This is a genomic window from Rhizobium sp. Leaf262 (genome assembly GCF_001422245.1).
GTDB lineage: Bacteria > Pseudomonadota > Alphaproteobacteria > Rhizobiales > Rhizobiaceae > Agrobacterium.
On sequence record NZ_LMMM01000021.1, the window covers coordinates 1 to 57,671 of the forward strand.

Consider the following 57,671-nt stretch of genomic DNA (forward strand, 5'->3'; position numbering starts at 1 on the left):
AAAAAGATCAAACTCAAAAAAAGATCAAACTCAATCGCCCAATCTTCAGTTTTCTCCAGAACGAAGGACATCGTCGCTAGCAGCGCCGCCGCCCTCGTCAGTGAGCGGACTTATAGAGGATACCCACGGAGATAGTCAACAGCACACCTGTAAAAAAATAGACATATTTCATAGCACATTGGTTTTGTTGAGTGATTTTAGATTTTTGTGCTAGATTGGGTTTGCGAGCCCTCAAAAGCCCATACTGGTCCTGCATTCTGAAACATGCGATAGGGTAGACAGTCTCCCGGTCATCCATACCGGTCATTGCTACACTATAGGATTGGATATCCCGTGCGCATTCTTACAGAAGCCGTCATTCCCGAACTTCCCAAATATTATCGCGGCAAGGTACGAGAGAATTATGATCTGCCCGATGGCAACCGTGTGATCATCTCCACGGACCGCCTCAGCGCCTTTGACCGCATATTGACCTGCATTCCCTATAAGGGGCAGGTTCTGACCCAGACAGCGCACTACTGGTTCGAGAAGACCAAAGACATTTGTCCGAACCACGTCGTTTCCTATCCCGACCCCAATGTCGTCATTGGAAAACGTCTGGATATTCTGCCGGTCGAGATCGTAGTGCGCGGATATCTGGCCGGAACGACGGGCACGTCCATCCTCACTCTCTACAAGAAGGGTGAGCGCAACATGTATGGCGTGACTTTCCCGGATGGTCTGAAGGACAACCAGGTTCTGCCCGAGCCGATCATTACCCCCACCAGCAAGGAATTCGATGGCGGCCATGATGAGCCGCTGACGCCTGCGGAGATCGTGGAAAAGGGACTGCTGAGCGAAGAACAGTGGCAGACGCTATCGGCCTATGCTCTTGCCCTCTTCAAACGCGGACAGGAAATTTCCGCCGAGAGAGGCCTTATTCTGGTCGATACCAAATATGAGTTCGGCACCGACGAAAACGGCACCATCATTCTGGCCGACGAAATCCACACGCCGGACAGCAGCCGCTACTGGATAGCCGATAGCTATGAACAGGCTTTCCAGAACGGCACGCGCCCGCAGAGCTTCGACAAGGATTTCGTCCGAGCCTGGGTGGCGGAACGTTGCGACCCTTATAAGGACAATATCCCCGAAATTCCTGATGACCTCGTGCTTCAGACGTCCAAGGTCTATATAGAGGCCTTCGAGCGCATTACCGGGCAGAGCTTCCAGCCGGATGACAGCGAAGCCTCGCCGCTTGAACGGGTGCGGAAGAATCTGGAGCCCTTTTTTCAGGGAGCGTGATATTGGCAAAAGCAAGCGGTCAGACATCATTGTCGAAGGCAGATGAAGCCACTGGGCGTAAAACCCGCCCTCGCCGGTCTGCGGAAGAGACGCGCCGTGACATTCTCGTCATGACCGAAAAACTTTTTCGTGCCCGTGGCTTCGGTGCCGTTTCGATTGCCGATATCGCCGCAGCACTCAGCATGTCACCCGCAAATGTCTTTAAACATTTTCACTCAAAGAATGCTTTGGTCGATGCGATTTTCGTTCAGCAGATTCGATTGCTGGAACAGAAGCTAGACCCGCTGGATGCCAGCCATCCACCCTTCGAACGGTTGAAGCACCTTGCGCGCAGCCTGATGGAGAACCATCGCCGTGACCTGAACGACAATCCTTATATCTTCGAAATGATTTTGATGACCGCCAAAAGAGAGCTTGCGTGCGGTCGCCATTATGAGAATGTGATAACCGGCTTGCTGGCCAATATTATCAGTGATGGAATTGAAGCAGGCATTTATGCGGAGACGAATATCGAAAAGTCGGCCAATACGGCGCTTTATGCTTTGACGAGCATATTGCACCCGGCGCTGATTGCCCATGAAGACGTCGACATTTTAGCAACACGCTGCGACGAACTCACGCGATTGGTCGATGCTGCACTGCAAAACGGGATTGATAAGTGACGATGACGACTATACGTCACTTGTCCTGTTCTTTTATACCTTCCGGCTTTTCGCCCATTGATTAAGCCAAGACATGTCGATGCCGTTCATGCCCTGAATTTTATCCGCACTGCACAGCACCCGGAATTGCTCGTTGAACATGAGAAAAACGATGAAAAGACGTCTTACCCCTCTAGTGACCACATTGCTCATGGCGGGCCTTATTGCAGGCTGTAGTGACAGTGAAGATAACAAGCAGGCTCCCGCTCAGGCCAATCAGCGCCCACCGGCCCCTGTAAGTGTCGTTACGATGAAAAAGAGCGATTATCCGCTCACGACCTTGTTGCCGGGCCGGGCCGATGCTTTTCAGACCGCCGATATCCGTCCCCGCGTAGGCGGCGTGATCAAGCAGATCGCCTTCAAGGAAGGCAGCTTCGTGAAGTCCGGCGACCTTTTGTACAAGATTGACGACGACACCTATCAAGCGTCATTTGCGGAAGCGCAGGCCGCTCTGGAGAGAGCGGAAGTCAGCGTTCCCGCTGCGGAAGCAAATTTGCAGCGCTACGAGCGTCTGGCCAATAGCGGTGCCTCGCAAAAAGAATTCGAAGATGCGCGCACGACATTGCTTCAGGCAAAGGCATCCGTTGCGGAAGCCCGTGCGACACTGCAGACGGCACAGATCAATCTCTCGCTGACAGAAGTTCGCGCTCCCTTCGATGGCGTCACGTCTGCTACCAATTTTTCGATCGGAAACGTTGTGACCGCCAGCCAGACCGATTCTCTGGTGACGCTTCGCCAGATCAACCCGATCTACATCCAGTTGAACGAGTCCAGCGTGAACCTTCTGCGTTTGCAGTCTGCAATCAAGGCCGGGAAGCTGGAGCGCAGCGACAACAGCGAAACGACGGATATTCGTCTGACGCTCGAGGACGGCTCGGAATATCCAAAGGTCGGCAAGCTCGACATGTCGGAAATGGCCGTCAGCACGACAACGGGTACCGTCTCGATCCGCACCCTGTTCGACAATCCCGACAATATCATCCTCCCCGGCATGTATGTGCGCGCCACGATTACGGTGGGCAAGGAAATCGGCTATCTCATTCCTCAGCGCGCCTCCAGTCGCAACGCCAATGGCGAGTTGACGGCCAAGTTCGTCACAGCCGACAACAAGGTGGAAACCAGAACGTTCCCGACAAGCCAGTTGTCCGGCCATAACTGGCTCGTGACAGAAAATGTCGCCGATGGAGACAGGCTTATCGCAGACGGATTTCAATGGATAACGGATAACGCCACAATCAAGCCTGTGCCGGCCGAAATCGATGAAAAGGGATACATCATAGAGAAGCAGGGCGATCAGGCTGCTCCGGCACCGAAATCATGATGTCAAAAGACATGCTTTGCAACATCGTGATCAGGAACTAGATTATGGCGAAATTTTTTATTCGGCGACCGATCTTTGCTTGGGTCATCGCGATTGTCATCATGCTCGGTGGCGCATTGGCCATCAACACGCTGTCGATTTCTCAGTACCCGGAAATTGCTCCGCCAACAGTCCGCATCAGCGCCAGCTACACCGGCGCGAGTGCAGACACGGTGCGAAAAACCGTAACGCAAATCATAGAAGACGGCATGACCGGCCTTGATGGCCTGACCTACATGACATCTTCGTCCACAACCGGCTCTGCCAGCGTTACCCTGACATTTGACAACAGCGTCAACGGCGATATTGCGCAGGTTCAGGTTCAGAACAAGCTCCAGCTGGTCACCTCACAGTTGCCAGCGGTCGTTCAGGATCTCGGGATCGAAGTGACCAAATCGACCTCGAGTATTCTTCTCGTCGGTGCACTGGTTTCAACCGATGGAAAACGCTCATCCGCAGATCTCGGAGACATTTTCTCGACGCAGATCGAAGATCAGGTCAAGCGTCTCGAAGGCGTCGGCAACATCAATGCTTTCGGCTCGGCCTACGCAATGCGTGTCTGGCTCGACCCTTTCAAACTGAAGAAATTTCAGCTGACGCCAGCGGATGTGACAGCGGCGATCCAGTCTCAGAACACACAGGTCTCGGTCGGATCGGTAGGCGGTCTTCCAGCAGTGGAGGGCCAGCAGATCAACGTCACCATGACGGCGCAGAGCCAGTTGACGACTGTGTCCGACTTCGAGCGCATTATCCTCAAAGTCGATACCACGGGCGCCAATGTGCGTTTGAGCGACGTTGCACGCGTTGAAATCGGTCAGGAAACATATGCTTCGACCTCACGGTCTAATCGCCAGCCTGCGTCCGGTTTTGCGGTGAACCTTGCCACGGGTGCAAACGCACTCGATACGGCGGCTCTGGTCAAGGCAAAGATGGAGCAGATTGCACCGACCCTGCCGCAGAACGTCAAGATCATCTATCCCTATGACACGACACCTTTCGTTTCTCTTTCAATTGAAAAGGTCGTGCACACCCTGATCGAAGCCATCGTGCTGGTTTTCGTCGTATTGCTGGTTTTCTTGCAGAACCTGCGCGCAACCTTCATCCCGATGATCGCGGTTCCCGTGGTGCTGCTGGGTACGTTCGGTATTCTGGCCCTCACTGGATACTCCATCAACACGCTCACCATGTTCGCCATGGTTCTGGCTATCGGCCTTCTCGTCGATGACGCGATCGTTGTGGTGGAAAACGTCGAACGTATCATGTCGGAGGAAGGTCTGGGGCCGCTCGAGGCCACGGAGAAATCCATGGGCGAAATCACCGGCGCCATCGTCGGCATCGCGCTGGTTTTAACGGCCGTGTTCATTCCCATGGCGTTCTTCGGCGGCTCTACCGGTATCATTTACCGCCAGTTCTCCATCACCATCGTATCTGCGATGCTGTTGTCCGCCGTTGTCGCCATCGTGCTGACGCCAGCGCTTTGCGCCACGATGCTGAAACCGATCGATCACAACAAGAAGGGCCGCGGCCCCGGCGCATGGTTCAACCGCAATTTCGACCGTACCACGACGGGATATGTCAGCTCCGTAGGTTACTTGCTGAAGCGACCCTTGCGCGTGCTGCTCATGTTCGCGATCGTGATTGGCGGATGCGCCTGGTTCTTCACCCGGCTTCCATCGTCCTTTCTTCCGCAGGAAGATCAGGGCGTTCTCATGACGATCATCCAGTTGCCGAATGGCTCGACGAGCGCGCAGACGGCGAAAGTGATCGAGAAAGTCGAGAACTACTATCTCGACAAGGAAAAAGACGTCATTGACAGCATTTTTGCGGTCAACGGCTTCAGCTTTACCGGTAGCGGGCAAAGCTATGCGCTCGTCTTCGCCAAGCTGAAAGACTTCGATCAGCGAACGGACCCGAAAATGGCCGCATCTGCCATCGTGCAGCGAGCGATGGGAACCTTCATGACTTTCCGCGAAGCACAGGTCTTCCCGATCCTGCCTCCGGCGATCCAGGGCATGGGCAACTCGAGCGGTTTCTCCATGTATCTTGTCGACAGCGGCAACCAGGGAAGTGACGCACTCGTCAACGCATCGAAGCAACTGATCCAGGCCGCAAATTCCAGCGGCAAGGTCACGGCGATGCGTGCCAACGATCGGGATCAGGAAAGTCAGGTGAAACTCGATCTGGATCAGGAAAAGCTCGGCGCGATGGGGCTCAGCCTTGCCGATGTCAATTCCATGCTCACCACGATCTTTGCCGGCAGCCGGGTCAACGACTTCACGCTCAACAACAAGATCAAGAAGGTCTATGTGCAGTCGGATGCGCAATATCGTATGCAGGCCGAAGACCTGAAGTACTGGAACGCGCGAAACTCCGGCAATGAAATGGTACCCTTCACATCGTTTACGACGGCGAGATGGGTAAACGGACTACCGTCCGTCTCCGCCTATAACGCTGCCAACGCTTTCTCGCTGGAAGGTTCTGCCCCTCCAGGCGTAAGCTCGGGTGATGCCATGAACGAGGTGGAGCGAATCGTTTCCCAAATGGATGGTGGATATTCGGTGGCATGGACCGGCCTTTCCTATCAGGAGCGACTGTCTGGATCGCAAGCGCCGTTACTCTATGCGCTGTCCGTCCTGATCGTGTTCTTGTGCCTTTCTGCACTCTACGAGAGCTGGTCGATCCCGTTTTCCGTCATCATGGCGGTGCCTGTGGGCGTGCTCGGCGCTCTGTTTGCCGCGCATTACCTTGGTCAGTCCAACGACGTCTACTTCAAGGTGGGTCTGCTGACGACGATCGGTCTTGCGGCGAAGAACGCGATCCTGATCGTGGAATTCGCCAAGGAACGACAGGAGCACGGATTGTCGTTGCTGGATGCAACACTTGAGGCTGCGAAGCTGAGATTGCGACCGATTATCATGACATCGCTCGCCTTCATTCTCGGCGTCGTGCCGCTGGCAATCGCCAGTGGAGCGGGCTCTGCGGCACAGAATGCGATCGGTGTGGGCGTTCTGGGTGGTATGCTTTCTGCAACACTCCTCGGAATTTTCTTCATTCCATCGTTTTTCGTCATCATTCGGCGGCTATCTAAACGTTAACAAACCAAAAATATGCTAGCAAAGCAGGAATAGGCTGGTAGAAATGTAGCGAATTATGAGCCGCATTTTCTCCAGCACATATCAGCGCTAACGCTCGTTTCGACTGAGGGTGCCATGTGCGCCAAATAAATTGGGATAACTACATGCTGTCTATTCGTGCCACCATTCCTCTCACCATGCTCCTGCTTTCGGGCTGCGTTGTCGGTCCCGACCACAAGGCACCGGAAATTCAGCTCCCAAGCAAATTTGCCGAAGGCGGAAAAGCCAGCAACGGAGACGTTGCCACGGTTGCCTGGTGGAATGCGTTTAATGACAGCCGCCTCAACGGTTATGTCTCGACCGGCCTTGCACAGAACCTCACGGTTCTCCAGGCGCTCGAGCGCATCAACCAGGCCGAATCGCAGATCACGGTTGCCGGAGCAGGCGCGCTCCCAAGCCTCACCGGTTCTGCCAGCCACACCACATCCCAGACGAAGGGTAGCTTCCCATCGACGAACCGTAGCGTCCAGAACACCTCCAGCGGTGGCCTCGATGCGTCCTGGCTGCTCGACCTCTTCGGTCAGTATCGTCGCTCCAAGGAAAGTGCCGCTGCTTCGCTTGACGCTGCCTATTCCACGGCGGACGTCCAGCGCCTGACCCTGATTTCTTCGGTCGTGTCGGCCTATATCGACGTTCGCTACTATCAGGAGCGTCTGGCTATTGCGCGCGAGAACCTCAAGTCACGCCGCGAAACGCTCGATCTGACCAAGCTTCAGCTTGAAGCCGGTGCAGCATCGCGTCTCGACGTCGTTCAGTCCGAAGGTCTGGTCAACTCCACGCTTGCAGACATGCCAGGACTGGAAACCAGCTTCCGTCAGGCCGCACACCGCATCGCGACATTGCTGGGCATGCCTGCGTCTTCGCTCGTCGTGGAATTGCAGCGCGGTGCACGCCAGCCAGTCGCCCGCAAGACGCCGCTCACAGGCATTCCGGCCGATCTCATTCGCAACCGTCCAGACATTCGTGTGGCCGAGCGCAATCTCGCAGCCGCCGTTGCCGAAATCGGCGTCGCCGAATCGCGACTTTATCCAAGCATCACGATCAGCGGCTCGATTTCGCCAAGCTACGTGAACCTGTCCAACAACGGTTCGCGCGGCACATCGAACTCCTGGTCCTTCGGCCCAAGCCTCGTTCTGCCGATCTTCGATGGTGGTAGCCTGCGCGCCAATGTCGATATCGCCAAGTCGTCTGCTCGCGAGCAGTATCTGGCATGGAAAGAAACCGTGCTGAACGGTATCGAAGAAGTTGAAAATGCTCTTGCTGCGGTAACCCGCGACAAGCAGACGGAAGATGCGCTGCGCAGAACCGTCAAGTCCTATCAGGAAGCCCTGTCGCTCGCGACAGCAAGCTATCGCGACGGCGCCTCGTCCCTGCTCGACGTTCTCGACGCGCAGCGTCAGGTGTCGACAGCGCAGGCCAACCTCGCAACGGCGGTACAAACAACTGCGCAGGACTACGTACGCCTGAGCGTTGCTCTGGGCGGCGGCTATGCCGTTGGCGGCCCGACGACATCGTCGAATGCCGTCCTGGCAGCCAACACGCCAAAGGGCATGTAAGGGCCGCTATCGTCTTTCTCCAATCAATCCCGCGACGAAAGTTGCGGGATTTTTTTGTGCCTTGCAGATAGCAAAAAGCCCCGGATCACTCCGGGGCTTTCCAATAGAAAGATGGTCGCGAAATCAGCTCTTCGCGCGCTCGACGTAGGAATTGTCTTCGGTCGCGATAACGACGCGGATACCCGCGTCGATATGCGGCGGAACCATGGTGCGGATACCGTTGGAAAGGATCGCAGGCTTGTAGGAAGACGATGCCGTCTGGCCCTTGACGACCGGTTCGGTCTCGACGATTTCCAGCGTCACATGGCGCGGCAGGACGACAGCAAGCGGCAGGCCTTCGTGAATGGACAGAACGCAGGTCATGCCTTCCTGAAGATAGGCCTTCTGGTCACCCATGGTTTCGGAATCGACGACGACCTGGTCATAGTTTTCAGGGTTCATGAAGTGGAAGCCTTCTCCGTCCTCGTAGAGGAACTGGAAGTTCAGGTCTTCAACGAACGCGCGCTCGACCTGCTCGGTCGTGCGCCAGCGCTCCGATACCTTCACGCCATCCGAGATACGACGCATATCGACCTGCGTGACAGGCGTGCCCTTGCCGGGGTGGAAGTTGTTGGCGCTGAGAACGACGTAAAGCTTGCTGTCCACGTCGATAACATTGCCCTTGCGGACGGATGAGGCGATAACCTTGACCATAGGATTTCCTTGTAACTCAATGAAATGCGTCGTAAAGGACCGCGCGGCTGCACCGACCCGATGGACGTTATGTAAGTTTTCTGGGGCGCAACTATCCTAAATTTGCGGGAATTGCCAGCCTTCAACAGCATGGAACCGAAAACTGTGCGGCGGTTTTCGGATAATTCGATAAAAGACAGAAGCGGCAACGACCCGAACCAGATGTTTTCGTCCGTCGCGCCAACCAGTTGACCGTAGGAAACGCAGCATATGGGCTCGACCCTCGACACAACGTCCGCATGGTGGACGCCCGATGTCCATCTGGATCGTCGCCCGTTTCTGCTGGGCCGAAACGCGATACAGGCGGCGATGCGCGGCTTTTTTGCAGCGCGCGATTTTTTAGAGGTCGATACAGCAACCCTGCAGATTTCTCCCGGCAACGAAGCCCATCTCCACGCCTTCGCGACGACGGGCATCACCACCAGCGGCGAACAGGCCCCGCTTTACCTGCACACGTCGCCGGAATTTGCCTGCAAGAAGCTGCTGGCGGCGGGTGAAAAGCGCATCAACTGCTTTGCGCATGTTTATCGCAACCGCGAGCGCGGCCCCTTGCACCACCCGGAATTCACGATGCTGGAATGGTACCGCGTCGGCGAGACCTACGAGACGCTGATGCAGGACAGTGCCGAATTGCTGGCTCTGGCAGCCGAAACCACGAAGACAAAAACCTTCACCTATCGCGGCCACAGCGTCGATCCCTTTCTTGAGCCGGAAAGGCTGAGCATTGCCGAGGCATTCCAGCGCTACGGCAATATCGATCTTCTGGCGACCATCGACCAGAGCGGCGAAACCGATCGCGACCATCTGGCCTCGAAACTGAAAGCAGCCGGTATCCGCGTGGCGGATGACGATAGCTGGGCGGATATGTTCAGCCGCGTCATCGTGGAACGCGTCGAGCCGAAGCTTGGCTTCGGTCGGGCAACGATCCTCGATGAATATCCCACCAGCGAAGCCGCACTTGCCCGCCGCTCCCCTAGAGACAGCCGTGTTGCCGAGCGCTTCGAGCTTTACGCCTGCGGCGTGGAACTGGCCAATGCCTTCGGAGAATTGACGGATGTCGCTGAACAACGCCGTCGCTTCGAGGCTGAAATGCTTGAGAAGCAACGCGTCTATGGCGAAACCTATCCGATAGACGAGGACTTTCTGGCGGCACTCGATATCATGCCCGCCGCCAGCGGCATTGCCCTTGGTTTTGATCGACTGGTGATGCTGGCAACCGGCGCACCGCGCATTGATCTCGTCATGTGGGCACCTGTCACGGGTTACGGCTCATGAGCAAGCGCAGCCTGAAATCGGCGGAAGACCTGCTTGAGGCAGGGCTGATCGATGCGAATGCTCTCGAGCGCCTCCGCTCCGTGGCCGAGCGTTACGCAGTCGCGGTCACGCCGACCGTCGTAAAGCTGATCGACACAGACGATGCACAAGACCCCATCGGATTGCAGTTCATTCCGAACGACGCTGAACTGATCCAAACGCCGGAAGAGCGTGAAGATCCGATCAGCGACGAGGCGCACAGCCCAGTCCACGGCATCGTCCACCGCTACCCGGATCGGGTTCTGCTGAAAGCCGTGCATATCTGCCCGGTCTATTGCCGCTTCTGTTTCCGCCGGGAAATGGTCGGGCCGCAGGGCAACGGCACGATGAGCAATGAGGAGCTGTCGGCAGCGCTCGCCTATATCCAGTCCCATGAGGAAATCTGGGAGGCCATCCTCACCGGCGGCGATCCGCTGGTCCTTTCCCCGCGTCGCCTCTCGGCCATCATGGAAGGCCTCAAGGCCATACCCCATGTCAAAATCGTGCGGTTCCACACCCGCGTACCGGTCGTTGATCCCGAACGGATCGACACGGAACTGGTGGACGCTTTGAAAGCCAGCGGCAAGGCCACCTATGTTGCACTCCACGCCAACCATCCGCGTGAATTGACGGATGAGGCACGGGCAGCCTGCGCAAGGTTGATCGATGCCGGGATCGCCATGGTCAGCCAGTCGGTGCTTCTCAAGGGCATCAACGACGACCCGCGCATTCTGGGCGACCTCATGCGCGCCTTCGTGGAAACGCGTATCAAGCCCTATTATCTGCACCACCCGGACCTCGCCCCCGGCACCAGCCACTTCCGGATGGACTTAGAAGAAGGCCAGCGAATTGTCGCCGCGATGCGTGGGCGCGTTTCAGGTCTTTGTCAGCCAACATACGTGCTGGATATTCCCGGCGGACACGGAAAAGCCGTCATCGGTCAGAATGCGGCAACGAAACATGCCGACGGTTGCTACTCGGTGTCCGATTTCAACGGCAACGATCACCGCTATCCACCCAGCGAAATTTAAACAGACGCGCAAACCTCGGATTTCCGGGGCATCCAACGCAACCGGGCTAACGAAACAAAAATTTCACAATTCCGCCCCGGTCCTGTCATCATAAAGAAAAATATTCTACCTATATTGATAATCATTGATTACGCCACGAATCTGGAGTAACAGTGATTCAACCGGAGAGTGATCTCCGTTATTCCGGTTCAATACCAAAGCAGGGAGAGTGTCATGTCAGACTTGAAACACATTGCCGCAATCCTTGATCTGCGGTTTTACAATGCCGGAAGCACAGCCATGTGTTCCCGCTGCTGTCGAATGTGACTTAACGGTCAAACCAATCTTCTAAAAAACGATTCGACGAATTGCTGTGAAACAAGCCACAGCGGGAGTATGTATTATGCAAAAGCAAGTTATTGAATTCGCAGGTGAGCCTGTGGGCATCGTGGTTCCGGATGAGAACCGCCTGAAGTTCATCGCCGTGAAATTCCATGTCCACGATCTCGATGATCAGCGCTTCGACAGCGCAGACGATGTCCGCATCGCCATCCGCAATCTCGTTCGCAACCGCAACGTGGCGGCACTGGTCTGAAACAGACGCAACGCGCCTTGAAAGTCGCGCCCGACGGGGCGAGAGACGTCATGTTTGGAAGAATGAAAAGGCGTTGCCTCCATGTGAAGGCAGCGCCTTTTGCTCGTCTGCCAGCAACGATCAGAACGCGGTGAATGTCAGCGTCGTCAGGGACCGGACGATGCCCGGGATGCTGATGATATTTTCATTGATGAATTTCCCCGTATCCTGTTCGGGCGACAGATAGATCTTCAAGAGAAGGTCATACTCTCCGCTGGTGGAATAGAGCTCGGATACGAGCTCCGTCTTGTAAATGGCATCGGCGACTTCATAGGTCTTGCCGGGGGTGCATTGAAGCTGAACAAAAATTGGCTTCATGATCTGTTTCCCGTCATCAATTGAGATCTGGCGAATGACTTGCGCGTCCGCTCTGCTGCACTATTGGCCGAGCCGGGCCGATGTTTCAAGCCTGCCCTTGAACGGGCTTCTGACATCTGGACCAAGATCACATTCCCCGCCAGCATGACATGATGTCGATATGTCGGTTTTCACATTGTCTTGGCGCAGATAGACTGCGATCAGACAATCTTTCGCTTTCTCGGGTGACCTCGATGTATAACGACCCTCGCTCTCACGGCCTTTGGGAAAAAACCGCGCCACCGCCGCCGGTAACCTCATGCCTCGAAACCAATGAGAAGGCCGATGTCGTTGTTGTCGGTGGCGGATTTACCGGCCTCTCTGCCGCTCTCCATTTGGCGGAGCGCGGCACGCGCGTCATCGTGTTGGAAGCCAAGGACGTCGGCTTCGGCGGTGCGGGCCGAAATGTCGGCCTTATCAATGGCGGCATGTGGGTGATGCCCAAAGAACTGCCCAATGTGCTGGGCCCTGTCTATGGTGAAAGACTGCTCGATCTGCTGGGCAACGCACCGTTTCTGGTGCGCAACCTCATCGAAAGACATCGCATCGAATGCCAGCTGGAAAAAAGCGGTACGCTGCATTGTGCCGTAGGAGACAAGGGGCTTGCGGAAATCCGTGAAAGATGCGCGCAATGGGCGGCACGCGGCGCGCCTGTGCGGGTCCTCGATGCACAGGAAACATCCGCCCGGACTGGCTCGTCAGCCTATAATGGTGCTCTGCTCGATGAGCGGGCTGGAACGCTCCAGCCACTTGCCTATGTGCGGGGCCTTGCTCATGCGGCACAAAAGGCAGGCGCGACGATCTACACCTCCAGCCCCGTCATCGACAGCCAGCCAGATGGCAGCGGCTGGAAGGTGAAAACGGCAAAGGGCTCCGTCCGTGCTGACTGGGTCATCGTCGCAACCGAAGCCTACAGCACCGGACCATGGCAAATTGTGCGCGAGGAACAGGTCTATCTTCCCTATTTCAACGTCGCGACACGGCCACTGAGCGACAATCTACGAAAATCGATCCTGCCCAATCGAGAGGGCTGCTGGGACACCAAGGACATCCTCTCCTCATTTCGAATGGATCAGGCCGGGCGTCTCGTCTTCGGCAGCGTTGGTGCGCTTAGAAATACTGGCACGGCGGTCCATCGCAACTGGGCAAAACGCGCACTCAAGCGGCTGTTTCCGCAACTGGGTGAGATAGAATTCGAATGCGAATGGTACGGGCAAATCGGCATGACCGACAATGCGGTGCCACGTTTCCATAAATTTGCGAAAAACGTTGTCGGCTTTTGCGGCTATAACGGTCGCGGCATCGCCCCCGGCACCGTCTTCGGCAAGACGCTGGCGGCCCATGTGGCTGGCGATATCGGCGAAGAAGATTTGCCTTTGCCGACCACCGAACCGAAAGCGCAGAGCCTGCGCATCCTGAAAGAAGCCTATTACGAAACCGGCGCGCAGATCGCCCATTTTGCCGGAGAACGGCTCTAAAGATGCAACGATGCCAACCAATGTCCCGAACAACAGCCCTGACAAAGGTCTCGATCTCTTTATAGCCGCCGGTCCCAGCCTGGAGAGCTGCACCGCTACGATCGGTGACGTGTTTGGCATGGGGATTGCTCAAATTGTTCGCGCCGAAGACTTTGACGATCTTCTACTGGCGATCAAGCGAGCGACCACTGGTTGGGCCGTCTATCATCAATCCGGGCATCGTGACTATCCGCACCAGTTCGATGTCAACGTCATTGATGGCCCACCGCTCATAGAGCTTGTGACAGAAATCGTGCACAGGCTGGGAGTGTCCGTCGTGATCCCAGACGATGAGACCGATGATCCCTACGCAGGTTTGCGCTTCGATCCCGACGGCTCGGTTCGATCTTTTTCGCTTCTGCCGTTCAATCCGTGACACGCAAGTCGTCGCGTGCCGTCTGGTTTTTTCGAACCCAGCACCAAAACGGATCATCGGAGGCGTTAGTCGTCTCGTCTGGCACCTTTCCCAATATCTGCGACGCGGTTGCCGGAACCGTGACATCGAACCGATCAATCAACCAAGCTCGATAGGATACGTTCATGTTGGCTTTCAGTGGCGGCGCGCTTGGGTCGTAGAGACAATCGCCACTGATCTCCTCGTATCCGATAGCGATAAGGCGCAGGAAGTCCAGTGGCGTGCGACCCAGAAGGCAAACGAGCCCTTCCGAGCCAAGATGCACGATCTGCTGGCAACCCTCGTCATCAAGCCAGAAGGCTGCAAAGGAACCATCGCCTCCAGTCCGGGCGAAAGGCACTAGCCTCTCCTCTACATCAGGGACAACGGTGCCGAACCATGCTTCGCCATAGTCGCGAGCCTGCTCGCGCGTGGCAACCCGGAAGAGAATTGCCGTGACGTGATCCTCCTGCAAATCGGCTTCCGATCCAAGCAGGCCCAGCCGGTCACCGGGAAAGGCACCACTTTGCATGAAGAAGCCATGAGTTTCCATCCAGTCGAACAACACGCAGAACTCGGATGGCAGCACCATACTGGCAGGCATCCGTTTCGCCATCTCTTCAGCATATCCCACGTCTTCTCCTACCCTATGAGCGTCCGCTGTTCGTTTAGTCGCGGATATTACAGAAACGGTGATCAGCACAGTTTTTGATATGATGGACTTTTACCAAAATCAGGAATGGTTCCGCAATCCAGCGGTCAGATGGGATATGTCAGCAACGCCCATCACCGCCCGGCTTCGAAAAAAGTCGTCTTGACGCAGATGCGTAATACTTCCTGATTTCGCGGGAAAGCTCATAAACCCGCACGCATCGATCGGTATCTTCATCCATGCGGCAATTACCAAACTGAGCGTGAAGCCGTGGGTGACAATGATCTGTGTCGCGCAGGGTCGATCCACAATCGCGTTCACGCGAGGAAATACGCGCTTCGCAACGTCGCGGCGAGTTTCCGCGCCCTCGATGCCGCAGTGATGATCGAGCCTGTCGTCATCAGGCGCGGGACTGTAGCGGGCGTCGAGCCATTCCTGCGGCTTCCCGCCTGCAACGCCGTAACTGATTTCCCGCAGATCGGCAGTTTCAGTCACTGCAACACCAAGACGTCGGGCAATCGCGGCTGCTGTCTGGGCTGCACGACGAAGGTCGGAACTGTAAATTTCAATCGCTTGGTGGCCAACCAACGTCGCCAGACGGTCGGCTGTAGCCTCCGCTTCCCATATACCACGGGCGGTCAGCTCAGTATCATACCAGCCGCCAACCTTGTTCTCCACGTGATGAACGGACTGCGTATGAGTGACGATAAAGAGCTCCTTCAAAAATTCCTCCCACAAATACCGACCGTACCAGAGCACGGAAGCCTTAGGTCGGCAAGATTATGATGGCAACGACCGAAGTGAGGAAACTCGATATTGTCGGGATCAGGGCTGGTTCCCAATCCCACGGCTGTCGCATGATACTGAATTTTGGCCATCGTAAAAATCGTCTTTAGAAATCAGGCAAGTGTCGAGAATTTGCGATGGATTGAAGATGGATTGAGGCGATGTCTGCAACGGGCGGGTCAGCCCTGCCAGATTGTCGGAGGTATGAAATCAGAGGCCGCAGCGGCACCCTGCTTAGCACCCAGCACTCATTTTCATGATCCATCGTTATATTCTTGAAAATATAAAGAATGGCAGCTAAGAGCGATATGTTTTTCTGGATATTACGAATGGGATGGAGTGGGTAATGGGAATTTTGCGACGTTTCATCATCAAGGCCGCGCTCGTGACCATGAGCGGCATTTGGCTAACGACCGCGGGGCTTTTAGACCATGCGCAGGCACAGGATAAAGTCACGATTTTTGCCGCTGCAAGCATGAAGAATGCGCTTGATGCTGCAAATGCGGAATGGGCAAAGCAGAGCGGCAACGAAGCGACAGTGTCCTATGCTGCAAGTTCCGCGCTGGCGAAGCAGATCGAGGCAGGCGCACCGGCCGATCTCTTCATTTCCGCAGATTTGGCATGGATGGATTATCTGGCCAAAAAGAACCTGATCCGTAGCGACACAAGAACCAACCTCCTCGGCAACCGCCTCGTTCTCGTTGCACCAGCAGACAAGGCAAGCCCTGTCGAGATCAAGCCGGGGTTTGATCTTGCCAAACGTTTGGGTGACGAAAAGCTGGCGATGGGCGCTGTGGATTCGGTTCCTGCTGGAAAATATGGAAAGGCGGCTCTTGAGAAGCTGGGCGTCTGGTCGTCGGTCGAGGCCAAGGTCGCAGGTGCCGAAAGCGTGCGGGCGGCTTTGCTTCTCGTGTCACGCGGAGAAGCACCCTACGGCGTCGTCTACCAGACCGACGCTGCAGCCGACCCAAGCGTCAAGATCGTCGGCATGTTCCCAGAAAATACGCATGAACCGATCATCTATCCGTTCGCCATTCTCGCGGAATCGAAAAGTCCGGCTGCAGCCGACTATCTCAAATTTATTAGATCCGAGAAAGCTGCTCCATTCTTCGAAAATCAGGGCTTTACGATTTTGAAGTAAAGTCTGGCATCTTGAATGTGAACGACCCTTGGATCAGCGGGGTCGATAGTCGACAGGAATGGCATATTGGATTGGTTATCGCTCAGCCCTGAAGAATGGACATCCATTCGTTTAAGCCTCTGGGTCTCCACGATTGCCATGATGACCAGCCTTCCCTTCGGCATTATCGTTGCGCTTGCCCTTGCGCGTGGACAGTTCTGGGGCAAGTCCATTTTGAACGGCATCGTCCACCTGCCACTCATCCTGCCACCTGTGGTCACCGGCTTCATACTTCTTATCGTTTTCGGACGCAGAGGCGTGATCGGCGCGTTCTTAGAGCAATATTTCGGCATCGTGTTTTCTTTTCGCTGGACAGGCGCCGCTCTGGCCTGCGCGGTCATGGCGTTTCCACTCATGGTACGATCGATCCGCATTTCCATCGAAGCGGTCGACCGGAAGCTGGAGGAAGCAGCCGGAACGCTGGGTGCGAGTCCGCTCTGGGTGTTTCTGACGATAACGCTGCCGCTGACCCTGCCCGGCATCATCGCAGGCATGATTCTGGCATTTGCCAAGGCTATGGGAGAATTCGGCGCGACCATAACATTCGTGTCCAACATACCCGGCGAGACGCAAACCTTATCTGCGGCGATCTATACCTTCACGCAGGTTCCGGGTGGCGATACGGGTGCGATGCGCCTCACCCTCGTTGCCATAGCAATCTCGATGATCGCCTTGCTGGCATCGGAATTTCTGGCGCGGTGGATCGGCAAAAAGGTCAATGCAGAATGACGCTCCACCTGGACATCAAACACAGGATGGGCTCCTTCTCGCTCGATGCCGAACTGAGCGCAGGCGAAGGGGTCACAGCGCTCTTCGGTCGCTCCGGTTCCGGCAAGACATCCATCATCCGCATCATCGCCGGGCTGATCGAGCCCGATGAGGGGAAGGTGACACTGGATGGAGAGGTTCTGGCCGATCAGTCCAGACGGCTTTTCATCCCCTGTCATAAACGTCGCTTCGGCTATGTTTTTCAAGAGGCAAGACTGTTTCCGCATCTGACGGTGCAACAGAACCTTGATTACGGTCGATGGTTTTCCGGTCGCTCCGCCAAGGATACGGAAAGTGCCGATATCGTCGACATGCTCGGCATTGCTGATCTGCTGCATCGTCGACCGGAAAAGCTCTCGGGCGGAGAAAAGCAGCGGGTCGCAATAGGACGTGCGCTACTGTCCTCACCCCGTCTGCTGTTGATGGACGAGCCGCTGGCAGCACTCGATGAAGCACGCAAGGCTGAAATCATCCCCTATCTCGAGAGGCTTCGCGACCAGACCAAAATCCCGATCATCTATGTCAGCCACTCCATCAACGAGGTCTCACGCCTTGCCGACAGGATCGTCGTGATGACAGACGGGCGGGTCGAATCGCAGGGATCGGCAGCCGACATTCTGTCACGTCCCACATTTAGCACCCATCTGGAGCGACGCGAGGCAGGCAGTATCCTGTCCGGCAAGATCGAAGCCTTCGACGGCAAGCATGGCCTTGCATCCATTCGCCTGGCGAAAATGACGCTGCAGGTGCCGACCCGGGCAGCAGTTGCAGGCGCGAATGTTCGGGTGCATATTCCCGCGCGCGATGTGATGTTGGCCACCACGAGGCCGGAAGGCCTGAGCGCCCTTAATATTCTGGATGGTCACATCGCGCATATAACATCGCTTACCGACGGCATGGCGATGGTGCAGGTCGACTGCGGTGGCGATATCGTGCAGGCGAGAATTACCGGTCTTTCAATCGAACGGCTGTCGATCGTCGAAGGCAAGCCGATTTTCGTCATCGTCAAGTCGGCAGCGCTCGATCCCTATTGAGGGCTTTTATCGCTGTTGGCTTCCAGCCATTCCATATCTGCGCGAATTGCCTCATTCATACGGCCCTCCATGGCGCGGTACCGGGCCAGCAGCGTTTCACCAAATGGTGTCAGACCAGCGCCGCCACCCTTCTTTCCGCCCCGCTGTGATTCGATGACGGGCTCGACAAACATGTGGTTCAGTGCATCCACCAGCAGCCATGCGCGCCGGTAGGACATATCCATGGCACGACCCGCCGCAGAAATGGAGCCTGTGGAAACGATGAGTTCCATGAGCTGGATCTTGCCACGTCCCAGGCGTTCCCCCAGCGGGAAATCGACACGAAGAACCGGATTCAGGGATGAGCGCTTCATTCTAACGATGCTCCAAAACGATCCTGCCACGCGCGTTGCGCACCCACATGGGGAAGCGCCTGCGCCTCGTAAATGCCGCGCGCAATCGCCCTCGCCACGACGATCGCAGACAGGTGACACAATTCGGTAAAATCGATTGCCGATGTCAGAGGTTTGCGACCGGTTGCTGCGGCAAACATGGTGTCGCCGTCGCTCGAAAGATGCGATGGCAACACAGCCCGTGACAGTCCGCCGTGGGCAAGAACGGAAAGGCGGTGCGCCTGCACTTTTGTCAGCACCGCGTCGGTAACGACGACAGCGATGGTGGTTGCAGTCAAGCTGACGCCCTTGATCCGCAGTGCGACATCTGCCGGGGAGAAGGTCGCGGGCATGCCGAAGCCACCGAACTCCCCGTTCTCCTCGAATGGAGCTGCCCAGAAATGGCGACTGTTTCCTATGGTTGCCGAGCCCAGCGCGTTTACCGCAACAACGGCCGCGATGCGTTGACCTGAGGAGGTTACAGCGCTAGCAGACCCCAGACCACCTTTGAGGGTCGCCGTCGTTGCACCTGTTCCCGCACCGACTGTGCCAAGCGCGAAAGGTCCGGTTGACGCTGCTTTGAACGCGTCATATCCCAGATCGCGATAGGGGGAATGCAGACCCCAGTCCTTGTCGCCACCGTTCAACAAATCCATCAGGATTGCCTGCGGTACGATGGGAACACGGGTCGCTCCGACCTGAAATCCTCGACCGTTTGCCCGCAGGCCGGACTGAACCCCACCGGCGGCATCAAGCCCGAACGCAGAACCACCGGACAGAACGAAGGCATCGGCAACATCGACTGTCATGCTGGGATCGAGAAGGGCCGTATCCCGCCCACCGGGCGCACCGCCGAGCACCGAGCCGGATGCGACAGCCGGCTGGTCGAAGACAATCGCAGTCACGCCCGATCCCAGCGTGAGATCGGTCGCATGACCGACGGCAACCCCATCGATATCGGTCAGAAGATTATGCAAGAGCGACACCCTCCATGGTCATGTCGGTATCCCGCCCTTGCCATCGCTTGTCAACGCATCAGGAAAACACGGCAGTTCCAATAATCGGCGTCGATGGCACAGCCATATCGCGCGGCTCCAGCATGCCGGAAAGATAGGCCTCGCGGCCCGCCGTGACGGCTTTCGCAAAGGCACCCGCCATGATGACAGGGTTTCCCGCCCCGGCCACCGCTGTGTTCAGCAGGACCGCATCATAGCCGAGCTCCATCACCGTTGTCGCGTGAGACGGGCGACCAAGCCCGGCATCCACGATCATCGGCACATCGGGAAAATGTGCGCGCATCGATTTCAGTGCTGTCAAGTTAAGCGGCCCCATGGCGCTGCCGATTGGCGCACACCATGGCATCAGCACCCTGCACCCGGCATCCACCAGCTTTTCGGCCACGACCAGATCGTCCGTCGTATAGGGAAAAACGTCGAAGCCCTCACCCGCCAAGATGCGGGCTGCCTCGACAAGCGCAAAGACGTCCGGCTGGAGCGTATCGTGATGACCGATGACTTCGAGCTTGATCCAGTTGGTCTTGAACACCTCCCGCGCCATCTTCGCCGTCAGCACCGCTTCCTTCGCAGTGTGACATCCAGCCGTGTTAGGCAAGATCAGGCGGTCAAGCTCTCGGATCAATTCAAAGAACTGTCCGCCCTTTTTCCCGCCTGCGGTTTCACGGCGCAGCGAAATCGTCAAAATGTCCGCCTTGCTTGCACGCACGGCGTCCGCCAGAACCGCAGGCGACGGATAGCGCGCCGTACCCAGAAGTAGCCTGGAACTGACGTCGCGATCATACAATCGAAGCATGTCTTATCCTCCCTGCATGGGTGAAAGAATTTCGATCCTGTCGGAATCCTTGAGACGAAAATCACAGCGATCTTCGGCATGGACAAGATCACCATTGACGGCAGTCGCCAGCCAGTCGCCCTCGTAATCGAGTAAGCTCAGCAGCTCCGACAACGTTGCGGTGGCGAGATCATGCTCTTCGCCATTGACGTGAATCCGCATGGGAAACCTCCTTTTTATCCAAAATATCAGCGGCTTGCCGTGCCATGGAGGGCGACAGCAGAAAGCCGTGCCGATGCGCACCATTGATGAAGAGTGTGTCGCCCCTCTGCGTGATGCAGGGGAGATTGTTGGCGAAAGCGGGCCTGATGCCCGTGCCCGTTTCGATGATCTGTGCTTCTCCAAAAGACGGGTGAAGTGCGTAGGCGGCGTTAAGACACTCCATCATGGAGCGCGCTGAAATCGGCCCCCCGTCTTCCGATTCGATCATCGTCGCACCCACCATGAAGCGGCCCGGTTCGCGCGGCACGATGTAGAGTGGAATGCGCGGATGGAGCAGTCGCATCGGACGAGACAGCGAAATCTCGTCTGTTTCAAGATAAAGCATCTCGCCGCGCACGCCGCGAAGACCAGACAATGCCCCGATCTGCGCATGGCCCGTGCAGTCGACGATCCGGTCAAAATCCCCCTCATCGATGTTCTGTATCCCGAGATGAAATGTGACGCCCGAGGAGACCAGCCGTTGGTGAAGCGCGCTCAACGCCAGCCGCGGATCGAGATGACCTTCGCCTTCAAAAAAAAGCCCGTGCCGGAAACGACCGGCAAGATCGGGCTCGAGCGCGGCAATATCGTCTTCATCCACCCATCGATAGCCGCTGGTTCGAGAAGCAAAGCGCGAAAGTTCGGTCTTGTCCCGCGCAGGTGCCACGACCAGTGTGCCGTTGCGCGTGACCAGACCCGGCGTTGCTTCCTCCCACCAGTCGAGCGCCGATTGGCCGAGGGTCAAAACCACTTCCTCGGCACTTTCACGCTCACACCATGGCGCGAGCATGCCACCAGCGAACCATGATGCGCCATGGCCGATTGCCGGAGAGACGTCATTCACCTCCACCGCAAAGCCGCGTTTTACCAGTTCAAGGGCAGCCGTCAGACCCGCAACGCCTGCCCCCTTGATCAGAATGCGCATCTCATTCTCCGGCTCCAGGCTGTTGTAGCGGCATGTAAAGTTCACCACCCTGCTTGAACTTTTCCGCCATGGCCTCGAGACCTTCCTTCTGAGCCTCGGCGCGAATGTCATGCGAAATGCGCATGGAGCAGAATTTCGGTCCGCACATGGAGCAGAAATGCGCGACCTTGTGCGCTTCCTTCGGCAAGGTCTCGTCATGGAAGGACCGCGCCGTTTCCGGGTCGAGCGAGAGATTGAACTGATCTTCCCAGCGGAATTCGAAACGCGCGCGAGACAGCGCATCGTCACGCAGCTGCGCGGCGGGATGACCCTTGGCAAGATCCGCCGCATGGGCCGCGATCTTGTAGGTGATGACGCCGACCTTGACATCGTTGCGATCCGGCAGACCCAGATGCTCCTTCGGCGTCACGTAGCAAAGCATGGCGGTACCGAACCAGCCGATCATCGCCGCACCGATGCCCGACGTGATATGGTCGTAACCGGGGGCGATATCCGTGGTCAGCGGCCCAAGCGTGTAGAACGGCGCTTCGCCGCAGACCTTCAACTGCTTGTCCATGTTCTCCTTGATCTTGTGCATCGGCACATGGCCGGGGCCTTCGATCATGACCTGGCAATCTTTCGCCCATGCGATCTGAGTCAGTTCGCCCAGCGTCTCCAGTTCAGCAAATTGCGCCGCGTCGTTGGCATCGGCAATAGAGCCTGGACGCAGACCATCGCCCAGCGAGAAAGACACGTCATAGGCACGACAAATGTCGCAGATCTCGTCGAAATGCTCGTAGAGGAACGATTCCCTGTGGTGATGCAGACACCACTTGGCCATGATCGACCCGCCACGCGAGACGATCCCCGTGACGCGATTAACGGTCAGCGGAATGTAGTGCAGCCGCACGCCCGCATGGATGGTGAAGTAATCGACCCCCTGCTCGGCCTGTTCGATCAGCGTATCGCGGAACACGTCCCAGTTCAGGTCTTCAGCGATGCCGTTGACCTTTTCCAGCGCCTGATACAGCGGCACCGTACCGATCGGGACAGGCGAATTGCGGATGATCCATTCACGGATATTGTGAATATTGCGTCCGGTGGAAAGGTCCATCACCGTGTCGGCACCCCAGCGGGTTGCCCAGACCATCTTTTCGACCTCTTCCGCCATCGACGACGTCACCGCCGAATTGCCGATATTGGCGTTGATCTTCACCAGAAAATTCCGCCCGATGATCATCGGTTCGGATTCCGGATGATTGATGTTGGAGGGGATGATGGCACGACCGGAAGCCACTTCCTGCCGGACGAATTCCGGCGTGACGTGATCCGGGATATGCGCGCCAAAGCTTTCACCATCGCGGACAAGCTTTTCCTTCGCCGCCTCGCGTCCCAGGTTTTCGCGGATCGCGATATATTCCATTTCCGGCGTGATGATGCCTGCGCGGGCATAGGCAAGCTGAGTAACCGCCTTGCCATCTTTGGCGCGCAGCGGCTGGTTGCGGACGGGAAATTCCGGCGTCAAACGCTCGCCGGTGGCAAAGCCGTTGTCTTCCGGTTTGACGTGGCGGCCCTCGTAAGCTTCAACATCGCCACGCGCCAAAGCCCACTGCTGGCGAAGGCGAGGAAGACCGCCGTCGATATCAAGCAAGTGCGAAGGATCGCTATAGGGACCGGAGGAATCATAGACCGTGACCGGCGGCTCGCCTGCTGTCGGGTGCACAGCTATTTCACGCATCGGCACACGAATGTCCGGGTGCAACACACCCGGTTTGTAAACCTTGGTGGAGGCGGGCAGCGGACCCGTGGTCACTGTCGGAGAGAGATTTTTAGCAGCAATGTTCATCGTGAGGCTCCAAAGCAAAACAGTGGAGACCCAGTTCGAGCATGAAGACGAAAAAGCGCGGGATATGGATGATGCAGTTCCCCGGCACCGGCCGATACTGCTGTTTTCCGCGTTTGCACCGTCCCTACGCCAGTATGAACTGGATCAGGTTCAACGGGTCACTGCGCGTCGTAGCAGAATCTCAGCCCCTTGACGGGACACCCCTGGTGAATGCTCCAATGAGAAACCTAGCGTCGCATTTTGTCAAGCCGCTATCTGCGCCGCCTTTGGGTCTGCGCGTAGTCACGACAAATTAACCTAAGCATTTATTCGAATGTTATTTTTTGAAGCGTAATTCCAAGAATGAGCTATGATGGCAGCCACTTGACTGGAGACTACTTGAAATGAATTCAACTATTCGTGAAATACTGTCGAAATTCGGCCAGCTGCCAGTATCTGTCGATACGATTGCCGATGAGGCTGATCTTTACGCAGCAGGCCTGTCGTCTTTCGCGTCCGTACAATTGATGCTTGGACTGGAAGACGCATTCGACATCGAGTTTCCAGACAGCATGCTCAATCGCAAGTCCTTCGCCAGCATCGCCGCCATCAAGACGACGGTAAAAGCCATTATAGATGGTAAAGAGGCTGCCTGATGGACGCCTCCGTCGCCTCGACAGATGCGGCGCTTCTCGTGCGTGCGGCACGCGTTGCCGCCATTGCCGCAAAACATGCCGATGACGTCGATACGGTCGGTCGTTTTCCGAAGGAAGCAATCGCTGCGTTGCGCGAAGAGCGCTTGCTCGGCATTCAGGTTCCCGCGCATCTTGGTGGTGAAGGGGCAAGCCCTCTTCAAATAACCGACATCTGCTGCACCCTTGGCCAAGCCTGCTCCGCAACTGCCATGGTTTTCGCCATGCACCAGATCAAGACCTCAAGCCTCGTTGAACATGGGCAAGACAGCGAGTGGCACAGCGCTTTCATGCGTCGCATGACCGCTGAACAATTGCTTCTCGGCTCCGCCACCACGGAAGGCGGAATCGGCGGCAACCTGCGCAATTCCATATGCGCCATAGAGGTCGAGGGCAAACGCTGCCGCCTGCAAAAAGACGCAACCGTGATTTCCTACGGCAGCGAGGCGGATGCGATCCTCATCACATCGAGGGCCAACGCGGAAGCAGCACCCACCGACCAGGTGATGACCGTCTTCCTCAAAAATCAGTACCAGCTTGAAAAGACGCATGTCTGGAACACGCTTGGCATGCGCGGCACCTGTTCCGATGGCTTTCTGTTCAACGGTGAGGCTCCGTCCGAGCAAATCTTTCCGAAACCGTTTGCAGAAATCGCCGCGCAGTCCATGCTGGCAACATCACACCTGTTCTGGAGTGGTGTCTGGTACGGGATTGCGGCTGATGCCGTTGCCCGCGCGCAGGCTTTCGTCCGTGCCGCCGCGCGTAAATCACCCGGCGTTACACCGCCCGGCGCGATCCGGTTGGCAGAGGTTTCCAACAAGCTGCAAATCGTCAAGTCGAACATCATCGCTGGCCTGAAAGCCTATGATGAAACGAAAACGGACCCCGAAAAACTGATGTCAATGGCTTTCGCCATCGCCATGAACAACGTGAAAATCTGCTCGTCCGAAAGCATTATCGAAATCATCAACCACGCCATGCTGATCTGCGGCATCATGGGTTACAAGAATGGAACACCCTACAGTCTTGGTCGCCATCTGCGTGATGCGCATTCGGCACAGCTGATGATTTCCAACGACAGAATTTTGAGCAATTCCGCCAACCTCCTGCTGGTTCAGAAGCAGGATACAAGCCTTTTGGGATAAGACCATGGACATGCAAACATCGTTTCTCGATCGCCTGTTCGACAAAGGCCTGCTGATCGATACCGGCGTGGACGGCCTATACGGTCGAAGCGGTCAGTTCGAAGACGTTATCGTCACCTTCGAACGCCTGATCGACAAGGTCGGCGGCGGCGACAAGGCCGAAGCCATCCGCTTCCCGCCCGGCATCAATCGCGCCTATTTCGAAAAAAGCGGTTACATGAAAAGTTTCCCGCAGCTTGCTGGCACCGTGCATTCCTTCTGCGGCTGCGAGCTCGATCACGTCAGCCTTTTGAAGACAATGGACGAAGGCGAGGACTGGACCAAGGACCAGAAAGCGACCGATATCGTTCTCACACCGGCTGCTTGCTACCCACTTTATCCGACGATTGCCAAGCGCGGCAACCTGCCAGAAAATGGTGGTCTCTACGACATTCAGTCCTATTGCTTCCGCCACGAACCCTCCAAGGACCCGGCGCGCCAGCAGCTTTTCCGCATGCGCGAATACGTCCGCATGGGTACCGAGAGTGACGTCACCGAGTTCCGCCAGCTGTGGATGGACCGTGGTGTCGAGATGATGGAGAAAGTCGGTCTGGACGTAAAGATCGACATCGCCAACGACCCATTCTTCGGACGTGCTGGCAAGATGCTGGCTAATAACCAGCGTGACCAGAACCTGAAATTCGAGCTTCTGATACCGGTGACCTCGACCAGCAATCTCACGGCCTGCATGAGCTTCAACTACCATCAGGATGCCTTCGGCACGAAGTGGGGCCTGAACCTTGCAGACGGTGCGGTCGCACATACTGCCTGCGTCGGCTTTGGTCTGGAGCGGATCGCACTGGCTCTCTTTGCCAAGCATGGGCTGGATGTGGATCAGTGGCCGCAGCCAGTTCGCGACACGCTTTGGGGTTGAGGCTTGGATGAAAGCTATATTTCCGGGCTTGAGTGCTGAAAACTACACCCCTCACCCGCTTCATGCGTCTGATCGGATGTGGCCGGAAACGAACTGCTATGTCGATCTGTGGATCGAACTTCTGGCTTCCAGCGGACTGCCGCCGGAAGCCATGCTCGGCTTCACATTGACCCAGGATTTCGAGGGCGATCAGTTCACCTTTTTCAAGGTCCCGCTTGAAGATCTTGAGGCGCTCTATGGGATCCGCGTCAGCGAGTTGGCGATTTTCGACACGCTCGAAAGCCATATCGAGATGCAGTCGCGTCGCGGTCGTATCTGCCTGATCGAGATGGACAGCTTCTACATGCCTGACACGCAGGGCGTGGGCTATCGTAAGGAGCATGGCAAAACCACGATCGCAATCAACCGCATGGACTTGGAAAATCGCAAGCTGGAATATTTCCATAATGGTGGATATTTCGCGCTACAGGACGAGGACTTCTCGGGAATTTTCCAGCACCATCTCACCGATGGGCATCTTCCATTTCTGCCCTATACGGAGTTCGCGAAGTTTCCCGACATTCCGGTTTCGAATGCGCAGAGGAAGAGCGCGGCAGAACGCCTTTTGGCGCTTCATTTTGCGCGACGACCGAACCGCAATCCCATCCGGGCTTTCGCGGAGGTTTTTCCGCGGCAGGTCGAAGAGGTCGCCGACCGCCCCTTTGAATTTTTCCATAAATACGCCTTCAACACGCTTCGTCAGTTCGGTGCCAATTTCGAGCTGGCCGCCAGCCATTTCGAATGGCTAGAACCGGAAGATCGCTACAAAGAGCCCAGACTGCATGCCCTTCGCATTTCCGAAGTAGCAAAATCGGTGCAGTTTCAACTCGCCCGCGCGATCGCCCGTCGCAAATTCGAGGCACTGGCTACGGTGCTCGACCCTGCAATCGCCGCTTGGGACAGCATGATGAGCGAGCTGGAAACAGCATTGGCGAAGACAAGCGAGGCGGCGTGACCGCATCGTCAGGTTTTTTGTCCACGAATGAACAGCCCTTGAGCGAGGGCTGGACGCTGACGCTGACGCCAGCGGATGCTTTTCTTGCGCCGGCAGACATTCCCATGGATGCCGAAGCCGTCACAGCACCCGTACCCGGCACGGTCGCACAAGCACTCGAAGCTTTAGGACGGTATGATCGGCTTCAACCGCACACGCTCAACAATCTCGATGCATGGTATCGCCTGACATTGGTTTCAGAGCATATCGGGCCAGCCATCCTGCGGTTTCATGGCCTGGCGACGATTGTCGAAATCTTTGTGAATGGTCAACTCACTGCGCATTCGACCAGCATGTTCGAGGCCATCGATGTTCCGGTCGAACTGACGGGAGCCGATGAGCTCGCGCTTTGTTTCCGTGCTCTGGCTCTTCGCCTTGAAAAAACCGGCCCGCGCGCACGCTGGCGTCCGCAAATGATGAATAGCCAAGGCTTGCGGCTCATCCGCACGACAGCGCTTGGCCATATGCCCGGGTGGTGCCCTGAAATCCACGCCATAGGACCATGGCGAGGGGTCGGCCTTATAACAAAGTCCCTGTTCGAGATCGTATCGCTTCAAACCGAACTCGGCCCTCAGAATACGGGCCTGATACGCATGATAGCGCGTGTTGGCGATGGCTCTTCGGGCATCCGAATTTCCTGCAACGGCGTGTCCGCGCCTCTCGAGCCACGCCACGACGGCCTCTTCGAAGGTTGCCTCGAACTGCGAGATATCGAGCCATGGTGGCCCGCAACCCACGGACATCCGGCGCTATATCCGCTGGAGCTGCAGCTGGATGATCAGATTTACCCGCTCGGCAAGACGGGCTTTCGCAGGTTCGAGATCGATGAGGGGGCAGATACCAAGGGTTTCGGTCTGAAGGTCAACGGTCAGGCGGTATTTTGCCGGGGTGCCGTCTGGACCAACGCGGATATCGTTAGACTGCCGGGGGAAAGACGTGATTATGAGCCCTGGCTGCGACTGGCTGCGCAGGCGGGCATGAACATGATCCGCATAGGAGGCACCATGACGTATGAAACGCAAGAGTTTTTTGCGCTATGCGACGAACTGGGCCTCATGGTGTGGCAAGACATGATGTTGGCGAATTTTGACTACCCGGCCAAAGATGACGCCTTTCTCGCCCATATCGAGACGGAACTAACGCAACTTCTGCAGGCGACCAACCTGTCTCCGTCACTTGCGGTTCTGTGCGGCGGAAGCGAGATGTATCAACAGGGCGCGATGCTGGGACTTTCTGACGCTTTCTGGAAAGGCCCTTTGACAGAGGATGTCCTGCCGGGACACGTGAGGCGCCTGCGCCCGGACATTGTCTATGTCCCCAACTCGCCTTTTGGTGGCGCCCAGCCCTTTTTCGTAGATACGCAGGTCGGCCATTATTACGGTGTCGGCGCCTATTGCAGACCGCTGGAAGATGCGCGCCGTGCAGATGTAAGGTTTGCAGGCGAGTGCCTCGCCTTTTCCAACGTTCCGCAACAGCAGACCTTGGAAAAGCACCTCCCAGCCAAACCCGTCCATGACCTCAGATGGAAAGCGCGGGTGCCACGAGACCGCGGCGCATCCTGGGATTTCGAGGATATCAGGGACCATTATGTAAAGCTGCTTTACGGTATCGATCCTGCCACGATCCGACGCGAGAATGCAGACCGTTATCTCAACCTGTCACGTGCCGCCATCGCCGAGGTGATGGAGGCGACCTTTGCGGAATGGCGGCGGGTGGGTTCCAGTTGTCGTGGGGCGCTGGTCTGGACACTTCAGGATTTGCTGCCTGGAGCAGGCTGGGGGGTGATCGATTCGACCGGAGAACCGAAGTCGGCCTGGTACGGGCTGAAAAGGGCCTTTCGACCGCAGCAAATCAACCTTCTGGATGAGGGCACCAACGGCCTTAACGTCCATATCATCAATGAAAGCGGGCAGGACGTCGATATCGAGGTTGACGTCACCTGTCTGCGAGACGGACTGCAGCCTGTCGTCTCGGGTAAACGCGCGCTCACGCTCGCAGCGCGGCAGAGTCAGGCGATCGCCGCAACCGATCTGTTCGGTGCTTTCTTCGATACCACCTATGCTTATCGCTTCGGCCCGCCGTCTCACGACGTCACGGTGGCAAGGCTTTTCGACCGGCAGTCCGGAAGACTGGTGGCAGATGCGTTTCATTTCCCGAGGGGGCGCAGTGCTGCGCAGCATGCAAGCGTCTTGAAGGCCGAGGTGAGCCAGGATGGCCAATGCTGGTATCTGCAGGTCGACACCGATCGTTTTGCACAGTCGATCCATATCGCGGTCGATGGCTTCCGCCCTTCAGACGACTGGTTCCACATGGCGCCCGGCAATTGGCGACGGATCGAATTGATTGCGCTTTCGCCATCGCAGACGGAAAAACCGCGGGGGGAAATTCGCTCGCTTGGCAGCGACCAACTATTTCGTTTCTGAGGAATTGCGCTATAACGCGTCCATTCGTATTCGCGACGAAAAGCGCAAGCGTCAAACGCCGCGTTCTCTCCCGCCTTCGATTATACAGCGCATATCAATTAATGTTCGACTGACACCAGCCGCGATCCCTCAGCGGCTTTGACGCAATCGAAAACATCAATTACCTTCCAGTCCGGCAAGGCGTAGAAATCCTACATGGAAAAAAGTTTAACCCGCTATATCTGGAATCACACGCGGCGGCAGCAGCTTTTCATTCTGCTGATTGTCGCTCTGTCGATGATTCCCTATTTTCTGGCTTTCGACCTGCCTAAGCAGATCGTCAACGGCCCGATTCAAGGCGATGGTTTCGAAGGCGTCAACTCCACTCAGCTCTTCATGCATCTGACGCTCGATCTTCCCTATATGGGAAAGGTCACGCTCTTCCCCGGCATCGAATTGACACGCCTTGGCATGTTGATGGGTTTGAGCCTGACGTTTCTGGCGCTGGTCATCGTCAACGGTCTCTTCAAATATTACATCAACACCTATAAGGGCCGCCTCGGCGAACGCCTGCTCCGCAGAATCCGCTTCCAACTGATCGACCGGATCCTGTTGTTTCCACCCTCCCATTTCAAGCGCGTCAAGGGGGCGGAAATATCCAGCATGATCAAAGACGAGGTGGAGCCACTGGGTGGCTTTACCGGCGACGCCTTCGTTCAACCGGCACTGTTAGGCGGTCAGGCGCTGTCGGCACTCTTCTTCATTCTCGTGCAGAATTTCTGGCTTGGCCTCATCGCGGCCTTCATGGCGGCGATCCAGGTCGGCATCATACCCAAAATGCGCCGCCGCCTGATCGAGCTGGGCAGGCAGCGGCAGTTGAGCGCGCGACAACTTGCGGGCAGAATCGGTGAAATGGTCGACGGCATCGGCACGATCCACGCCTATGATACGTCCAATTACGAGCGTGCGGACGCCGCCCACCGGCTGGGCGAAATCTTCAAGATCCGTTACGACCTCTACCAGTGGAAATTCATCGTCAAGTTCATCAACAACTTCCTGGCACAGCTGACACCCTTCTTCTTCTACGCGCTGGGCGGCTACCTGACACTACGCGGCAGCCTCGACGTCGGCCAGCTCGTCGCGGTCATAAATGCCTATAAGGAACTGCCAGGCCCGCTGAAGGAACTGATCGACTGGGATCAGGCCCGTCAGGACGTTCAGGTCAAATACGAGCAGGTCTTCGAGCAGTTCGATTCGCCCACGATGATCGACTCCAAGATTCAGGCGCTGTCGCCCGAAGCGGCTGCGGCCATCACCGGGCCAATCGTCATCGCCGGCTTGTCGCTCGACGACGACAGCGGCACACGCCTGCTGGATCAGGCGTCTTTGACGATCAATCCAGGCGAAACCATCGCGATCGTCGGCGGCTCTGGCGCCGAAGCGCTGGCCGACGCATTGGGACGGACGCTGTGGCCGACATCCGGCAAGATCACATTTGGCGATACGGACCTTCATGAATTGCCGGAATCCGTCACTGGACGTCGCATTTCCTATGTATCGGCCGACACCTATTTCTTCCATGCGAGCCTGAAGGAAAACCTTGTCTACGGCCTGAAACATGCTCCGCTCAAGCCGAGGGAATACGAAGGCGCGGAACTGCTGCATCGCAAGTGGGAAATTCGCGAGGCAAAGCTGGCGGAAAACCCGGATATCGATATCAACAGCGACTGGATCGACTATCAGTCCAGCCCCGCCGGTTGTGATGAAGAGGAACATTTCCTCAAAGCCATGCTGGCCGTGCTCGACACGGTTCAGCTATCCCCGGATATTCTCGAATTTGCGCTGCGTTCCTCGATCGATCCGTCGACCGACATGTATCTGGCGGAACGGATCGTCGAATTGCGACAGGCCCTGCGCGCAGAACTCGATGAAGAGAACCTCAGCGGCCTGATCGTGCCCTTCGAGCCCAGCAGCTACAATGCCGAAGCCACGGTTGGCGAGAACATCATGTTTGGAACGTTGTGCGACTCCTCCGTCTCCAGCCGCCAGATCATCGACAGCGACTATTTCCGTTCGCTCATGCGCAGCAGCGGGCTCTCCGAGACGCTTTTCGACATGGGATACACCATCGCAGAGAACGTCGTTGAAATCTTCAGCGACCTGCCTCCAGATCATCCCTTCTTCCAGCAGCTGACCTTCATGACCGCGGACGATATTCCCGGCTATCAGCAGATGCTCCAGCGTCTTCAGGGCAAGGGCTATAAGGATGCGACGGAGGCCGAGCGGCGGGCAATGTTGCGTTTGGCATTCTTCTACATCGAGCCCCGGCAGCGTTTCGGCTTGCTGACGCAGGAGGTGATGGACAAGATCATCGAAGTCAGACACATGTTCCACGAAAAACTGCCTGACGATCTCCGCACTTGGATCGAGCCTTACGACCCTGAAAAATATGCGACATCGACCAGCCTTCTGGACAACATCCTGTTTGGCAAAATCAGCCATCGCTACGCCGACGCGTCTCGTCGCATTACCAAAATCGTCGCGGACGCGATGAAGAAACAAGGCCTTTATGAGCGGGTTCTTGCCGTGGGACTGGAATTCAACCTGGGCGCAGGTGGCAAGCGGCTAGGTCCGTTGCAGCGACAAAAGCTCAATCTTGCGAGGGCTTTGATCAGGAAGTCTGACTACTATGTCTTGAACCGTCCACTTCCCGGTCTCGATCACAGGCTACAGCAGGAAATCGTCGACAATGTCATTGCATTTTTGCGCAATGACGGTTCATGCCCGACCGTTTTATGGGTGCTGTCCAATCCATCCCTATCGAAAATGTTTGATCGTGTTATCGTGATCAATCAAGGCACCGTTGTCGCAGATGGAACATACGAGACTCTTGTGGAAGAAAACGGTACATTCAAGGAAATGATCGCGGCATAGTCGGTTGTGGCGGTTGAACAGGAACACGAACAGGACAAGGCAATGCTTTTCAAAGACGAAATTCAGATGCTGAAGCGCGTTCCCTTCTTCAGTGGAATGGAACCATCAAAACTGAAACTGCTCGCTTTTGCATCCGACCGGGTTTCATACCACGCCGGTGATGAACTCTTCCGCCAAGGTGACATCGGAGACGCAGCCTATGTTCTGCTGACGGGCAAAGTCGACGTCCTCATCGATTCCCCCTCCGGCCAGATCAAACTGACGGAAATGAGCGGCAATGCCATAGTCGGCGAAATCGCCATTTTATGCGACAGTGTGAGAACCGCCACCGTTCGCGCCTCCACCTCGGTCGAGGCCCTGCGCATCGGCAAGGAACAGTTTTTCAAATTGATGTCTGATTTCCCTGACGTGACGATCAAGGTCATGCGCGTTCTGGCAGAGCGTTTGACGCACACCACGACAGAACTGAGCAAAGCCAGGTCCGGTTCAAACGCGTAAACAAAACATCCTTCCTCAGCATCCCCACCGAAAAGAAAAATAAAAGTGGTACTATTGTAATAAAACTGAAATGCTGCACGTACTAAAGGCGGAGACGAACATGTCTTCCGGAAAGTCGAGGCAAGAGCAAGAGCATAACGCGACACCTATCGGAGGATAGTTCGGGTGCGCGTAGTGGACTGGGGTGTATCATGGCGTTGCATTCCGACGATCTGCGTCGGGACGAAAAACAGGGATTTCGGATTAAGATTTGGGGAGCACGGGGAACGCTTCCCGTCTCAGGAGACAAATTCCGGAAATATGGCGGCAACACGATCTGCATCGAGGTCAGGTGCGGAAATCATGTTCTGCTGTTCGATGCAGGTTCTGGGCTGCTACCCGCCGGTCAGGCTCTGAAAGCCGAAGGCATCGGCGACGTCAATATGTTCTTTTCCCATTGCCATTACGATCACATCGTCGGTTTTCCGTATTTCAAGCCATTTTTCAATCGTGAAAACGATGTCCGCATCTGGTCCGGCCATCTCGCAGGGCAGCAGACGACGCGCGAAATGCTGGCTCAATTCATGAGTCCACCCTGGTTTCCCGCACCGCTGGATATCTGTTGCGCCCAGATCGTAACGAAGGACTTCAAGGCGGGCGACGTACTTCCCGTTCATCCCGAACTCAACATCACGACCGGTATGCTCAGGCATCCTGGTAACGCCATTGGATACCGCATAGACTGGCAGGGCCGCAGCTTTGCCATCATCACTGATACCGAGCATGAGAACGGCAAGCTCGACAAGACGGTCCTGAAACTCATAGAGAATGTGGACCTGTTCCTGTACGACGCCTGCTTCACAGACGCTGAGATGGAGACCTATCGTGGCTACGGCCACTCGTCCTGGCAACAGGCGGTTCTTCTGGCCAAGGAAGCGAATGCCAAGAGCGTTGGTCTCATTCACCATGCCCCTTTCCGCACGGATGATGATCTCGACCTCATCGAAGCCGATGCCCGCAGAGAATTTCCTGGCGCTTTTGCTGCGAGAGACGGACAGACGATAGACCTCTGATCACCCCGAATTCCAAGAACGGAAATGCCGACGACGTGATCCTTGGTCTATTCTGCTTTTCGGATCGTTGAGGTATAGCAGCGAACGGCTTATGGCAGGTGCGCCTCCCTGATCGTTTGCCAGTTTGGATACTCAGGCCAACCGGAGCCAGCAAGCATGGTCAAAATCGTGTCGGAAACGTCGCTCAGACGTGCACGATTGCTGTCCGGCCTGATCATGCTGGCCTTCGTCTTCACCCACCTGTCGAACCATGCCCTGGCTTTGATCTCACTCCAGACGGCGGAGGAAGGGCGCGCGTGGTTCACGTTGGTCTGGCTCAATCCGCTCAGCAGCGTCTTGCTTTACGGCGCGGTCGTAACCCATATCACCCTCGTTCTGCGCTCGATCTATGTTCGCAGAACCCTGAAGATGCCCGTGCGAGAGGCTCTGCAGATCATCATTGGTCTGTTGATCCCCTATCTGATCATTGATCATGCAAGCAGCATCCGGCTGTCGCGAATGCTCTATGGCATCGATATCGGTTATGAGACCGTCATCAACAATTACTGGATACGCAATCCTGTGTTGGGTCTGCGGCACAGCATTGCATTGGTGCTGGTCTGGGCCCATGGCTGCCTCGGCATATTCTTCTGGCTGCGTTACCGCGACTGGTACCGACGCATCTCCCCCTATCTGCTGACGATAGCGGTTCTGCTTCCCATTCTTGCGCTTCTGGGCTTCAGCGATGCGGGCCGAGCAATGGAATATGATCCGCCTCCACCTCGACCTGTACACGCCAATCAGAACGATCTCGAAGCCGTCGTACAGATGTTTACGACAACACTGAAAGCCGTCTTTGGCGGCGCTATTCTGCTGATTTTTCTCCTTCGCGGCGTGAGAAGCTGGCGTCAGAGATCAAGCGCATATTCGGTTCGATACGACCATGGCGCTCTGGTCCGTGCGCCCGCAGGCTTGAGCATTCTCGAGGCCAGCCGTTTAGGCGACGTATCTCACTTTTCCGCATGCGGTGGAAAAGGTCGCTGCTCGACCTGCAGAGTCAGGATCGTCAGTACAGATGGCCCGCTGCCCGAACCGTCTACGATGGAGAAGGCCACACTGCAGCGCATCCACGCTGATTCCGACGTCAGACTGGGTTGTCAGCTACGCCCCAAGCACAATTTAAGTGTGGCTCTGCTTCTGGCCTCCAAGCAACAGAGCGATATTCCCGCCAGCGGCGAACCGATCCGCCCTGGGCGGGAACAGGAAATCGCCGTCCTGTTCTGCGATCTACGCAATTTCACCGCACTATCCGAGGCTCGGCTGCCCTACGACATGGTCTTTCTTCTTAATCGTTACTTCACCGTCGTGGGCCAGGCCGTGGAACAAGCGGGCGGCAGGTTGGACAAATTCATCGGCGATGGCGCGATGGCCCTGTTCGGACTGGACGACAATAGCAGCAATGCGAGCCGCGATGCCATGAAGGCCGCGGCTCTCATTCTACGCAATATGGAAACGCTGAATGAGGAACTCGAAAGGCAGTTTTCGGTCAGGCTGAGGATTGTGGTCGGCATCCATACCGGCCCCTCCATTGTCGGCGTCATGGGGTATGGTGCGGCCAAGACGCTGACGGCGATCGGCGATACCGTCAACGTGGCGAGCAGGCTCGAAAGTGCCGCCAAGGAGTTTGAGACGGCAGTCGTCGTGTCAGAGCATGTGCTGGCGCAATCGGGGTACGACGCAACCTCATTGCAAAGCCGCACGATCGCAATACGCGGCAAGAGTTCTGATATGAAGGTGTTCCTGATTTCCGAAACGGCAAGCCAGCGTTTCCTGTAAGCCCCTATACCTTCCGATAGAGGAAGTAACGATCCTCTGGCACCGAGGCAGGCACCGGAATGGGATTGAGGCTTTTCTCGTCAAGCGGCAGTCCGGAAACGGCGATACCGTCTTTTGCCAGCATGCCCGCAACAAGCTGCGGCAGCCAAGTGAGTGTCACGGCATCTTTGTCAGGATAGCCGGTTCCGATATCGGCATGCACCAGTGCAGCCTTGATGCCGACATAGGCCTGCGCCGTTTCGGCAATTTCTCCGATCACGAGATCCTTGTCATCCGGCACCGAAGATGCATGGGCTCCCATGGCGCGATCGAAAGCCACGATGCGTCGCGTAGGAAACAACTCGCGCAGGTGGTTGAAGGTGCGCCCGTTACCCAGACCGATTTCCATAACGCCGCCTTCTGCTGGAAGGTCGAGGTCGGCTTTGACGTGATTGAGAATATCGCGCTGGGCCGTCAGGCGGCGAATGAAGCTGTCCAGTCTGCTCATCTGTCTGGTCTTTCTTCAGGCTTTGATGATGTGGCTTGCGACGATACCACGCCGCGCAAAGGCATTGCGTGTGTCGATGATCAGCGGCGACCATTCGCTCAAGGCCTGATAATCGATGGCGTCATGATCGGTGGCGACGAGAACGGCGTCGAATGCACCTATGGTCTGCGCATCCCAACCTACCGACTTCATGCCCAGAAGTTCACCATATTCTCGCGTTTTCGGAATTTCCGAAACATGCGGATCATAATAGGAGGGTTGTCCGCTGCGCTCCATGATAAGCTCGATGAGCTTCAGCGAGGGGCTTTCACGGATGTCAGGCACGTTCTTTTTATAGGCAAGCCCGATAATCAGAACTTTGGAGCGGCTTAGAGCCTTGCCTTGGTGGATATCGAGCGCTTCGGCCAGCCGACCGACGATGTGGCGGGGCATGCCGGTGTTGATCTGCCCGGCAAGCTCGATGAAGCGCGTCGGCAACTCATATTCGCGCGACTTCCACGTCAGGTAGAAGGGATCGATGGGAATGCAGTGCCCACCGAGCCCTGGCCCCGGATAGAAAGGCATGAAGCCAAAAGGTTTGGTCTTTGCTGCATCGATAACCTCCCAGATATCGATGCCCATGGCTTCGTAAACGACCTTCAATTCGTTGACGAGCGCGATGTTGACGGCGCGAAACACGTTTTCGGTGATCTTGACGGCCTCTGCGGTCGCATTGGTCGACACCGGAACAACGGTCTTGACGACCGCACCGTAGAAGGCGGCCATCAATGCGCCAGCGTCATCACCATCGCCGGCCACGACTTTTGGAATGGTCGACGTTTGAAAGTCGCGGTTGCCGGGATCTTCGCGCTCTGGCGAAAATCCGAGGAAGAAATCAGACCCGGACCGAAGCCCTGTCTTTTCGAGAATAGTTTTGACCACACCATCCGTCGTCCCCGGATAGGTCGTTGATTCCAGCACGATCAACTGCCCGGCACGCAGCGTCCCGGCGATCTCCCGGCAGGTATTCTCGACATAGGAAAGATCAGGTTCGCGGTACTTGGTCAGCGGAGTGGGAACACAGATCGCGACGACATCGCACTCACCGAGCCGCGCAAAGTCGCAGGTTGCCGTAAACAGACCATCCGTCCGCGCACCGTTCAACACATCGTGGGATACAGCCTCGATATAGCTCGTGCCGGCATCGATCGCGGTAATCTTGCCCGGATCGATATCGAAACCGACCACTTCGAAACCGGAATGCGCGATCGTCATGGCGAGAGGCAGGCCGACATAGCCGAGCCCGATGACGCCCGCTTTCGCCTTTTTAGACTGGATCAGTTCAAGAAGCTGCTGTGAGTTTGAAGAAGAAGTCAAAGCTGATTGCGCTCCGCGCATGGAAAAACATGCTCATCAGTTGGGCGAGAACAGACACAGTGTCAAGGTTGCCCCGTTCGAATTCCCATTGACGAGACGTTGGATTGCGAAGCAAAACTCGGCAATGAAAATCGCATTCTATGCTCCTCTGAAATCGCCCGATCACCCCGTCCCATCCGGGGATCGCCTGATGGCACGTCAGTTGATGAAGGCGATGAGACTTTGCGGGCACGATGTTCATGTCGTTTTGGAACTGCGCAGCTTTCTGCGCGAACCGGCAGGCGACGCAGCCGAGGCCCTGAAACTGACTGCGCGGGCCGAGCGGGCGCGAATTGCAGCGGATTGGCAGAAAAACGGTAGCCCGGATGTCTGGTTCTGCTACCATCCCTATTACAAGGCGAGAGACCTTCTGGGGCCTAAGCTTTGTCGAGACTTTAGCATATCCTACGTGACCGCCGAGGCTTCCTATTCCCCAAAACGAAATGCCTCGGGCTGGGCAGACATTCAAGAAGGCCTTCTGTCCGATCTTCGCGCTGCCGACATCAATATCTGTTTTACACAGCGGGATCGGGCAGGTCTGATCAAGGCCGATCCGGACATAGCGACCGCGATGCTTCCGCCGTTCATCGATACCGCCGCTTTCGCCAAGACCGTGCCCCAGCCCTTGGCGCATCGCCTCGTGACGGTCGCGATGATGCGAACAGGCGATAAGTTGGAAAGCTACCGGGCCCTGGTCGAAGCGCTATCACGGTTACCGGAGGATTTGCCCTGGACGCTCGATATCGTCGGAGACGGACCTGAACACGACGCCGTGCGCCAGATGTTCGACGCCCTTGATGCTCGCCGCCTGATCTGGCATGGTGAGTGCGATGCTGCAGCGATAGCTGACATTCTTTCCAGAGCCTCGCTCTACGTATGGCCGGGTCATGGTGAAGCCTACGGACTGGCCTATCTGGAAGCGCAAGCGGCCGGACTGCCTGTAATCTCGGAACATGTTGCGGGTGTTCCAGAAGTCGTGCGTGACGGCGAAACCGGCATTCTGACACCGCCGGGCGATGTACAAGCCTATGCGGATGCTATCTTGAGAATGTTGACCGATACCCAGCTACGCCAGGCCATGGCGAAAAATGCCCGCCGCTTTGCCATCGAGGAGCGATCGCTTCAAAGTGCTGCCGCGACGCTCAAACACATTCTCGATCACCTGCCGGAGCGAACATCATGACGGAAAAGCTGTTTCGCGATACGCTGGACGACTTCGCCAGCAAGAACATCGTCGCCGATCTATGGCTGCGCGATGACGACGCGGTGCTGCCAAGCGCAGCGCTGGATCGGTTGCTCGGCCTTTCCTCCGAATTCTCGGTCCCCATGACGCTGGCGGTCATTCCCCAGCCAACGGGGCAATCACTGGCTGACCATCTCGCAACGACAAAAAATATCGATGTCGCGGTTCACGGCTGGGCTCATCGCAATCATGCTGGCCCCGACGAGAAAAAGCGGGAACTTGGACTCCACAGGCCGCTCGAAACAGTGACGGGTGAATTACGCGCCGGGCTCGTAAAACTCGAAGAGCTTTACGGAACGAGGTTCGTTTCCATGCTGGTGCCCCCATGGAACCGCATTGACGACGCCATCGTCGGACAGTTGCACGATCTCGGTTACAGAGCGCTGTCGGTCTACGGGCCGGAAAAGATGGACCCAATTTCCGAGTTGAACACCCATGTCGATGTCATAGACTGGCGCGGCACGCGCGGTGGAAAGGACCACGACCTGCTCTTCGAAGAGCTGGCACTCCGGATGCAAGGGGCTCACCACGCAAGTGGAATGACCGGGATACTCACCCACCACCTTGATCATGATGAGAGCGTCTGGACGTTCCTCAAGAGGTTATTTGCGATCACGCTCGACCATCCCGGCTGCCGATGGCGCTCGTCGCGTCAGTGGATCGATCAGCTCTCACCATGACTTCCAGGCAATCAGGAAACCGTTTCCGTTCGCGTCACCTCCTGCACGGATTGCTTCCACCTCGCTGAAAGCAGCGCGATCCGGCAGAGCGGCAGCAACAAAATCACCGCCGGCCAGACACACCGATCCCGCTCGTGCAACGACGGTAAAGATCAAGGGACCGGTTGCCCACCACGCCGGTGCCTTCGGAACCTTCTCAAAGATGTCTGGCAGGGCATCCAAAATGCGCTGGAAAACCGGGTGTCCAGGAGGTGTCCCGATGAAGGAATTGGCCAGAAGCAGGCTCCCCTGCCCCGTCTTGCGCGCAACATCCTCGCCAAAGGCGGTGAGTCCGATCATCGGCAGGACGTCAGTGAAACTGATATCCTCGCGGGCCGGATAAAAATCACAGTCCAGATAGATTCCGCCAAATGTTAGAAGAATGAGATATCGCGCTACATCGACGGCACCGGGATAGTCGCCATCTGCAAGCATGCGCGTAAAAATCGGATGGGAGAAAATGCCCGCCTCTTCCAGATCGGCCTCGCGCCAAAGGCGATAGCTCAACCCATGCGCCTTGGCGTGGTCTGCCCATGCTTGCGTCGAGTTGGGCACACCCCTTTGGCCGATCCATATCTGGTGCAACAGACGAGGCACGGGCTCGCGATTCTTCGCTGCGATACGGCGCAACTCCGATCCAGTGAAACGGCCATGGGATGCGAAGGTCTCCGGCGGTGGCACAAGCAGATATTGATAGCCGGTTTTGCGCACCTCGTCGCTTTGCGCCTTGGCAAGTCGCAGATAGGCGGAATGGAGCCTGCGCGGCAGACCGAGCGCCGTCATTTCGCCCATTGGCGTCAAGTCACCGGCGAGCGAAAGCTGCTCCAGCGTGCTGCCCGCCGCATCGAAATCCGCCTGCTCGATCATCCGCCTGACGAGCGCGAGCTTTTCGTCAAAATAAGCCTTGTCGGGCATGATCATTCCTCAAAAATTCATCACTCGGACATATCTTCGAAATAGATGTTCTTCCGCAAGCCCGACTGCTTAGGAACTTCCTTATATTTTCGATGTTTCAGGAGCATAGACAGAAGTTGAGGCCTGCGATAACGTGATGTCGATGGCCCCAAATCCATGCCGCAGGCAAAATAAGAAAAGGTGAGGACACCCTTGGCATGAGTTCAGGCGCCGATCTGCTTCGCATAGAAGAATTGCAGGTTTCCTTTTCCTTGATGGGCGGAAAAATCGACGCCGTCAGGAACACGAGTCTGCGCATCCTGCCCGGCAAGGTCACGGCACTCGTGGGCGAATCCGGTTCCGGAAAATCGGTGATCGGTCAAACGATCATGGGCATTCAGCCACGCACCGCGAGTGTGAATGGCCGCATTCTGTTTTCTGACCCGCAACATCCGGCCAAAGCGCCCGTCGACCTGTTGCGGCTGGAGCCGGATGGCAAGCCCATGCGCGCCATCAGGGGAAATCGCATCGGCCTGATTTTTCAGGAGCCTATGACGTCGTTCTCACCGCTCCACACCGTCGGCAACCAGATCGACGAGGCCTTGCGCATTCATTCGGTTCTCACGCCGAAAGAGCGCCAGGAAAAAATGGAAGAGACACTCGATCTCGTCGGCTTCTCCAATCCTGCCAAAATCTGCACCATGTATCCCTTCGAGCTGTCAGGCGGGATGCGACAGCGCGCGATGATCGCGATGGCGCTGATCTGCCGCCCGGCGCTTCTCATCGCAGACGAACCGACGACGGCGCTCGACGTCACCATACAGGCGCAAATTCTCAAGCTGCTGCGTGACCTGCAAAGCCGACTGAACATGGGCATGCTGCTCATCACCCATGATCTGGGCGTCGTGGCCAACATTGCCGATGAAGTCGCCGTGATCTATCAGGGTGAAATCATGGAATCGGGCACCGTGGACGAGATTTTCCGTTCACCATCCCACCCCTATCTCAAAGGCCTGATGGCAGCCGTTCCGCACTTCGACATGAAACCGGGCGAGCGTTTGAAAGCCCTGCGCGAAGTGACGGTCGACAAGGAAAGCCTGATCGGCAAGAAGTCGGCGATGGTCGACAAGGCTGAAGGTGTCCTTCTCAGCGTCAACAATGTGAGCAAGACCTATACCACGCGCAAATCAAGCTGGTTCACCTCAGGCAAGTCAACGGCGACCAAGGCCGTGGATGGCGTAAGCTTTGATATTCGTCGTGGAGAGTGCCTGGGGCTGGTGGGTGAAAGCGGTAGCGGCAAGACGACCGTCAGTAAAATCCTCATGCGGGCCGTGCGTCCGGACGAAGGATCGATTACATTTCACAGCCGCACGGGTGATATCGATGTTCTGAGCGCCAAGGACGGCGATCTGCGCGAATTGCGCACGAAAATCCAGATGGTGTTTCAGGACCCAATTTCATCGTTGTCACCACGCATGACGATCAGCAACATTCTGAGCGAACCTCTCGAAATTCACGGTCGCGGGGATGCGAAATATCGTGCGGAGAAGGTGCGCAATCTTCTCAGGGCCATTGGCCTGGGAGACAGCGCTCTCAACCGTTACCCGCACAGTTTTTCCGGCGGCCAGCGCCAGCGCATTGGAATTGCCCGTGCGTTGACACTCGGCCCGGAACTTTTGATCTGCGATGAGCCCGTGTCCGCCCTTGACGTGTCGGTGCAGGCGCAAATCCTCAATCTGTTGAAGGATCTCCAGAAAGATCTCGGCCTCACCTATTTGTTTATTTCGCATAATCTTGCGGTGGTGGATTATATGGCGGACCGTGTGGCCGTGATGTGCGAGGGCAAGATCGTGGAACTGGCGCCTCGGGAAACATTGATGCGTCATCCCGTGCATCCCTATACGAAATCGCTTCTGGCGGCTGTGCCATTCCCTGATCTCGACAGACCACTCGATTTCAGCACCATCGCAAAAATCAGTGCGACCGGCAAATTCGACTGGGGCAGGCAGTTTCGCGAAAGCGATGATGGCGGCCTCGTCACGGCTGATCTCGGCGGCGGTCACCTTGTGCTTGCCAATGGAAACGTGAATGTTTCGGAGTTACGCTCGTGATAACGCGCCGAACGACACTCGCTCTCCTCGCTTCCGTCTTTTCGCCGTGGAAAGCACTGGCTGCGACGTACACGGACTCGAATTTCTTCAAGGAAAAACGGGATAAGGGCGAGCTTGCGCCTGTGGAACAACGGCTCCCGAAAAATCCCCGTGTTCTGAACCTGCAAAATCTCGGTCGTCTGCCTGGCAAGCATGGCGGCACCGTACGAATGCTGATCGGTGGTCAGCGCGACATCAGGCTGATGCCGATTAACAGCTACGCGCGCCTCGTTGGCTACGACGAGAAGTTCGACTTCCAGCCAGACATCCTCGAAAGCTATGCCATCGACGGCGAGCGCATCTTTACGCTCAAACTGCGAGATGGCCACAAGTGGTCCGATGGAAGCGATTTCACCACCGAAGACTTTCGCTATTTCTGGGAAGACGTGGCGCTCAACCGCGAGATTCACAAGGGTGGCCCGCCGATCGAGCTTTTGGTCTATGACAAGCCGCCGCTCGTGGAGGTCATCGACCGGTTGACGGTTCGCTACACCTGGGAAGGACCCAATCCTGATTTTCTGGCGAAGCTGGCAGGGGCATCACCGGCGCGTATCTGTCTGCCGGCCGCCTACATGAAGCAGTTCCACAGCAAGTACCAGACCGAAGAAAAGCTCGCCAAGCTCATCAAGAAGAACAAGGTAGACGACTGGAGCAGCCTGCACGTCAAGATGTCACGGCAGGTACGCCCCGAAAACCCCGATCTTCCGACGCTGGATGCCTGGCGTAACATAACGGCACCGCCTGCCGAACAGTTCGTCTTCGAACGCAATCCCTATTACCACCGTGTCGATGAAAACGGGCTGCAACTGCCATATCTCGACCGATTTCTGCTCAACGTTACGTCGTCGGAAATCATTGCAGCCAAGACGGCGTCCGGGGACAGCGACCTGCAATTCATGGGGCTGGATTTCAACGACTATACCTACCTCAAGGACGCGGAAGACCGCTTCCCCTTGAAGGTCAATCTTTGGACACGCAGTCAAGGCTCCCGTGTTTGCCTGCTCCCCAATCTCAATTGCGGCGATGACATCTGGCGCAACCTGTTTCGCGATGTACGGATGCGTCGCGCCTTGTCCATCGGTATCGACCGGCATGAGATTAACATGGTCTGCTTCTACGGGCTGGCAAAGGAAAGCGCAGACACGGTCTTGCCGGAGAGCTCGCTGTTCCGCCCCGAGTTTGCGCGGGCCTGGGCCGATTTCAATCCTGCAATGGCAAATGCTTTGCTGGACGAGATTGGTCTGAAGAACCGCAATGACAAAAATATCCGCCTGCTTCCAGACGGCAGGCCGGCCCATATCATCGTCGAAACGTCGGGCGAAAGCACTCTGGAAACGGATGTGCTGGAGTTGGTGACGGACCATTGGCGCAAGATTGGCATATCACTTTCCAGCAGACCTACCCAGCGCGACGTATTTCGCAAGCGGGCTATGGGTGGCGAAGTCATGATGTCGGTCTGGTTTGGCATGGACAATGCCGTTCCGACGCCGGACATGCTGCCATCTGGCCTTGCACCGACAGGAGACGATCAGCTTCAATGGCCAGTCTGGGGCGTGCACTATCTGTCCGGCGGGCGTGAAGGCAAGGAGCCGGACTTGCCGGAGGCCGTCCATCTTCTGGCTCTCCTGAAGAAATGGCGTCGCAGCGTCACAGACGAAGAGCGTCGCGATATCTGGCTCGAAATGCTGGATATCTATTCCCAACAGGTCTTTTCGATCGGGATCGTCAACAGCGCGCTTCAGCCGGTCGTTCATACCGCCAAGATGCGCAACGTGCCGGAAAAGGCGCTCTACGGTTTTGAGCCTACCTCCTATCTCGGTGTCTATATGCCAGACGCGTTCTGGTACGACGGAGACGCATGACATGCTCAGATATATTCTAGGGCGCCTGCTTGTGATGATCCCGACGCTCATCTTGATTTCGATGCTGGTCTTCACCATCATCGAACTGCCGCCGGGTGATTATTTCGAGAGCTATGTCGCAGAGATGCGAGCCATGGGCGAGACCGCCAACCTTCAGGAAATCGAAGAGCTTCGCGCCCGCTACGGGTTTGACCAGCCCGCCCCTATCCGCTACTTCCGCTGGGCAACTGGCATGCTGGTCGGCGATTTCGGGTTTTCGTTCGAATATCAGCTTCCCGTCAACGAAGTGGTCGGGGACAGGCTTTGGCTGACGATGCTGGTCTCTTTTGTCACCATTATCGTCACCTGGATCATTGCCTTTCCCATCGGCATCTATTCGGCGACGCACAAATACAGCTGGGGCGATTACGGTCTGACATTCGTCGGACTGCTGGGTATCGCCATTCCCAACTTCATGCTGGCGCTAATCCTGATGTATTTTGCCAATATCTGGTTCGGTACATCTATTGGCCATCTCATGGATCGCGAATATCTGAACCAGCCGATGAGCTGGGACAAGATGAAGTCTATTCTGGAACATCTCTGGATACCGGTTCTCATCATCGGCACCGCCGGTACCGCTGGCATGATCCGCAGGCTGCGCGCCAACCTTCTGGATGAATTGCAGAAACAGTACGTCGTCACCGCCCGTGCAAAGGGGCTTCACCCCTTTAAGGTGTTGACCAAATATCCACTCCGAATGGCGCTCAACTTTTTCATTTCCGACATAGGCTCGATCCTCCCTGCGATTATTTCCGGCGCGGAAATCACGGCGGTGGTCCTGTCACTGGAAACGACCGGCCCGATGCTCATTCGCGCCCTGCAAAGCCAGGACATGTATCTGGCGGGTTCCTTCCTGATGTTTCTGGCATTTCTGACGGTCGTCGGCGTTCTGATCTCGGACATCGCGCTTGCCATTCTTGATCCGCGTATTCGCTTTGGAGGTGGAAACATCAAATGACCTCCACTCTTCCAAAGCCCGGCGAAGCATTGCCACATTACGTATCGACCGCGCCCTTCGACCCTAATCTCGTGGAGCCGACGACATCGGGGCTTGCCGCCTTCAACAAGGCATCGCAATTCAAGCTGATGTGGTGGCAGTTCCGGCAGCACAAGCTTGCTCTTTATTCCGGCGCGTTTCTGCTGTTCGTCTATCTGTCGATCCTGATCTGCGAGTTTCTCGCGCCCTACAATCTGCACACACGCAACGTCGAAAACATATATGCGCCGCCGCAGGCCATCCATCTGTTTCATGATGGCCAGTTCGTCGGTCCGTTCGTCTACGGTCGCACAATGAGCCTCGACATGGAAAATCTGCGGCGCGTCTATACCGATGTGCCGACGGATGTGCAGAAATTGCGTTTTTTCTGCCGAGGCGACAACTACCAGTTCTGGGGTCTCTTCGACAGCAACGTCCATCTTGTCTGTCCGGCACCGGACGGGCAGATGTATCTGCTTGGCACCGATCGTCTCGGGCGCGATGTTCTATCTCGCATCATCTATGGTGCGCGGATTTCGCTGACAATCGGTCTGCTGGGTGTTGCCATGAGCTTCGTTCTCGGCATCGTGATCGGTGGCCTTGCAGGCTACCGTGGCGGCGTCTTCGATCTCATCGTCCAGCGCATCATCGAGGTGCTGCAGTCCATTCCCAGTATTCCTCTGTGGCTGGCGCTTGCCGCCATCATGCCGGTGACCTGGAGCCCCATTCTGGTCTATCTCGGCATTACGATCATTCTGGGCCTTCTGGACTGGACTGGGCTTGCCCGTGCCGTACGCTCCAAACTATTGGCACTGCGCGAGGAAGACTATGTTCTGGCGGCGCAACTGATGGGTGCCAGAACGTCCCGCATCATCGGCCGGCACCTGATCCCCGGCTTCATGTCGCACTTGATCGCATCGGCAACTTTGACCATACCGGGTATGATCCTGGGCGAAACCGCACTCAGCTTCCTAGGGCTGGGCCTTCGTCCCCCGATCACAAGTTGGGGTATTCTGCTCACAGAAGCGCGAAGCGTTAGCGTGATTGCCCTTTATCCATGGCTTCTTCTGCCCACAGTGCCGGTGGTGCTCGTCATATTGGCCTTTAATTTCTTCGGCGATGGACTACGTGATGCGGCAGATCCCTTTAAATAACCACGGACCGTCCAGTGACATATCGACCCTATACGACGCGCTATCAGAGCCTGGACAAGAGGTGCAACCCGTGAGTACTCGTCTGAACGACGCCCGTATTCTCATGTACAGCCATGATAGTTTCGGGCTTGGGCATCTGCGTCGTTGCCGTACCATCGCCCATGCGCTGGTCGAGGACTATCGCGGTCTGAACGTGCTGATCATATCAGGGGCGACCATCGCCGGAGCGTTCGATTATCGTGCCCGGGTCGACTTCGTCAAAATCCCCAGTGTCATCAAGCTCAGAAACGGTGAATATACGTCGCTCGACCGGCATATCGATCTTCAGGAAACGCTGAAGATGCGCCGCTCGATCATCTACCACACCGCCGAAAGCTTTCAGCCGGACATCTTCATCGTCGACAAGGAGCCCATGGGCCTGCGTGGCGAGGTCGAGGAGACGCTGACCTATCTCAAGGCAAAGGGCACCAAGCTTGTCATCGGTCTTCGCGACGTGATGGATGCACCACAGCTCCTGGAAGCCGAGTGGAAGCGCAATGACGTGCTCAGCAAGATCGAGCGCTATTATGATCATGTCTGGGTCTATGGGCCGCCTGATTTCCACGACCCGCTGATGGGTCTGGATGTACCGCCGAAGGTGCGCGACAAGATGGATTTCGTCGGCTTCCTGCAACGCTCGAAGACACAGTCCGAAAATCCGTCTCAGCGCACGGACGGCGACTATATTCTGGTGACGACCGGCGGCGGCGGTGACGGCAGCGAACTCATCGATGATGTCATCAATGCCTACAAGGCCGACCCGGAACTGACGCAAAAGGCGCTGATCGTGCTAGGCCCCTACATGCCGGGTGAGCAGCGGCAGCGCTTCATGCAGAACACGTCGGATATTCCCCATATCGAGATCATCGAATTCGACAATCGCATGGAAGATATCGTTGCGGGGGCCAAGGCCGTGGTCTCCATGGGCGGCTACAACACCGTCTGCGAAATCCTTTCCTTCGACAAACCGGCGCTGATCGTACCGCGCATCGTTCCCCGCGAAGAGCAGTTGATAAGAGCAAGCCGCGCATCTGACCTCGGCCTGTTCGACATGCTACTGCCGGAAGAGGCGGAAGATCCGCAGAAGATGGCGCAGGCACTGAAGGACCTCCTCCACCGCGCGCCACCGTCTGCCAATGGCAAGAACCTCAAACTCGACGGGTTGGAGAATATTTCCAGACGCATTGCCGAATGGCTTCAGCCGGAAGATGCTGTCAAAGTGCTGCCCGCAAGCGCCTGATGTCAGAAAGAGACGCGGATATCGTGACCGTCAAAAAGAAAATCGTGGTTCTTCTGAAAGGATATCCGCGCCTTTCGGAAACCTTTATCGCGCAGGAACTGTTGGGGTTGGAACGGGCCGGGCTGGAACTGGAACTCGTTTCCATGCGCCGTCCGACCGACAAGAAGCGTCATCCGGTGCACGACGAGATCAGGGCCAAGGTCTTCTACCTGCCAGAATATCTGCACGAAGAACCGGTTCGCGTCTTGAAGGCGCTCTGGGCATGCCGAAAGCGACCCGGTTTTGGCAGAGCACTGCGGCAATTCTTTAACGACCTGCGCCATGATATGAGCCGCAATCGCTTCCGCCGTTTCGGGCAAGCCGCCGTTCTCGCGCATGAGTGGCCTGCGGATGCAGGCTGGCTACACGTTCACTTCATTCACACGCCAGCGTCCGTCGGCGCATACATGCATTTGATCACCGACATCCCCTGGACGATCTCGGCACATGCAAAGGATATCTGGACGTCCGGTGATCTGGACCTTTCAAGGAAGCTCGACAGCGCGCGTTGGGCCGTCACCTGTACCGCTGGTGGTTTCAGGCACCTGCAAAATCTGGCGAGCGACAAGGCAAGAGTGCACCTCAGCTATCACGGCCTCGATCTTACACGATTCCCACATTTCGAGGGTCCGCGCAGCTCACGCAATGGCTCCGATCCCAACGATCCGGTCCGCATTCTCAGCGTTGGTCGCGCCGTCAGGAAAAAAGGCATCGACATCCTCTTGCGCGCCCTTGCCGCTCTGCCATCATCCTTGCACTGGCACTTCACCCACATCGGCGGCGGCGACGAGCTGGCGAGACTGAAACCGTTGGCGGAAGAACTCGGAATTTCCGAGCGCATCGTCTGGACGGGCGCGATGGATCAGACCCAGGTGCTGGAGCACTATCGGCAAGCCGACCTCTTCGCACTGGCCTGCCGCATTACAAGTGATGGCGACCGGGACGGCCTGCCGAACGTTCTGGTGGAGGCAGCCAGTCAGCGCCTCACCTGTATTTCCACCAACATATCAGGCATTCCCGAGTTCTTCGTGGATGGTGAAAACGGATTGCTAACGGCGCCTGACGATCCAGTCGCTTTTTCAAAGGCTCTGGAACAAGCGGCCACGGACCCGGCGCTGCGGACACGATTGGGTGACGCCGCCGAGCATAGGGTGCGCACATCTTTCGATCATAGAAACAGCATCACGGAGTTGAAAACTCTGTTCGAGCAGGAATGGGACAAAAGCGTTTGACCTCTACCCGATCCGCGCCGCGTGTTTTCTTTTATGTTCAGCACCTTCTGGGCATCGGTCACATTGCCCGCGCCAGCAGGGTGGCAAGCGCATTGGTGACAGACGGTTTCGATGTCACCATGGTGACGGGTGGAATGCCCGTTCCCGGTTTTCCGGCTGAAGGTATCCGGCACATCGAATTGCCGCCCATTGCAGTTGGCGATGGCAGTTTCTCAGGGTTGGTGGATGCCACGGGGAAGCCGGTAGATGACGTCTTCAAGGACAACCGCGCCAGCATGCTTTTAGGCGCCTACCACGGGACACGGCCCGATATCGTGATTATCGAGGCATTTCCTTTCGGACGCAGACAGGTCCGCTTCGAGCTGATGCCTCTTCTCAGCGCCATCGAAAACAGCACCGAAAGACCACTGGTCGTCACATCCCTGCGCGATATTCTGCAGGAGCGAGCCAAGCCGGGCCGGGATGAAGAGACCATCAAGCTCGTCAAGAAACATTTCGACGCCATTCTGGTGCACGCGGACCCGAACTTCGTCCGGCTGGAAGACACTTTCCCGCTGGCCGAACAGATCCGGCAGCGTGTCATCTACACAGGCCTTGTTGCGCCATCGAAACCTGCGGCCTCTCAAGATCGTTTTGATGTCGTGGTGTCCGCAGGCGGAGGAGCCGTGGGCGCGACATTGATCAGGGCAGCGCTCGATGTGGCCAGCCAAATCGAAAGGGTCGAAAGCTGGTGCCTGATTACAGGCCCCAACATGCCGCAGGCCGACTTCGACGACATTTCCGCACGAGCCGGCAGCGGCGTGTCCGTTTTTCGATTCCGTAAGGATTTTGCCAGCCTGCTTTCTGGTGCCCGTTTGTCGATATCACAGGCAGGATACAATACGGTCTGCGACATATTGCAGGCGAAATGCCGCTCTCTTTTGATACCTTTCGCAACGGGTGGCGAGACGGAACAGGGCGCCCGCGCTGGTCGCCTTGCAAAACTCGGCCTCGCTCATGTTCTTGACGAAAGCGCGATCTCAAAAGAATCGATGGTGGAAGCGATAAACCGCGCGCTCGACTTGCCGGAACCCGGCAGTATCGACCTTGATTTGGACGGAGCACGGGGCACGGCAGCGATATTGCGGCGTCTGTACGAAGAACGCGAGTTCGACACACTCAATATCTGAGTTTTTCGCGCCTCACACCAAAACCGATCAAACGCCCTGCAAGATGTGCCAGCAGCGGAAAGCGCATGATTGCAAGCACGAAAGCCGGCGGGCCATCTGCTCGTTTGGTTTTAGGTTGATCCTTTTTGCGGCTGCGCATCATCAATTGCAGGCGCTGGATCGCTTTGGTGGGAAAAGAGCGGCGCTTTTCAATGGCTGACAAATCAGTGTCAGAAATCGAGCCTCCGGATGACAGCGCCGGGATAAGAACGTTTGCGGCGGCGACTGCGTCCTGAATGGCGAGGTTGACCCCCACACCGCCGATCGGCGACATCGCGTGGGCCGCATCGCCGATACAGATCACCCCCGGCTTCCACCATCGCGTCAGGCGGTCGATGCGCACCGTCAGCAGGCTGGCGTCGTCCCAACTGCGTATTTCTTCCAGACGGTCGGTCGGCAACGGACATACTTGCGAAACCCTTGCCCGAAATGCCTCCAGCCCCTTTGCCTTCATGACGTCGAAAGTGCCTTTGCGCACGACGTAACCGCATTGCCAGTAGTCGCCACGGTCGATGAGCACGAATCCCTGCCGAGGACCGGCATGCCCCATCGTCTCCTTGGGATCGTCTGGCTGTTTCGAAAGGCGCATCCACACCACCTCCGTCGGCTCGCCGAAACGCTCGATCTCCAACCCAGCCTTTTCGCGGATGACCGAGTTGCGACCATCCGCACCGATCACGACATCGGCTTCGATCGTAAGCGGTCCCTCAGGCGTATCGACTTGAAGTCCGCAAATCCTGTCGCCCTGCCGCAAGAGGTCAGTGACCGGCGCGTTCATCAAAAGCCGGAAGTTATCGAACTGTCCTGCTTTTCCCGCAAGAAAGTTGAGGAAGTCCCATTGCGGCATGAAAGCGATAAAGCGATGCCTGATCGGCAGCCAGGAGAAGTCGGCAATCGTTATATTGCGTCCGGCGATCTGCGCGTGCAGCTTTTCTGCACGCGTGTGCGGGAGAGCAAGAAATTCGCGAATGAACCCCAGCTGTTCGATGATATCCAAGGTCGAAGGGTGGATCGTATCGCCACGAAAATCACGCAGGAAATCGCCATGTTTCTCCACGACGACCACATCTACATTGGCGCGTGCGAGCAGAAGCCCGAGCATCATGCCCGCTGGCCCGCCTCCTGCGATCACGACCTTGGTCTTGATTTTGTTGTGCATGTTCACGTCCCCTGTCACACGGAAGGTGCGGCGTTTTTCGGGTGTGGCCAACCCGTCTCATCGAACCGGAACAACCACTGATATCGGGCGAAGAGAAAGGCGAAGGCCATTGCCGTCCATGTGCCCAGCAACAGGCCAGCCGCCACATCACTGGGGTAATGCGCACCGACGATAACCCGTGAAACGCCAATCACCAGCGCAAGCCCCATGAACACCACGCGAAAACGAGGGATCAGCATGAGAAATGCGCCGAAGAAAGAGCCTGCGGCGGCAGAATGACCGGACGGAAAGCTCTCATAGAGATTGTCCCCCGTGAAAGGCGTCAGGCTGTAGGCACCCATGTCCATCAGCAGTTCGGGCCTTGCGCGACCGATCACGAATTTCAGCAGATGCACCAGAATGCTTGCCGTGCCAATGGTGAGGAAGAAGTAGAGCAACAGTCTCCAGATGGTTCGGATGCGGCTGGCATGCGACGATGTGGCAAGCCCGCGCGCCGTCACATAGGCGATGATTGCAAGCAGGCCGGTGCTATAAAGCATCCAGCGGAAGGTGCCGAAATCTGTAATGGCTTTGTTGAAGACGACTATCTTTTCCGGAAGGGCTTGCGCCCTTTGCGAAAGGATCGGGTCGAACGGGATAAAAACAAGCACCAACACCAAGGTCGCGGCGAATATCCAGCCACTGGAAACAAAAAAACGCCGCATGCTCCACCTCTTTGCCTCGTCGCGTCATTAGCCATAAGCCCGGACGCCTCAACAATAAAGCAAGCAATCGAAAGTTCTGCGGCCTCTTTGAGGCAGGACGTTCAATATCTGATGATCTTTGCTGGAACGGCGTAACCATCGAACGGGTTATCGCGAGACTGGCTTTCTCCTTGTTCTGCCCACCTTTCGCGGGTAGACGCTTTAGACGATAAAGATGAAACAACCCGGATCGACATGACACACAAGCAGGGATCGACTTCACCCGAAAAACTGACCGTACTCGGTTCGACCGGCTCCATCGGTGCCAATACGGTGGATGTCATCGGCCAGCTTGGTGGTCGAGAACGGTTTGACGTCATGGCACTGACCGGCGCTGGAAATATCGAGCTTCTGGCAAAGCAGGCACGGGCGCTGGGTGCGCGTCTCGCGGTGACGTCACAGGAAGAGAATTATCACCTATTGAAGGATGCGCTCGCAGGAAGCGGCATACATGTGGCGGCAGGCAGAAGCGGCTTGCAGGAAGCCGCAAGCATGGACGCGGACTGGGTCATGGCGGCCATTGCAGGAACCCCTGGACTGGAGCCGACACTGACGGCAGCAAGCCGTGGAGCCAACATCGCGCTTGCCAACAAGGAATGCCTGGTTTCGGCCGGGGCAGTTTTTATCCGGGCGGTCGCTCAGGGCGGCGGCCAACTGATACCGGTGGACAGCGAGCACAGCGCCATTTTCCAATGCCTGGAGCCCCGCAACAAGGATAACGTCGAAAGGGTCATCCTGACGGCATCCGGCGGACCTTTTCGAACCTTCACCCGCGAACAGATGTCCGGCGTCACCGCCGACGTTGCCCGCGCCCATCCGAACTGGTCGATGGGTCTGAAAGTGTCTATCGGCAGCGCTTCGATGTTCAACAAGGCGTTGGAAATGATCGAGGCGAAATATCTTTTCGATCTGACGCCGGAGCAGATCGAGGTCATCATCCATCCCCAGTCGATCGTTCATTCGATGGTCGCCTACTCGGATGGGTCTGTGATTGCCCAGCTTGGGTGCCCGGATATGCGAACCGCGATTTCCTACGCCTTGACCTATCCAGCACGTGGCAAGATCGATGTGGAACGGCTCGACTTCACCAAGCTTGCGCGGTTGGATTTCGAAGCGCCTGATGAAGAACGCTTCCCGGCATTACGCCTTGCGAAAACCGCGCTGCAGCGCGGCGGTGCCCAAGGCGCAGTCTTGAATGCTGCGGATGAGACCGCATTCCACGCCTTCGTTGAAGGAAGCATCGGCTTTCTGGATATGGCCGATATCGTTGAGGTGGTGATGGACCGTATCGATGATGGCAGAAGCGTCGACACGATTAAAGATGTGCTCCGTGCTGACGCTGACGCCCGCCAATGCGCCCTCGATATAATCCAGAAAAAGCAAAAAGCCGCCTGAACGTCGTCCAGCGGCCTTTAAATGACGTGCAGTGACTCTTTAAATTGAGCAACCACCATCTGTGGAGGTCAGACGCGGACTCAACGATCCGCGACCTTGATCCAATGGATTGAAGCTGTCAGGCGACGGCACGCGCCAGGGCGCAGCGCGACCACAGCTGATGGAGCGCATCAACCATTTGCTTCATATCTGCATCGCTGTGCAGAGGCGTCGGCGTGATCCGCAGGCGCTCGGTCTTGCGTGGTACCGTCGGATAATTGATCGGCTGAACGTAGACGCCGTGATCATCCAGAAGAATATCGGAAATCCATTTGCACTTGGCCGCATCGCCGACCATCACAGGCACGATGTGACTTGGGTTGTTCATGTGCGGGATGCCGCTTTGATCCAGCATGGTGCGCAGGGTGCGAACACGCTCCTGATGGCGTGCCCGCTCGAACGGGCTGGCTTTCAGATGCTGGATGGAGGCAACGGCGCCGGCAGCCAGCGAAGGCGGCAAAGCTGTCGTGAAGATGAACCCGGATGCGAAGGAGCGGATGAAGTCACACAGCGCTTCCGAAGCGGCGATATAGCCGCCCATGACGCCGATGGCTTTTCCCAAAGTACCCTCGATGATCGTCACCCGGTGCATCAGGCCTTCACGCTCGGCAATTCCGCCGCCACGTGGACCGTACATGCCGACAGCATGAACCTCATCCAGATAGGTCATCGCACCGTATTTATCGGCGAGATCGCATATTTCCTTGATCGGTGCGATATCACCGTCCATGGAATAGACCGACTCGAAAGCAATGAGTTTGGGAGCAGCAGGATCAGCCGCTTTCAGCTTCGCTTCGAGATCCTCAAGGTCATTATGTTTCCAGATGACCTTTTCGCATCGGCCATGGCGAATGCCCTCGATCATCGATGCATGGTTGAGCGCATCTGAAAAGATGATCAGCCCCGGTATCTTCTGTCCGAGTGTTCCCAGCGTCGCCCAGTTGGAAATGTAACCGGACGTGAAGATCAGTGCCGATTCTTTTCCATGCAGGTCAGCCAGTTCACACTCCAGCTGAACGTGATAGTGATTGGTGCCAGAAATATTCCGGGTGCCTCCCGCACCCGCGCCACAGTGGTCGATGGCGGCCTTCATGGCTTCAATGACTTTCGGATTCTGTCCCATGCCGAGATAGTCGTTGGAACACCACACCGTCACGTCACGCTTTTCACCGCTGGTGGTGTAACGGGTCGCGCGCGGGAAATTGCCCTGCTGTCGCTCCAGATCGGCGAACACGCGATAACGACCTTCCGAATGCAAACCATCCAGTTCGGTCTTGAAATATGCCTCGAAGTCCATTCCATGCTCCAGAATTCTTGCAGTCGTTGTCGGCTCACCTCCTTGAGCCGTCAACCCCGTCGACGCCATTTGTGAAAAACTGCGTCAATTCGCCCCTACTTTTGAACCATTCCAGGAATACCTATAAGATATTTAGCAAAGAGCAAAATTGATTCACATCAAACTGGCGACGAAATGGAACTTTTCCTTTTCCACCTCGTTCAGTAGGGCACAATCGATTGGGGCCGGGAGCGCAGCCTGATAAGGGGAGGCTTCCATTAACACATTCGACTTGTTAGATATCTGTCGCGGTCGGAGGTAGCAGTCGCCGCAGATAACCTATGGGACGCCTACCAAGAGCCATAGAGCTCGTATGTAACGTTGGAGAGAGTTCATGAAAAAGGCTATTATTTTCGCCGTCATCGGTTTGACGCTTGCAGGCTGCACGCAGACTGAAAAGGGTGCTTCCATCGGTGCCGTATCCGGTGCCGTTATCGGTGGTGCCGTCACGGGCAACGTACGCGGCGCAGCCGTGGGCGCGGCAATCGGTGGCGTCGGCGGCGCGCTGATCGGCAACGCTTCCGAGCCAGGCTATTGCTACTATCGCGACCAGTACGGTCAGCGCTACACGGCACGTTGCCGCTAAAAGCGCGGTTTTGGTACACGAGAAAGCCCCGGTTCGCCGGGGCTTTTGCGTTTTAGGCTGCAAAAAGTGCTTTTCAGGGTGCCATTTTGTCAGTTTATGATTAAGCTTGAATGTTAACGGATGGGAAACCGGTGGGGCCGATAATAAATGCTCAACCATAAAGTAGCGTATGCCAAAACGACGGACTGACCCAAAGAAAAGTACTGCGTTCTGGAAGGCCGGCACCGCAATGGCGGTCGCAGCATCCGTTGCACTATATCCGGGTTTTGCCAGAAACGCCTATGCCTTCAAGCTGTTCGGCATCAACATTTTCGGGTCCGATGACGAGGAGCAGCAGGTACTCGATCCTGTAAAGTTCACCGTCACCCTCAATACTCCAGACGCGGATACCAAACTCCAGGAAAGCCTGACCAACAGTTCCCTTTTGGCATCCGAGCCCGACAAACCCGCGTCGGGTGATCTGGGTTTGTTGATTCGTGCCAGAGACGATCGCGAGCGTCTCATCGCCGCGCTTTATGAAAACGCCCGCTATGGCGGAACCGTCAAAGTAACGGTTGCCGGACAGGACATCGATTCCATTCCACCCAATCCGTCCTTCAATCGCTCCGGCCCCGTTCCGGTGGTCATAGATGTATCGCCCGGTCCTGTCTTCAAACTGGGAAATGTGAGGTTAGAGGGCGACGTTGCTGGGCGCGACCTTGATCAATACGGCCTTGTCACCGGCGGCGATGCCAGATCGCTTGCCATTATCAAGGCAGGCAACAAGCTTGTTGATGATTTGAAGGCGGAAGGACGTCCACTCGCCAAACTGACCAAGCGCGAAGCCGTTGCCAATCATGCCAACGATACCGTTGATCTGACCATGTCCGCCGTAGGCGGGCCCGTCGCACCACTGGGTGAAGTGGCAGTCAAGGGACAGCGTACGGTCGATCAGGATTTCATTCGTCGCTATTCCCGCCTCAACGGCGGAGAACCCTATTCGCCGGAAAAACTGCGCAAGGCGTCGGACCGGTTGCGCAAGCTCGGCGTCTTTTCCAGCATCACCATCAAGGAAGCGACAGTGCTGGCACCCAACGGCACGATCCCTCTGACAATCGAGGTTTCGGAAGGGAAGCATCGCTATCTGGGGGTCGGCGCGCAATATTCCACGACCGAAGGCATTGGGCTCCAGGGTTACTGGGGTCATCGCAACCTTTTCGGCAAAGCTGAATCTCTGCGGATCGAGGGCGCGGTATCGAGGCTTGGTGAAGCATCTAACGTGCAGGATATGGACTATTCTGCCGGTATCATTTTCACCAAGCCGGGTGTGTTCAACCCCGCGACCACGTTCACGGCCAGTTTGAAGGCAAAGACCGAACATCCCGACACCTATGATGCCAGATCGGTTACGGGCTATGGGGGCTTTTCTTACGAGTTCAACGACTACGACACCGCGTCGGCCGGTTTTGAAGTGGAGTGGACAGATACCGACGATGCTTTCGGCAACAATCAGTACCTGACGACCTCGATACCGCTGGAATTCGTGCGCGACATGCGCGACGACAAACTCAACCCAACCGAAGGTTTCCGCGCATCGATTTCGGCCAAGCCCAGCTACGAAGCGTTGAACGGCACCTTCTTTTCGTCGTTCGAAGGCTCGACGACAGGTTACAAGGGCCTGGGTTCGGACGATCAGGTCGTACTGGCAGGCAAGATTGCAGGTGGGGTC

At 56.6% G+C, this 57,671-nt stretch carries 50 protein-coding genes and 1 riboswitch (1 of these 51 running past the window's edge); of the genes, 34 read left to right on the forward strand and 16 right to left on the reverse strand.

Annotated features, from left to right (window positions below):
- The first annotated feature begins 333 nt into the window (after positions 1-333).
- The 5 genes from ASF29_RS22155 to ASF29_RS22175 all read left to right on the forward strand — a co-directional run bounded on the left by ASF29_RS22155 (position 334) and on the right by ASF29_RS22175 (position 8,035).
- Positions 334-1,284 carry a phosphoribosylaminoimidazolesuccinocarboxamide synthase gene (locus ASF29_RS22155; protein ID WP_062452853.1) on the forward strand — a complete coding sequence of 317 codons (951 nt, stop codon included), beginning with the start codon at positions 334-336 and terminating at the stop codon, positions 1,282-1,284.
- 2 nt (positions 1,285-1,286) lie between these two features.
- A complete protein-coding gene (locus ASF29_RS22160) occupies positions 1,287-1,946 on the forward strand; it encodes a TetR/AcrR family transcriptional regulator (RefSeq protein WP_280136439.1) in 660 nt (219 codons plus the stop codon).
- 151 nt (positions 1,947-2,097) lie between these two features.
- Positions 2,098-3,306, forward strand: coding sequence for an efflux RND transporter periplasmic adaptor subunit (locus tag ASF29_RS22165; RefSeq protein WP_062452854.1), 1,209 nt, complete (start codon positions 2,098-2,100; stop codon positions 3,304-3,306).
- A 44-nt stretch (positions 3,307-3,350) separates the two neighbouring features.
- Positions 3,351-6,440: an efflux RND transporter permease subunit gene (locus tag ASF29_RS22170; protein WP_062452855.1), complete on the forward strand. Its 3,090-nt coding sequence runs from the start codon at positions 3,351-3,353 to the stop codon at positions 6,438-6,440.
- Between the two features lie 143 nt (positions 6,441-6,583).
- Positions 6,584-8,035 carry an efflux transporter outer membrane subunit gene (locus tag ASF29_RS22175; RefSeq protein WP_062452856.1) on the forward strand — a complete coding sequence of 484 codons (1,452 nt, stop codon included), beginning with the start codon at positions 6,584-6,586 and terminating at the stop codon, positions 8,033-8,035.
- A 123-nt stretch (positions 8,036-8,158) separates the two neighbouring features.
- On the opposite strand, the gene efp is transcribed toward ASF29_RS22175, so the two are convergent.
- Complete coding sequence (efp, locus tag ASF29_RS22180; RefSeq protein WP_062452857.1) at positions 8,159-8,728, reverse strand: elongation factor P; 570 nt, start codon at positions 8,726-8,728, stop codon at positions 8,159-8,161.
- Between the two features lie 249 nt (positions 8,729-8,977).
- Here efp and epmA point away from each other — a divergent pair, with 249 nt between their 5' ends.
- The 3 genes from epmA (at position 8,978) to ASF29_RS22195 (ending at position 11,665) form a co-directional block, all read left to right on the forward strand.
- Positions 8,978-10,042 carry an EF-P lysine aminoacylase EpmA gene (epmA, locus tag ASF29_RS22185; RefSeq protein WP_062452858.1) on the forward strand — a complete coding sequence of 355 codons (1,065 nt, stop codon included), beginning with the start codon at positions 8,978-8,980 and terminating at the stop codon, positions 10,040-10,042.
- Complete coding sequence (locus tag ASF29_RS22190) at positions 10,039-11,091, forward strand: lysine-2,3-aminomutase-like protein (RefSeq protein ID WP_062452859.1); 1,053 nt, start codon at positions 10,039-10,041, stop codon at positions 11,089-11,091. Before epmA ends, ASF29_RS22190 begins: the two co-directional genes overlap by 4 nt.
- A gap of 382 nt (positions 11,092-11,473) precedes the next feature.
- Positions 11,474-11,665: a hypothetical protein gene (locus ASF29_RS22195; protein WP_062452860.1), complete on the forward strand. Its 192-nt coding sequence runs from the start codon at positions 11,474-11,476 to the stop codon at positions 11,663-11,665.
- 120 nt (positions 11,666-11,785) lie between these two features.
- On the opposite strand, the gene ASF29_RS22200 is transcribed toward ASF29_RS22195, so the two are convergent.
- Complete coding sequence (locus ASF29_RS22200; protein WP_062452861.1) at positions 11,786-12,022, reverse strand: Lrp/AsnC ligand binding domain-containing protein; 237 nt, start codon at positions 12,020-12,022, stop codon at positions 11,786-11,788.
- 233 nt (positions 12,023-12,255) lie between these two features.
- Between ASF29_RS22200 and ASF29_RS22205 the strand changes: the two genes are divergently transcribed.
- Complete coding sequence (locus ASF29_RS22205; protein WP_062452862.1) at positions 12,256-13,539, forward strand: FAD-binding oxidoreductase; 1,284 nt, start codon at positions 12,256-12,258, stop codon at positions 13,537-13,539.
- A 10-nt stretch (positions 13,540-13,549) separates the two neighbouring features.
- On the forward strand, positions 13,550-13,954 hold the full coding sequence (locus ASF29_RS22210) for a hypothetical protein (RefSeq protein ID WP_062452863.1): 405 nt from the start codon (positions 13,550-13,552) through the stop codon (positions 13,952-13,954).
- On the opposite strand, the gene ASF29_RS22215 is transcribed toward ASF29_RS22210, so the two are convergent.
- Together ASF29_RS22215 and ASF29_RS22220 are read right to left on the reverse strand one after the other, a co-directional pair.
- On the reverse strand, positions 13,944-14,606 hold the full coding sequence (locus tag ASF29_RS22215) for a hypothetical protein (protein ID WP_156462793.1): 663 nt from the start codon (positions 14,604-14,606) through the stop codon (positions 13,944-13,946). The genes ASF29_RS22210 and ASF29_RS22215 overlap by 11 nt on opposite strands.
- Positions 14,607-14,705: 99 nt before the next feature.
- Positions 14,706-15,347 carry a histidine phosphatase family protein gene (locus ASF29_RS22220; RefSeq protein ID WP_062452865.1) on the reverse strand — a complete coding sequence of 214 codons (642 nt, stop codon included), beginning with the start codon at positions 15,345-15,347 and terminating at the stop codon, positions 14,706-14,708.
- 454 nt (positions 15,348-15,801) lie between these two features.
- On the opposite strand from ASF29_RS22220, the gene modA reads away from it, so the two are divergent.
- The 3 genes from modA to modC all read left to right on the forward strand — a co-directional run bounded on the left by modA (position 15,802) and on the right by modC (position 18,392).
- Complete coding sequence (gene modA / locus ASF29_RS22225) at positions 15,802-16,551, forward strand: molybdate ABC transporter substrate-binding protein (protein ID WP_156462800.1); 750 nt, start codon at positions 15,802-15,804, stop codon at positions 16,549-16,551.
- Between the two features lie 66 nt (positions 16,552-16,617).
- Positions 16,618-17,319 carry a molybdate ABC transporter permease subunit gene (gene modB, locus ASF29_RS22230; RefSeq protein WP_062452867.1) on the forward strand — a complete coding sequence of 234 codons (702 nt, stop codon included), beginning with the start codon at positions 16,618-16,620 and terminating at the stop codon, positions 17,317-17,319.
- Positions 17,316-18,392: a molybdenum ABC transporter ATP-binding protein gene (gene modC, locus ASF29_RS22235; RefSeq protein ID WP_062452868.1), complete on the forward strand. Its 1,077-nt coding sequence runs from the start codon at positions 17,316-17,318 to the stop codon at positions 18,390-18,392. The genes modB and modC overlap by 4 nt, the downstream gene beginning before the upstream one ends.
- Here the strand turns inward: modC and ASF29_RS22240 are convergent.
- Genes ASF29_RS22240 through thiC form a run of 6 tightly spaced genes read right to left on the reverse strand, consistent with a single transcriptional unit; the run spans position 18,386 to position 23,562 of the window.
- Positions 18,386-18,745 carry a winged helix-turn-helix domain-containing protein gene (locus ASF29_RS22240; RefSeq protein WP_062452869.1) on the reverse strand — a complete coding sequence of 120 codons (360 nt, stop codon included), beginning with the start codon at positions 18,743-18,745 and terminating at the stop codon, positions 18,386-18,388. The genes modC and ASF29_RS22240 overlap by 7 nt on opposite strands.
- On the reverse strand, positions 18,742-19,749 hold the full coding sequence (locus ASF29_RS22245; RefSeq protein ID WP_062452870.1) for a P1 family peptidase: 1,008 nt from the start codon (positions 19,747-19,749) through the stop codon (positions 18,742-18,744). Before ASF29_RS22245 ends, ASF29_RS22240 begins: the two co-directional genes overlap by 4 nt.
- 49 nt (positions 19,750-19,798) lie before the next feature.
- Positions 19,799-20,572 carry a thiazole synthase gene (locus ASF29_RS22250; RefSeq protein ID WP_062452871.1) on the reverse strand — a complete coding sequence of 258 codons (774 nt, stop codon included), beginning with the start codon at positions 20,570-20,572 and terminating at the stop codon, positions 19,799-19,801.
- A gap of 3 nt (positions 20,573-20,575) precedes the next feature.
- A complete protein-coding gene (gene thiS / locus ASF29_RS22255) occupies positions 20,576-20,773 on the reverse strand; it encodes a sulfur carrier protein ThiS (protein ID WP_062452872.1) in 198 nt (65 codons plus the stop codon).
- Positions 20,742-21,737 (reverse strand): glycine oxidase ThiO, encoded by a 996-nt coding sequence (gene thiO / locus ASF29_RS22260; RefSeq protein WP_062452873.1) that lies wholly within the window; start codon positions 21,735-21,737, stop codon positions 20,742-20,744. Before thiO ends, thiS begins: the two co-directional genes overlap by 32 nt.
- Before the next feature lies 1 nt (position 21,738).
- Positions 21,739-23,562: a phosphomethylpyrimidine synthase ThiC gene (thiC, locus tag ASF29_RS22265; RefSeq protein ID WP_062452874.1), complete on the reverse strand. Its 1,824-nt coding sequence runs from the start codon at positions 23,560-23,562 to the stop codon at positions 21,739-21,741.
- 103 nt (positions 23,563-23,665) lie between these two features.
- A riboswitch (TPP riboswitch) is annotated at positions 23,666-23,777 on the reverse strand.
- Between the two features lie 168 nt (positions 23,778-23,945).
- On the opposite strand from thiC, the gene ASF29_RS22270 reads away from it, so the two are divergent.
- The 9 genes from ASF29_RS22270 (at position 23,946) to ASF29_RS22310 (ending at position 36,025) form a co-directional block, all read left to right on the forward strand.
- Positions 23,946-24,197 (forward strand): acyl carrier protein, encoded by a 252-nt coding sequence (locus tag ASF29_RS22270; RefSeq protein WP_062452875.1) that lies wholly within the window; start codon positions 23,946-23,948, stop codon positions 24,195-24,197.
- Entirely contained in the window at positions 24,197-25,378 is a 1,182-nt protein-coding gene (locus ASF29_RS22275; RefSeq protein ID WP_062452876.1) for an acyl-CoA dehydrogenase family protein, read from the forward strand. The genes ASF29_RS22270 and ASF29_RS22275 overlap by 1 nt, the downstream gene beginning before the upstream one ends.
- A gap of 4 nt (positions 25,379-25,382) precedes the next feature.
- Positions 25,383-26,291 (forward strand): amino acid--[acyl-carrier-protein] ligase, encoded by a 909-nt coding sequence (locus ASF29_RS22280; protein WP_062452877.1) that lies wholly within the window; start codon positions 25,383-25,385, stop codon positions 26,289-26,291.
- Positions 26,292-26,298: 7 nt separating this feature from the next.
- Positions 26,299-27,285 (forward strand): DUF1839 family protein, encoded by a 987-nt coding sequence (locus ASF29_RS22285; protein WP_062452878.1) that lies wholly within the window; start codon positions 26,299-26,301, stop codon positions 27,283-27,285.
- Positions 27,286-27,323: 38 nt separating this feature from the next.
- Positions 27,324-29,747, forward strand: coding sequence for a glycoside hydrolase family 2 protein (locus ASF29_RS22290; RefSeq protein ID WP_244473629.1), 2,424 nt, complete (start codon positions 27,324-27,326; stop codon positions 29,745-29,747).
- A gap of 195 nt (positions 29,748-29,942) precedes the next feature.
- A complete protein-coding gene (locus ASF29_RS22295) occupies positions 29,943-32,660 on the forward strand; it encodes an ABC transporter transmembrane domain-containing protein (protein WP_062452880.1) in 2,718 nt (905 codons plus the stop codon).
- A 42-nt stretch (positions 32,661-32,702) separates the two neighbouring features.
- Positions 32,703-33,158 (forward strand): cyclic nucleotide-binding domain-containing protein, encoded by a 456-nt coding sequence (locus tag ASF29_RS22300; RefSeq protein ID WP_062453125.1) that lies wholly within the window; start codon positions 32,703-32,705, stop codon positions 33,156-33,158.
- 191 nt (positions 33,159-33,349) lie between these two features.
- Positions 33,350-34,210 carry an MBL fold metallo-hydrolase gene (locus ASF29_RS22305; protein ID WP_062452881.1) on the forward strand — a complete coding sequence of 287 codons (861 nt, stop codon included), beginning with the start codon at positions 33,350-33,352 and terminating at the stop codon, positions 34,208-34,210.
- A gap of 156 nt (positions 34,211-34,366) precedes the next feature.
- A complete protein-coding gene (locus ASF29_RS22310; RefSeq protein WP_062452882.1) occupies positions 34,367-36,025 on the forward strand; it encodes an adenylate/guanylate cyclase domain-containing protein in 1,659 nt (552 codons plus the stop codon).
- A gap of 4 nt (positions 36,026-36,029) precedes the next feature.
- Here the strand turns inward: ASF29_RS22310 and ASF29_RS22315 are convergent, their stop codons facing one another.
- Positions 36,030-36,512 (reverse strand): class I SAM-dependent methyltransferase, encoded by a 483-nt coding sequence (locus ASF29_RS22315; protein ID WP_062452883.1) that lies wholly within the window; start codon positions 36,510-36,512, stop codon positions 36,030-36,032.
- Between the two features lie 15 nt (positions 36,513-36,527).
- Positions 36,528-37,868, reverse strand: a complete 1,341-nt coding sequence (locus ASF29_RS22320) for a nucleotide sugar dehydrogenase (protein ID WP_062453126.1) — start codon at positions 37,866-37,868, stop codon at positions 36,528-36,530.
- A gap of 124 nt (positions 37,869-37,992) precedes the next feature.
- Between ASF29_RS22320 and ASF29_RS22325 the strand changes: the two genes are divergently transcribed.
- Positions 37,993-39,090 (forward strand): glycosyltransferase family 4 protein, encoded by a 1,098-nt coding sequence (locus tag ASF29_RS22325; protein WP_062453127.1) that lies wholly within the window; start codon positions 37,993-37,995, stop codon positions 39,088-39,090.
- Positions 39,087-39,830 carry a polysaccharide deacetylase family protein gene (locus tag ASF29_RS22330; protein WP_062452884.1) on the forward strand — a complete coding sequence of 248 codons (744 nt, stop codon included), beginning with the start codon at positions 39,087-39,089 and terminating at the stop codon, positions 39,828-39,830. The genes ASF29_RS22325 and ASF29_RS22330 overlap by 4 nt, the downstream gene beginning before the upstream one ends.
- Here ASF29_RS22330 and ASF29_RS22335 read toward each other — a convergent pair.
- Complete coding sequence (locus ASF29_RS22335) at positions 39,822-40,784, reverse strand: glycosyltransferase (RefSeq protein WP_062453128.1); 963 nt, start codon at positions 40,782-40,784, stop codon at positions 39,822-39,824. The two genes, ASF29_RS22330 and ASF29_RS22335, sit on opposite strands and share 9 nt — an antisense overlap.
- A gap of 197 nt (positions 40,785-40,981) precedes the next feature.
- On the opposite strand from ASF29_RS22335, the gene ASF29_RS22340 reads away from it, so the two are divergent.
- The 7 genes from ASF29_RS22340 (at position 40,982) to ASF29_RS22370 (ending at position 50,666) form a co-directional block, all read left to right on the forward strand.
- A complete protein-coding gene (locus tag ASF29_RS22340) occupies positions 40,982-42,874 on the forward strand; it encodes an ABC transporter ATP-binding protein (RefSeq protein WP_062452885.1) in 1,893 nt (630 codons plus the stop codon).
- Positions 42,871-44,775 (forward strand): ABC transporter substrate-binding protein, encoded by a 1,905-nt coding sequence (locus ASF29_RS22345; protein ID WP_062452886.1) that lies wholly within the window; start codon positions 42,871-42,873, stop codon positions 44,773-44,775. Before ASF29_RS22340 ends, ASF29_RS22345 begins: the two co-directional genes overlap by 4 nt.
- Before the next feature lies 1 nt (position 44,776).
- The gene (locus tag ASF29_RS22350) at positions 44,777-45,775 is read left to right on the forward strand and encodes an ABC transporter permease (protein ID WP_062452887.1); all 999 of its coding nucleotides are present in this window, start codon (positions 44,777-44,779) and stop codon (positions 45,773-45,775) included.
- Entirely contained in the window at positions 45,772-46,947 is a 1,176-nt protein-coding gene (locus ASF29_RS22355; RefSeq protein WP_062452888.1) for an ABC transporter permease, read from the forward strand. Before ASF29_RS22350 ends, ASF29_RS22355 begins: the two co-directional genes overlap by 4 nt.
- Before the next feature lie 70 nt (positions 46,948-47,017).
- Positions 47,018-48,226 carry a glycosyltransferase family protein gene (locus tag ASF29_RS22360; protein WP_062452889.1) on the forward strand — a complete coding sequence of 403 codons (1,209 nt, stop codon included), beginning with the start codon at positions 47,018-47,020 and terminating at the stop codon, positions 48,224-48,226.
- 23 nt (positions 48,227-48,249) lie between these two features.
- Complete coding sequence (locus tag ASF29_RS22365; protein ID WP_062453129.1) at positions 48,250-49,497, forward strand: glycosyltransferase; 1,248 nt, start codon at positions 48,250-48,252, stop codon at positions 49,495-49,497.
- Positions 49,479-50,666, forward strand: a complete 1,188-nt coding sequence (locus ASF29_RS22370) for a glycosyltransferase (protein WP_156462795.1) — start codon at positions 49,479-49,481, stop codon at positions 50,664-50,666. The genes ASF29_RS22365 and ASF29_RS22370 overlap by 19 nt, the downstream gene beginning before the upstream one ends.
- On the opposite strand, the gene ASF29_RS22375 is transcribed toward ASF29_RS22370, so the two are convergent.
- Entirely contained in the window at positions 50,656-51,864 is a 1,209-nt protein-coding gene (locus ASF29_RS22375; RefSeq protein WP_062452890.1) for an FAD-dependent oxidoreductase, read from the reverse strand. The two genes, ASF29_RS22370 and ASF29_RS22375, sit on opposite strands and share 11 nt — an antisense overlap.
- 14 nt (positions 51,865-51,878) lie before the next feature.
- Positions 51,879-52,568 carry a phosphatase PAP2 family protein gene (locus tag ASF29_RS22380; RefSeq protein ID WP_062452891.1) on the reverse strand — a complete coding sequence of 230 codons (690 nt, stop codon included), beginning with the start codon at positions 52,566-52,568 and terminating at the stop codon, positions 51,879-51,881.
- A 234-nt stretch (positions 52,569-52,802) separates the two neighbouring features.
- Between ASF29_RS22380 and dxr the strand changes: the two genes are divergently transcribed.
- Entirely contained in the window at positions 52,803-54,002 is a 1,200-nt protein-coding gene (gene dxr / locus ASF29_RS22385) for a 1-deoxy-D-xylulose-5-phosphate reductoisomerase (protein WP_062452892.1), read from the forward strand.
- Positions 54,003-54,120: 118 nt separating this feature from the next.
- Here the strand turns inward: dxr and hemA are convergent, their stop codons facing one another.
- Positions 54,121-55,338 carry a 5-aminolevulinate synthase gene (gene hemA / locus ASF29_RS22390; protein WP_062452893.1) on the reverse strand — a complete coding sequence of 406 codons (1,218 nt, stop codon included), beginning with the start codon at positions 55,336-55,338 and terminating at the stop codon, positions 54,121-54,123.
- Positions 55,339-55,711: 373 nt separating this feature from the next.
- Here hemA and ASF29_RS22395 point away from each other — a divergent pair, with 373 nt between their 5' ends.
- Both ASF29_RS22395 and ASF29_RS22400 read left to right on the forward strand, forming a co-directional pair.
- Positions 55,712-55,963, forward strand: a complete 252-nt coding sequence (locus ASF29_RS22395) for a YMGG-like glycine zipper-containing protein (protein ID WP_042620082.1) — start codon at positions 55,712-55,714, stop codon at positions 55,961-55,963.
- A 169-nt stretch (positions 55,964-56,132) separates the two neighbouring features.
- A protein-coding gene (locus ASF29_RS22400; protein ID WP_082453703.1) for an autotransporter assembly complex family protein crosses the window boundary here: on the forward strand, positions 56,133-57,671 show its 5' portion. The gene runs 387 nt beyond the window's last position; 1,539 of the gene's 1,926 nt are visible here — the first part of the coding sequence; its start codon is at positions 56,133-56,135; its stop codon lies beyond the right edge, outside the window.

What these genes read in the sequence shown, in the direction of transcription:
- ASF29_RS22355 (WP_062452888.1), top strand. Translation starts at nt 45,772, where the DNA reads ATGACCTCCACTCTTCCAAAGCCCGGCGAAGCATTGCCACATTACGTA.
- ASF29_RS22375 (WP_062452890.1), bottom strand. Translation starts at nt 51,864, where the DNA reads ATGCACAACAAAATCAAGACCAAGGTCGTGATCGCAGGAGGCGGGCCA.
- ASF29_RS22395 (WP_042620082.1), top strand. Translation starts at nt 55,712, where the DNA reads ATGAAAAAGGCTATTATTTTCGCCGTCATCGGTTTGACGCTTGCAGGC.
- ASF29_RS22190 (WP_062452859.1), top strand. Translation starts at nt 10,039, where the DNA reads ATGAGCAAGCGCAGCCTGAAATCGGCGGAAGACCTGCTTGAGGCAGGG.
- thiS (WP_062452872.1), bottom strand. Translation starts at nt 20,773, where the DNA reads ATGCGGATTCACGTCAATGGCGAAGAGCATGATCTCGCCACCGCAACG.
- ASF29_RS22195 (WP_062452860.1), top strand. Translation starts at nt 11,474, where the DNA reads ATGCAAAAGCAAGTTATTGAATTCGCAGGTGAGCCTGTGGGCATCGTG.
- ASF29_RS22175 (WP_062452856.1), top strand. Translation starts at nt 6,584, where the DNA reads ATGCTGTCTATTCGTGCCACCATTCCTCTCACCATGCTCCTGCTTTCG.
- hemA (WP_062452893.1), bottom strand. Translation starts at nt 55,338, where the DNA reads ATGGACTTCGAGGCATATTTCAAGACCGAACTGGATGGTTTGCATTCG.
- ASF29_RS22200 (WP_062452861.1), bottom strand. Translation starts at nt 12,022, where the DNA reads ATGAAGCCAATTTTTGTTCAGCTTCAATGCACCCCCGGCAAGACCTAT.
- ASF29_RS22165 (WP_062452854.1), top strand. Translation starts at nt 2,098, where the DNA reads ATGAAAAGACGTCTTACCCCTCTAGTGACCACATTGCTCATGGCGGGC.
- ASF29_RS22335 (WP_062453128.1), bottom strand. Translation starts at nt 40,784, where the DNA reads ATGCCCGACAAGGCTTATTTTGACGAAAAGCTCGCGCTCGTCAGGCGG.
- modC (WP_062452868.1), top strand. Translation starts at nt 17,316, where the DNA reads ATGACGCTCCACCTGGACATCAAACACAGGATGGGCTCCTTCTCGCTC.
- ASF29_RS22325 (WP_062453127.1), top strand. Translation starts at nt 37,993, where the DNA reads ATGAAAATCGCATTCTATGCTCCTCTGAAATCGCCCGATCACCCCGTC.
- ASF29_RS22315 (WP_062452883.1), bottom strand. Translation starts at nt 36,512, where the DNA reads ATGAGCAGACTGGACAGCTTCATTCGCCGCCTGACGGCCCAGCGCGAT.
- ASF29_RS22310 (WP_062452882.1), top strand. Translation starts at nt 34,367, where the DNA reads ATGGTCAAAATCGTGTCGGAAACGTCGCTCAGACGTGCACGATTGCTG.
- ASF29_RS22270 (WP_062452875.1), top strand. Translation starts at nt 23,946, where the DNA reads ATGAATTCAACTATTCGTGAAATACTGTCGAAATTCGGCCAGCTGCCA.
- thiC (WP_062452874.1), bottom strand. Translation starts at nt 23,562, where the DNA reads ATGAACATTGCTGCTAAAAATCTCTCTCCGACAGTGACCACGGGTCCG.
- ASF29_RS22170 (WP_062452855.1), top strand. Translation starts at nt 3,351, where the DNA reads ATGGCGAAATTTTTTATTCGGCGACCGATCTTTGCTTGGGTCATCGCG.
- ASF29_RS22300 (WP_062453125.1), top strand. Translation starts at nt 32,703, where the DNA reads ATGCTTTTCAAAGACGAAATTCAGATGCTGAAGCGCGTTCCCTTCTTC.
- ASF29_RS22240 (WP_062452869.1), bottom strand. Translation starts at nt 18,745, where the DNA reads ATGAAGCGCTCATCCCTGAATCCGGTTCTTCGTGTCGATTTCCCGCTG.
- ASF29_RS22205 (WP_062452862.1), top strand. Translation starts at nt 12,256, where the DNA reads ATGTATAACGACCCTCGCTCTCACGGCCTTTGGGAAAAAACCGCGCCA.
- ASF29_RS22280 (WP_062452877.1), top strand. Translation starts at nt 25,383, where the DNA reads ATGGACATGCAAACATCGTTTCTCGATCGCCTGTTCGACAAAGGCCTG.
- ASF29_RS22285 (WP_062452878.1), top strand. Translation starts at nt 26,299, where the DNA reads ATGAAAGCTATATTTCCGGGCTTGAGTGCTGAAAACTACACCCCTCAC.
- ASF29_RS22250 (WP_062452871.1), bottom strand. Translation starts at nt 20,572, where the DNA reads ATGCTTCGATTGTATGATCGCGACGTCAGTTCCAGGCTACTTCTGGGT.
- epmA (WP_062452858.1), top strand. Translation starts at nt 8,978, where the DNA reads ATGGGCTCGACCCTCGACACAACGTCCGCATGGTGGACGCCCGATGTC.
- ASF29_RS22295 (WP_062452880.1), top strand. Translation starts at nt 29,943, where the DNA reads ATGGAAAAAAGTTTAACCCGCTATATCTGGAATCACACGCGGCGGCAG.
- dxr (WP_062452892.1), top strand. Translation starts at nt 52,803, where the DNA reads ATGACACACAAGCAGGGATCGACTTCACCCGAAAAACTGACCGTACTC.
- ASF29_RS22275 (WP_062452876.1), top strand. Translation starts at nt 24,197, where the DNA reads ATGGACGCCTCCGTCGCCTCGACAGATGCGGCGCTTCTCGTGCGTGCG.
- ASF29_RS22370 (WP_156462795.1), top strand. Translation starts at nt 49,479, where the DNA reads ATGGGACAAAAGCGTTTGACCTCTACCCGATCCGCGCCGCGTGTTTTC.
- modA (WP_156462800.1), top strand. Translation starts at nt 15,802, where the DNA reads ATGAGCGGCATTTGGCTAACGACCGCGGGGCTTTTAGACCATGCGCAG.
- thiO (WP_062452873.1), bottom strand. Translation starts at nt 21,737, where the DNA reads ATGCGCATTCTGATCAAGGGGGCAGGCGTTGCGGGTCTGACGGCTGCC.
- ASF29_RS22350 (WP_062452887.1), top strand. Translation starts at nt 44,777, where the DNA reads ATGCTCAGATATATTCTAGGGCGCCTGCTTGTGATGATCCCGACGCTC.
- ASF29_RS22340 (WP_062452885.1), top strand. Translation starts at nt 40,982, where the DNA reads ATGAGTTCAGGCGCCGATCTGCTTCGCATAGAAGAATTGCAGGTTTCC.
- ASF29_RS22305 (WP_062452881.1), top strand. Translation starts at nt 33,350, where the DNA reads ATGGCGTTGCATTCCGACGATCTGCGTCGGGACGAAAAACAGGGATTT.
- ASF29_RS22380 (WP_062452891.1), bottom strand. Translation starts at nt 52,568, where the DNA reads ATGCGGCGTTTTTTTGTTTCCAGTGGCTGGATATTCGCCGCGACCTTG.
- ASF29_RS22210 (WP_062452863.1), top strand. Translation starts at nt 13,550, where the DNA reads ATGCCAACCAATGTCCCGAACAACAGCCCTGACAAAGGTCTCGATCTC.
- ASF29_RS22330 (WP_062452884.1), top strand. Translation starts at nt 39,087, where the DNA reads ATGACGGAAAAGCTGTTTCGCGATACGCTGGACGACTTCGCCAGCAAG.
- efp (WP_062452857.1), bottom strand. Translation starts at nt 8,728, where the DNA reads ATGGTCAAGGTTATCGCCTCATCCGTCCGCAAGGGCAATGTTATCGAC.